The sequence below is a fragment of the Photobacterium leiognathi genome, from assembly GCF_030685535.1.
Classification (GTDB): domain Bacteria; phylum Pseudomonadota; class Gammaproteobacteria; order Enterobacterales; family Vibrionaceae; genus Photobacterium; species Photobacterium leiognathi.
In genome coordinates, this window is record NZ_CP131601.1 from 2,018,501 (window position 1) to 2,076,171 (window position 57,671).

The window sequence follows — 57,671 nt, forward strand, 5'->3', positions numbered from 1 at the left end:
TATATAATCCGCGAAAATTACCTTTAATGGCATAGTTATGTACTACAAGCACATAGCTATGGTTATCATTCCTGCAGGAGTTAATCGCATTATGCGCTTACTGGCACTCATGTTATTGCTTGTGTCTTCACTTAGCTTTGCACAGACACCAAAGCAAGAAGACTCACAACAAGTAGCAGCTAACCCTAAAGTTGAACAGCTTCAACAACTGAATACTGAAATATCATCACTTCTAAAAGAACAAAATGCCGCTTTTAAAGAAGGCTCTTCTTCTGCTGATGTGATTGGCTTACAGATTCTAAATAAGAATGATGAACGTCGTGACATCTTAGCATCACTAATCAGTGAAAAAGACTCTGATAAAAAACAACTACTTAAAGAAGTTAATCATCAAGTAGTTTTGATCAATCAGTTCAGTACTCTTCTTGATGATAATCTTAAACGAGATCAAGAAAAGCTTGATGACGCAAAAGATGCAGACAAGCTAATTGCATTGAAAAAGCTGGCAGAAACACGTCAGTACTCGACATTGATCCTTAATGAAGAGTGGCAAAACTATCAGTGGCTAGAAAAGCTTGATAAGCCTGCACCAAAAGCTGTTAAAGAGCTGACAAGTAAAGTAGAGCACCGCTTAGAGTTTATTTCTGCTTCACTTAACTTCGATAGCCAAGCACTTGATCTTGCAAGTAAACAGTTAAAATCTGCGACTGAAAGTGAGAAAAGTGCACTGCAAATGTCACAGATCCTTGCTCAACGACAAGTAGATAACGACACTGAAAACCTAAAACAACTGATTGAAATTGCAGATAAAGTTGGCATTGATACAGCCAAGTACAAAAAGCAATTGTTTGAACAAACAGGTAATGTGACTGATGATTTGCTTAACAGTAAAGTCATTTGGTCTATCGCATCGGGTTGGACAACAGATCTGAAAGATTGGTTATTTGATAACCTGCCACAAATGCTATTTAAAGTGTTTGTTTTTGTTTTGATCATCTTTGCATTCAAAGCATTGAAGAACATTGTTAGAAAAATGGTTAAGCGTGCCGTTTCTTCAAAGAACTTGAAAATGTCGATGCTGATGCAAGAGTTTTTCATCTCGATGTCAGGAAAAGCGGTATTTGCGATTGGTATTCTGATTGCGTTATCACAAGTTGGTCTAAACCTAGCCCCTATCCTTACCGGTTTCGGTGTTGCAGGTATTATTGTTGGTTTCGCATTACAAGACACCTTATCTAACTTTGCTGCTGGTATGATGCTACTAATCTACCGTCCATTTGATGTGGGTGATCTTGTAGAAGCTGGTGGTATCACAGGTAAAGTAAGTCATATGAGCCTAGTAAATACCACGATCAAAACGTTCAGTAATGAAATGCTGATGATCCCAAATAGTAAAATTTGGGGTGATATCATCAAGAACGTGACCCACGAAAAAGTACGTCGTGTAGACATGGTTTTCGGTATTGGTTATGGCGATGACATTGAAAAAACTGAACGTGTGTTAAATGAAATTGTATCAGAGCACCCTGCTGTACTACGTAGCCCTGAGCCTACAATTAAACTACACACACTGAACTCTTCATCTGTAGATTTCATTGTTCGCCCTTGGGTGAAAACAGATGATTACTGGGATGTTTACTGGGATATTACGCGTGAAGTGAAGATGCGCTTCGACCAAGAAAATATTTCGATTCCATTCCCACAGCAAGATGTGCATTTACACATGGTTGAAAAAGCGCTCGAAGCTAAAGACGCTTAATTCATTTCGCTGTAAACCATTTAAGGCAAGAACTGACGTTGTAAAACGGCATTCTTGCCTTTTTATTAACAAGCAATATTCGTATTCATTATTCAGTAAGTCTTTCACTGTTAATGTATAATTCATGAGCTCTAACACGTTATAATTCGTTGGCTTAACCTATCTGGTTACATTTACTTACGTAAAAGACTGTAAAGTAATACACAGGCAAAATAATTTCAGTTATAGTGCCTTCACACAATGAAACAGCGTACAATATCGCTGATATAATATTAAAATGTGTTTGTCGCGCTTTAATCTCTTTAAAACAGACTTATTCAGGAATGATTATTATGAAAAAGCGTCTTCTGTCAGTTTTGGTACTTCCTATGATGCTAACAGCATGTGCAAGCAATGGCGTAGTAAACTCTGCTCCGCATAAAGTTACAGCTAACGAAATCAGCAATGGCAGCTGGGAACTGGTTCAAATCGATAACCAAGACGTGAAACTGCCTGAGCCTTTCCAAGCACCAAATCTTGAGCTTGCATCAGATCTTGCTGCTAACGGTAACGCGGGTTGTAACCGTTACTTTGGTCAAGCAGAACTTAAAGATGGTCAGCTACGCATTGAGAAAATGGGTATGACTATGATGCTTTGCCCAGATGAAGCAATGAAAGTTGAACAAACATTTGCTGACTCTCTAGCTGATTGGAACAAAGTTTCTGTTTCTGATAACACACTAACGTTAACCAATGCTAAGCACACATTAACGTTCACTAAAAAAGTGGCTGATGCACAATAATTCTTTGTTCATCAAACAATAGATTCGAAAGGCAGCCCATTGGACTGTCTCTTATACACAAATCCCTAAGCCAATGCTTGGGGATTTTTTTGAACTAATTTTATGTTTCATGATCTGATCATCTAAGCAATGATAAGGATGATTATGATGACCTATATAGAACCAACTCTTTGGGCTAAAAAACAATTCGGTCAAGCCGATCTTAATGACCCAAGACGAACTCAAAGACTCGTTGCTCTAGCTACCTCTCTGGCTAAACAACCTGGTATACCCGTCTCAAAACTCATCATCTCCCCAGCCGATATGGAAGGGGCTTATCGCTTTATTCGTAATGAGCAAATCAAAGCAGAAGATATTGCAGAAGCCGGATTTTATGTCACAGCACAAGAAGCTTCAGAGCAACAAACACTGCTTGCATTGGAAGATACCACTTCTCTAAGTTACTCACATCGCAGCATACAAGATACACTCGGGCACTCCAATCAAGGTAATCGGCACCGAGCAATGTTCGTTCATTCAACGTTGCTTTTTGCTCCCGAAACTCACACTGTGGTTGGTTTAATCGAACAACAACGCTGGACCCGAGATATTGACAAACGTGGTCAAGGACACCAGCACGCACTCGACCATACAAAGAAAAAGAAAGTTATAAATGGGAACAAGCATCTCGCCATGTTGCAGAGCGACTAGGCGAGAAAATGTCAGAGGTTATTTCTGTATGTGATAGAGAAGCCGATTTATTCGAGTACCTCACTTATAAGCACGAGCAACAACAACGATTTATCGTTCGCTCAATGCAAAGTCGCTGTATCGAGGAGCATGATAATCGTCTTTATGACTACGCTTCCAAGTTGTTATCAGCAGGAAGCAAAGAGCTAAAAATACCGCAAAAAGGCGGTCGTAAGTCTCGCACGGCTCATCTAGACATCAAATATGCTCCCGTGACACTTAAGTCTCCCGCCAATAAAAAAGAGTTCGATAATATCTCTCTCTACTATGTTGGATGTATAGAGCAAGGTGAGAGTGACGACAAACTCGCATGGCATTTACTGACATCAGAGCCTGTAACGAACAAAGAGGAAGCACTTAACATCGTCAGTTATTATGAGCGTCGTTGGCTGATAGAAGATTTTCACAAGGTTTGGAAAAGTGAAGGCACGCAAGTTGAACAACTGAGAATGCAAAGTAAAGATAACTTAGAAAGGCTCAGTGTTATTTTGGCATTTATTGCTACTCGTTTACTCCAGTTAAGATTTATGAACGAATCTAAAGAGTTATCTAGTAGCTGTTGTGAACGGGTGTTAAAAGGTAAAGCGTGGAAGCTTATGTGGTTAAAATTAGAGAAGAAAAAACTGCCCAAAGAAGCACCAAATATATCGTGGGCTTACAAAAGTATTGCACGGTTAGGTGGTTGGAAAGATACCAAGCGGACGGGTCGCGCTTCTGTAAAGACATTATGGCAAGGATGGTTTAGGTTACAAACCATCCTTGAAGGATATGAACTAGCTAAGTCTCTTGAACACAATGACTTGTGATCAAGAGACAGGCCCATTGGCTGCCTTTTTCATTTTCTATCCCTACACACTTCAACATGCAGAGCTCAAACTTGGCTCCCCCTCTGCTACTAACCTCTTTATAAGATTCACCTTAGCAATAACTATTTCTCGGATAGTCCCCTCTAATAGTATAAATCAATTAACGCCAATACAGCCGTTTAGCCATCTAGATGTTTACATTAAACATCAAAGCCGTTAGATTGGTGAAGAAATGCCCATATTGACAAGGATTGTGAACACTTATGATTGAGATAAAACACCTCAGAACATTAACCGTATTGCGTGATACAGGCTCGCTTACTGCAACAGCCAATACGCTATGTTTAACCCAATCAGCCCTGTCACATCAGTTAAAAGATCTCGAACAGCGCCTTGGTGGTCAGCTTTTTTTACGTAAAACTCGCCCCGTGAAATTTACCGCAGAAGGCGAGATATTATTAAACCTTGCCGACTCCATTATTCCGCAACTCACGCAAGCGGAGCATGAACTTGCTAACATTAAGCAAGATGCAAATGGCCGCTTACATATGGCGATTGAGTGTCACTCCTGTTTTCAATGGTTAATGCCTGCACTTAAGGAATATCAAATTCATTGGCCGAGTGTAACTCTCGATTTTTCTTCCGGTTTTGGCTTTGATCTTATCCCTGCTCTCGCCTGTGGTGAACTAGATTTAGTGATCACCTCTGATATTCAACCTCGCAGTGAAATCCACTATGAACCCTTGTTTGATTTTGAAATGCGGTTGATTGTGAGTGTTAACTCACCACTTGCCAATAAAGCCTATATCACACCGCAAGATATCGCTGAACAAACCATGTTGAGCTACCCAGTGCAAAAAAGTCGTTTAGATGTAGTGAAGCACTTTCTACAACCAGCAGGTTTTGAGCCAAAGGCATGGAAACAAGCAGACAATACATTAATGCTGGTACAAATGGTTTCGGCTGGCTTAGGCGTTGCGGCATTACCTAACTGGGCAATACATGATTTTGCACGCCAAGGATTGGTAGTGAGTAAACCGTTAGGAAAAGGATTATGGCGACGTTTATTTGCGGCCATTCGTGCTTCAGAACAACAGCGCCATTATTTACAAGCATTCTTTGCTACTGCTCGACAGCAATGCCAACAACACTTAGAAGGCATACAATCAGCCTAAATTATTAAATATTATATAGTGACAAAGCCTCTCTCTAGGTAATTTTAGCGAGAGGCCTTATTAGCTGAAACTAACGGAATTGATTGGTCAATGGATCATATTGATAGCCTAATTGCGCCATCTTATCGATGAGTTCATTTTCATCCAGTTCGTAACGGCTTATAAGTTCAGACATGCTATTGCACTCTAAACGTAAGCGCTCATTAACAATACCAATCACAATGTTGCCGTCCATACCTAATAAGTTATTAATTTCCATACCGTCCTCCAACTACCATACACAGCTAGATCAAGATGCATTCAATGTCACTTATAAAGCATAGCCGCCAGATCAGAGAACATAAAAAAAGCCGCTGCAAGAACAGCGGCCTTATCAAGCTTTTCTTTGATTTTAAAACAAGACTAATTGCAAACCAGCAGAGAAAACCAACACCACAAGTGCCGTTGCAAGTTGCCAATTATTCGCCTTTTTATTTAATAAAATGTGATTAGCCCAAATCACTAAGCCAATCACCATCAACGCTAATGCTGTGATAATTTCAACCATATGGTGACTGCTTTTCACCTGACCTAAAGTCATGATCTGCCAAATCATAAATAGAATCGTCAAAATAGCACTAATAAAACCCACAAAAGGCAAAATACGATGGAATGCTTGTAATCGGGTACGGGCAAATGTCAGTAACACATGCGCTAACGCACTACCATACAGTGCAATCGCAACTAGGCTAATCGCAATTTCTGGCATATTTAGCGTAGGCAATAAGACTAACCAACAAACAAACGCTAACACATCACTGCCATACAGCACTTTGATTGGTCCTGCATCACGGGTTTTCCCCGTTTTAACTTTCATGGTAAAGAATGCCAATGCCATTAACGGCAATACTGCAAGCGGCTGAGCAATTGCTGCCACTAACCAACCCACCAGCAAAACTGGTAACATTTTGTGTATACGACCACGTTGTCCAGGACAAATTTCGCCCTTCGTTAACACAATAGTCAGAATGAGTTGCGCACCAAATAGTGCTGGAACAAGAAAAGTAAGGTAGCCAGCCATCATAAACGTCATTAAATAAGTAAAAAACTGACGCAATTATACCTAGTTCATCGGTGATGTGAATCCAATGCAAGATTTGCCTGATACTAGCGTGATCTCACAGGCTTATTTAACATTGTGATAATTTCTTATTTCTAAGAAAAGTTTTGCATATTTCAATAGATAATTCTTAACTATAAGAAATTCTCATATTCAAAATATATTTATGAGGCAACAGTATAAAATTAAAAAGATGTTTCGCTATTTGACTATTTATCATTAATTACATCACTAACAAATAGCAGGAGAACACTATGTTAAATGTAAAACTACTCCCATTACTGCTGTTAGTTACCAGCACACCATCCACGTCTGCTATTTATTCTTGTGCTGACATCCCAGCAGGAAAAAATGCTTTAGAAACAAACGATTCAAATATAGATGCGTATTATGTTATTAATTGTAATGAGCAAACATTAACCTACAGTTACCAGTATAATCCTGCTTTTTTTAATACAGAACAATTAAATGGACTCGCAAAAGAAATGCTTAACAATATGCATTCAGACAAGGCTATATTAAATCAACAATACCCTTTTGTTAATTTCCTCAGTTTTAAAATCTATCACGGTTCAACCCTATTAGATTCTGTTGTTGAGAAAATTAAATAATGTATTTTATAGAGATGATAGTAAATTTTCAGTGGCAGCATCGTCATCAATTAATATATCTAAATCATGCTCGCTTGCCACTTCTCTTACTCGACGATCAGGATCGTTAATGAGGAGCTCAATGTATTTTCCTTGCTCAGCCAGCGCTAAGCGCTCTTTTACTGTTAAATGACCGAGTATGCTTTTATCTTCCATGAACACACCAATAGCACATAAACAACTTGCATATATTTTAGCTTAAAAGAGTCGTTTTGTTATTCAATTTTTTTGTCACCAAAAACAAAGTCATTTATCGTCGCTATTACGCATTCGCCTCTAGCATTGATATACTTGCCGTTAATTAATACTCGTTTCTCTGATTTAACTTAATTGGATATAACTATGAAATTATTCTCTCGTGTCAATGCTGTTATTCTTACGCTACTCCTAAGCTTGTTTTCTTTCTCCGCATTAGCTGCGAACAAAGTCCAGGATGTTCACTTTAAAAAAGGGGCAACCAGTGCGGAGTACACAGGCAAAGTCCAAGGCTACGACTTCAATGAATACGTTTTTTATGCTCAGAAAGGTCAAGCATTAAAAGCAACATTAGATACTAAAAGCACTAAATTATGGTTTATTCTTCTCAACCAACATATTGAAAACCGAGTAGATCTGTCTGAATATTCGGAATCACTAACCCCTCAAGGGACTTACATTCTTCCATACAGCGGTAAGTATACGATTCGTATTGGTCAATACCGCGCTTTTGCTCGACGCGGTGAGCACAGTGACTACAAACTAAAGATTGAGATTAAATAATGCATCCTGTGCGTTATAGCTCACTTGCCGAGCTATAACGCATATATTTTATTGGCTAGAGTGCCGGTTGCACTAATAAGGATTTATTTCGCTCAGACACTTTTGCTAATAACCAACAAAGTATAAACATTGCCCCATACAGCACAGTACCGCCAGTAACAACACCACCCCATGCACCATGCTGCCAGCAGTAAATCAGTAAGAAACCACCAACACTACCGCCTACATAATAATGAACTAAGTACATAGCTGTGGCTGTCGCTTTTGCTACCTGGGCATTTTTGCTAACCCATGCATAAGCCAACGAGTGGGTAAAGAATGCACCAGAGCTGATCAATAATAAGCTCACGAATATCATTGAGCGAACTTCAATAAGCCCAAGCCACATCCCTACTAGACTAACAATACCACCCAATAACATACCGCTGATCGGACTATATCTATTCGCCCACTTACCACTCATTTTCGCTGTTATTGTGCCACTTAAATAACAAAGGAAAATCAATGCGGCCCAACTTAGTGGCAAATTAAATGGTGCTGCCACTAAACGAAAACCAGATACCGAGTAAAGATTAACAAACAACGCAAAGTTAATGCCGCCAATCAGCATAGCTAGCCATAAAACAGGCTGTTTAAGGTGGTGAACGAGATGTTTAGAGTGTGCCTGTAAGCCTTGGCGATTAGGTTCAAAGTGTTGTTGTTCTGGTAATAGCTTAAAAACAATCACAGCACCAATTAAGCTAAAAATAGCCAAACCTAGCACAGCTAAGTGCCAGCCGTAATGCTCACTGATAATGCCACCGTATAATCGACCTACAATACCACCTAAGGAATTAGCACTAATATAGCTCCCGACAGCAACCATTAACGCTTTTGGGGTAAATTCTTCAGCCATATAAGCAACCGCAACGGCAATAAAGCCTGCTACTGAAATTCCCATTAATGCTCTTAATATGGTTAGTGTGAGTAATGAATTACTGAAAACCATCACTCCACCAACAATGGGCAGTAACGACAAACTTACTAACATGATCACTCGTCGACCAACCACTTCTGAAGCAATCGCCCACGGGATCAAACACAAGGCCAGCATTAAGGTTGTGGCTGCCAACACCCAATTAATAGCTGTTGCACTCACACCGAACTCTTGCGCCATAAGCGGCAACATTGGCTGAAATAAGTACAAATTACAAAAAACAATAAATGAGCCTAAGGCAAGGGCAAAACACGCTTTTTTATAGTGGGAAGAGTGGAGTTCAATCATACGTTCACCAAAAGGAAATACTCGACACGATACCCCTAGCTCTGTGTATAAGTACAAGATGGTAAAGCGTGATCTAACTAAAGAGAAAGAAACGTTATCAATTGCCACCCGATAATGAAAATATATAATAACTATTATTATGATAACTTTGGTTTATAGCGATGGACTCACGTCAACTTAGCTACTTTTTAGTATTAGCCGAAACGAAAAATTTCACTCGTGCAGCAGAGAAATTGCATATCGCTCAACCCGCATTAAGCATGACAATCAAGAAGTTAGAACAACAACTTGGTTTATGCTTGTTTGCGAGAAACGATCGTAAGGTTGAATTAACCGATGAAGGAAAAGTGCTATTACCTCACGCCAAAAACATCATTCAGCAAATCAAAGATGCACAAACTGCCATGTCTGAATTACGTGGGCTAGAAAAAGGTGAAGTGCGTGTCGGTATACCTAGCATGTTAGGTTCTTACTTCTTCCCTGAAATCATAATGGGATTTAAAAACCAATACCCGAATTTAAAGCTCAGTATTGTTGAAGCGGGCACCCAATCCATTCGAAAAATGATCATTGATGGCGAGTTAGATTTTGGCGTGATCATCAACCATGAGTTACCTGAAACACTTCATCCAGAACCCATTTTAAAATCACAAATGGTGGCCGTTGTTTCCGAACAACATGAGTTTGCAACGCGTAAAAGCCTTTCGTTTCAAGATTTCTTTAGCCAAGAATTGGTGATGTTTAAACATGGTTATTTTCATCGAGAAACCATTGATAGTATCTGTGAAAAGCATCAATTTACGCCAAAAATTTCGTTTGAAACTAACCTACTTGCAATGATTTTTAAAATCGTAAGGCAAGACTTTGCAATTACTACCCTACTTGAAATGGTAACTGAGTATGAGCCACAGTTGATCCCTATTCCTTTTGAAGAACCGATTGAATTAGATATTGTGATGGCATGGCGTAAGAGCGGATATTTATCATTAGCCGACAAAGCATTTATTGACTACGTAAAACAACATTGCCCTCGCTAATAATATTTACTCCAACAATAAACAAGCTCTATTAATATTTATATTATTTGTATAATTAATAAGCATTCCAATTTGTTAAATAATAATAAATACTATTTACAAGCTGTTATTAACTTTATGACATCACAACCAAAAACAAATAAATTCATTTTATTATCATTGTATTAACATAAGTATGAAAATGCTGTTTTAGATCATAAGTTCCACCATTAAACCTCGTTAATAATTTTATTTTTAGTTAAATTAGCCGCCGCAAACACTTTTAAATAGTAACAAGTTTTAATAATTAGATATTTGTGTAGTAAAGGAGTTTCCATGACGGAGCTATTAATAGGCTTGGTGATCACCATCGCTGTGGGCTATTACATTGTAAAAGGATATAAAGCTGCGGGTGTGCTATTAACCGCAGGTATTTCTCTATTAATTATTGCAGGTTTATTAGGGCATTCAGTTCTACCCGCTAAAGTCGCGTCAACGGGTAACTTATTCACCGATTCTCTTGAGTATGTGAAATACATGCTGCAGTACCGTGGTGGCGGCTTAGGTCTACAGATCATGTTGCTTTGTGGTTTTGCTTCTTACATGACACACATTGGTGCTAACAATGTTGTTGTTAAACAATTTTCTAAACCACTGTCATGCATTAAATCACCATATGTATTACTTGTAGCAGCTTACATCGTGGCATGTTTAATGTCGCTTGCCGTAAGTTCAGCAACAGGTCTTGGTGTGCTATTAATGGCAACCCTATTCCCAATGATGACAGCAATGGGTATTTCGCGCCCAGCAGCGGCTGCAGTGTGTGCTTCTCCTGCGGCAATTATCTTATCGCCAACATCAGGCGACGTTGTTGTTGCAGCTGAGAAATCAGGCTTACCACTACACGTGTTTGCAGTAGAAACTGTTCTTCCTGTTTCTATCTGTGCCATCATCGTAATGGCTGTCGCGGCTTTCTTCTGGAACAAATATCTTGATAAGAAAGACAACACCCCAATGGAACGTGTTGATATTTCTGAAATGGAAGTAAAAGCACCAGGTTACTACTCTATCCTACCGTTCCTACCAATTATTGGTGTATTCATATTCAACGGTGAAACAATCCCTGGCTTGAAGCTAGATATTTACACTATCGTTGTTCTGTCTATTGCTATTGGTGCATTGGTTGATTTCTTAACTAACCGCCTAAACGGTAAGATCACCCTTGATAACCTAGAATCTTGCTACGCAGGTATGGGTGATGCATTCAAAGGCGTAGTGATGCTATTAGTAGCTGCGGGTGTATTTGCCCAAGGTCTAATGACGGTAGGTACTATCGATAACCTACTAGCACTTGCTGATAAAGCGGGTGCGGGCGGCATCGCACTAATGCTATTGCTAACAGCACTAACGGTAGCAGCTGCGATTGCAACGGGGTCAGGTAATGCGCCATTCTACGCTTTCGTTGAACTTGCACCACAGCTTGCGGGTAAACTAGGTCTAAGCCCTGCTTTCCTTATTATCCCAATGCTTCAAGCATCAAACCTTGGTCGTACCATTTCACCTGTTTCTGGCGTTATCGTTGCGACATCTGGTATGGCAAAGATCAGCCCATTCGATGTGGTTAAACGTACGGTTGTTCCTGTTGTTTGTGGTCTAATCACAGTGATCTTAGGCACCCTAGTATTGGTTCCTATGTACTCATAAACATTGCCGTAAACTCAATACGAAAGCCTGTTGCCGATGTAACAGGCTTTTTTTATGAGCGTTAACACGGCAAAATAGCGCACCACTCTTTTTATAAGTGCTTTGAACGTGGATAAACAACAAGCTATTTTCCAAATCCTCAGTTTTGGTCCTCAGCGTGATGAGGCTTTTTCTGTTTACCTAAATGCAGAATCTCAACCTGATGACGCCCCTTTTCTTGTCACAAAAACATTACTCATTAGCGTGTTACATCAATATTTAGCGCAAACCATTGATGACGACGATTTAGAACAATGGGCAAACTTGATCAATTTCCGTGATGATATTAACGGTGAAGCAATTGAAGACTGGCTATATGCGCTAGCCAATCAAGAGATGATGGGAAATGGCAATAAAAAAGCGAACATTGAACGCATGCTCGCTTTACTGAGTGATAGCGAATAAGGCGTGATTAACCTGCTCTTAGGGCTAAAATCGTCTCAATATCTAATGGCTGATCGTATTGGCTAAATGGCATTTCTTGCTTATCAACAGCTAAAATCGACATGCGATCTGCCAATTCATTACCTTCAATACCAACGTGACCATTCACATGATGAATTTGGATCTTACTTTTAACTGCCTGATAGCGCTCAAACATAGGCTGAATTAAATCAAGGTTCTTGATCTCGCCCCCAGCTTTCTTCCAACCATTTTTCTGCCATGTGACTGCCCATTGCGTGATACATTGAATCGAGTAACGAGAATCACAAAAGATGGCGACAGTTTGATTTTTTTCAATCATGCTTTGCGCCATGATTAAAGCCTGATTTAAGGCATTTAACTCTGCGGTGTTATTCGTGCCATTAGGGTTATATAAGCCAAACCACAACTCACTTAGCTGATTATTGTTATATACCGCAAGCCCAGATCCCGCTTTACCCGGATTAGGATCACAACCACCGTCTGTAAAAATTTTAATTTGAGTTTCTACTGCCAATACTTGTTCAGCAGTTAGTGAGCCTTTACTGGTTGTTGGCTTTTTAACTGGGGCTTTTGTCGCTGATGTACGAGAATATGTCGGTGCTTTGTTACCAAAAGCGGCTTGTGCTTCTGCTTGCGTTGGAAAAGACTTATATTTTGCACCTGCAAATTTATCGACCTGTTGTTTGCAACTCGCCCAATCGGTATAAATTCCCGGCGTTCGTCCTTGCCATACTACATAAAACTTTTTAGCCACATCGGTCTCCGGCATATATCATTGTGTATTCAGTTATATACTAACCTTGTTAGGCGGCTTTTTCAGATCTCTTTTCCTCGAAAGAGCATCAGATATCATCACTTTTTATTTTCGCCAACATCGTTATCAAATGGAGTAAATCTGTGAGCAAAGCAATTAGAGCCGATATCGCCCACATTCTGTCTGAAATAGGCGTGAATATTGAGCCCCACGACAATATTTCAACCGCCTTTTTTATCGTACTTTGTTGTGCGGTCGCCTTTATTACTTACGTCATGGTCCGTTGGGGGCTGTTAAAAGCCGTCAATGCAATGCTCAAACGTTCCCATGCGATATGGGGATCCGTGATTGTTAAACACGCTGTATTTGAAAAATTATCGCTGATCATTCCTGCCGTAGTACTGAACCTGCTAATCCCGCTAGTGCTTGATAAACATGCGATTTTAAGTGGCTTAATCGATCGTGTTCTCAGCTTATGGCTGATCGTTGCGTTAATTCGCAGTAGCTATGCGTTCTTAGATGCTAGTAATAATATTGCGGATATTAAACTGATGAGCCGCGATTTGCCGATCAAAAGCTTTGTTCAGTTATTTAAACTAGTGATCTTTTTTATCGGCTTAATCATTGCCATATCAGTGATTTTCGACCGCTCACCAGTATATTTCCTCAGTGGTTTAGGTGTCGCTACGGGTTTAGTGTTATTAGTTTTCCGTGACACCATTTTAGGCTTTGTGGCTGGTATTCAGTTATCAGCTAACCAAATGGTCAAAGTTGGCGATTGGATCCAAATGGATAAATACGGTGCCAATGGCAGTATTGAAGAAGTGTCATTAACTACCGTCAAGGTAAAAAACTGGGACAACACTGTTACCAATATTCCAGCTTACGCATTAGTACAAGATTCTTTTATTAACTGGCGACAAATGCAGGAATCCGGTGGCCGTCGGATTAAACGTTCAATCTTAATTGATATTGATACAATTAAATTTATTGATAACAAAGAGGAAGACACGCTTTCAAGCATAGATTTTGTGCCTGCTGTCATTACGCAAATTAAGCAAACCTTAAATCCACACAGTGGGCTAACGAATATTGCAGTATTTAGAGGCTACCTTGAAGCTTACCTCAAACAACATCCTAAAATTCGTCAAGATATGACATTTCTTGTTCGTGAATTAGAACCAACACCACAAGGTTTACCTATTCAAATTTATGTCTTCGTCAACGATACGCGGTGGGCGTTTTATGAAGCGGTACAATCAGATATTTTTGATCATATCTTTGCTATGGTTCCAAAATTTGGTTTAGCTGCTTATCAAAGCCCAGCAGCATCTGATCTACGAAGCCTACAGCCCTTACCAATAGATCACGAACAAAGCGTATAACGCTGAAAACACCTTTCGTTTCATACAGAAAAGCCATTGTTTAATAACATTTCCCGTTACCAACAATGGCTTTTCTATTATGGCTAAGTACAACATGGTTACGCTATTTAGGCAATGAGACACAACGTAAGAACAAGGTTTGCATTGGTGCATAATTACAGTAATAACCTTGAATATTCGCTTCTAGCCATTGTTCCGCAGTCACACCGCTGAAGTTAATGTTATAGCCACAATTAATCACGATATGCTCAAACAAAATACGTTGGGTACGTCCGTTCCCCTCTCTAAAAGGATGTAATACGTTAATGTCGCAATAATATTGCGCTAATCGCTCCACCAGCGTTTCAAAAGGTAGACCAACTAAATAATGCTCTGATTCTAACTGCGCAAATAAACGCTCCGCTTCAAGCTGTAGCCGATTTACATGACAAAAACGTGTCTCATCTTTTGATATGTCAATGGTGCGACATTTACCCGCCCATTCAAACAAATCATCAAATAGCCATTTATGTAATTGGCAAAAATACGCAAAATCATAAGGCGGTGCTGAGAATTCAATCCCCATAGCGGCAAGGGTATTAAATTGTGTTTCCGCTTCATCTAATAACACTTCATCGTGAATATTTAATTTGTTAATCAAGACGCCAGTATCATTATATGTATATGGGTCTTGCTCGGTACCGTACTTATTTGCCACATCTACACCTTTTCAGTGTCTGCCTGCTTATAATGACGAATGAGTTGCTGGCGTAATTCATCACGTTTACGCGCATTTTCTACTAACGAAGGGACTTCAATTTCGTAGCCTTCTAGCCGCATACTTTGCGCAAAGTTTTCCATTTTCACTTGCTCACAATACGCATGCTTGTCTGCGAAGCTCGTTAATGATGACTGTCCCTGTTGTCCTTGCTTCTCATCTTTCATCCATCCCCTCGCTTAATCGTGTATATCTATTGTTATGAGCTGCTCGATAAAACATTTTTAGCATAGTTGGCTATTATAAAAATGATGCTTCAGTATTGATTTATCCTTAAAAATTCTCAGGTTTTATAAGGGCTAGTCAGTGATACAGCTAACCGTTATAATTCCCGCCTCAAAATATAGAGGTCAAAACATGCACACTAAAGTAACACCGATTAATAGCTACCCGAAATATTGGGCTGAGTGCTATGGCACTGCACCATTTTTACCAACATCGCGTAAGGAAATGGACGCGTTAGGCTGGGATAGCTGTGACATTATTATTGTTACTGGTGATGCCTATGTTGACCACCCTAGTTTTGGTATGGCGGTCATTGGTCGTCTACTTGAAGCTCAAGGCTTTCGTGTTGGTATTATTGCTCAGCCTAAATGGGACAATAAAGATGAATTCATGAAACTGGGTAAACCAAACCTATTCTTTGGTATTACCGCTGGTAACATGGACTCTATGATCAACCGCTACACAGCCGATCGTAAACTTCGTCACGATGATGCTTACACACCGAACAATGAAGGTGGTAAACGTCCTGATCGTGCAGTACTGGTTTACTCACAACGTTGTCGTGAAGCTTATAAAGAAACGCCGATTGTACTTGGTGGTATTGAAGCGAGCCTGCGCCGTTTAGCGCACTATGATTACTGGTCGGACAAAGTGCGTCGTTCAGTATTAATGGATGCGAAAGCTGACATTCTTCTCTTTGGTAACGCAGAGCGTGCACTGGTAGAAGTTGCTCACCGTCTTAGTAATGGCGAAGACATCAAATCGATGACCCGCATTGCAGGTACTGCTGTGATGCTAAAAGACGTACCTGAAGATTACAAAGAAATTGATTCTTCACGTATCGAAAAACCAGGCCGTGCGATGGTGATGCCAAACCCATACGCAACGGAAGAGAACTGCGATAACAACAAGCAAGAACAAAAAGAGCAGGCACAAGTAGTGCGTGTTCAGCCTTCTCGTCACGATGCAGCATCAACAGTTGTTCGTCTACCATCGTACGAAAAATTGGCTAATGACCGTATTCTTTATGCTCATGCAAGCCGTGTTATGCACTTAGAAACTAACCCGTATTCTGGTCGTGCACTTGTACAAAAACATGCTGATCGTGAGCTTTGGGTTAACCGTGCGCCTATTCCTCTAACTACAGAAGAAATGGACTTTGTTTTTGGTTTACCATTCGCACGTATTCCTCACCCAAGCTATGGTAAAGCGAAGATCCCTGCTTACGACATGATCAAAACATCGGTTAACATCATGCGTGGCTGTTTTGGTGGTTGTTCATTCTGTTCAATTACCGAGCACGAAGGTCGTATTATTCAAAACCGCTCAAAAGAGTCGATTTTGAATGAAATTGAAGAGATCCGTGAAAAAGTACCGGGTTTTACTGGCACCATTTCTGACTTGGGTGGCCCAACAGCGAACATGTACCGTTTAGGTTGTTCAGATGAACGCGCTGAAGCGAACTGTCGTCGCCCTTCATGTATCTTCCCTAAGATCTGTGAAAAGCTAAATACCGATCATAAACACACGATCGATCTTTACCGTGAAGCACGTAATTTAAAAGGCGTGAAGAAGATCATGATCGCATCTGGTGTTCGTTATGACTTGGCGGTTGAATCACCAGAATACGTTCGTGAGCTTGTAACTCACCACGTGGGTGGTTACTTGAAGATTGCCCCAGAGCATACCGAGAAAGGCACGCTTGATCTGATGATGAAGCCGGGTATGGGCACCTTTGATCGCTTCAAAGAAATGTTTGATAAATACAGTAAAGAAGCAGGTAAAAAACAGTACCTGATCCCTTACTTTATTTCAGCGCACCCAGGCTCAACAGATGAAGACATGCTTAACCTTGCATTATGGTTAAAGCAAAACGATTACCAGTGTGATCAGGTTCAGAACTTCTATCCATCGCCAATGTGTAATGCCACTGCGATGTATCACTCTGAAACAAACCCACTGAAAAAAGTGAAATACAAAGGTCGTGATGATCTGTTCGTGGCGAAAGGTGAACGTCAGCGTCGCTTACATAAAGCCCTACTGCGTTACCATGATCCAGCCAACTGGGCACTGATTCGTGACGCATTGATTTCAATGGGTAAGAAACACCTAATCGGTAATCGTCCAAGCTGTTTAGTACCGCCAGCAGGTACAGAAGCAGAAATGACACCTGCGGAGCGTCGCGGCTCTGGTCGTCATGGCGCAAAACGCTTTGCGACTAAGCACCCTAACCAGCCAGATATTCGCAAAGATGGCAAACGTAGCCCATCGACTCGCAATGGCAAGCCTACAGGCAATGGTAAACCATCGGCTAACGGTGGTAACGGCAACCGCAGTAATAACAATGGTGCTAAGCGTCCAACAACAGGTAATAATGCCGGTGCTCGTAATGGAAAACCAACCAATAACCGTAATGGAAAGGCTGGTGGTCGTCCAAATAAGCCAACACGTAGCCGCGCGGGCGCATAATTTCTAACAAGAATAATTAATGTCATATAAAAAACGCTGCTTCTAATGCAGCGTTTTTATTTAACCAAATATTGACAATTGATATGTATAATAGGAACGTATTGATAGTAATCGCATAAAATAACTTATATTTTATTTACGTAAGCATTCATAACGACTTATTCAGGGAAGTTTATTCACTGTGAAATCTCTTACTCATTTTTTCTTATTCACGCTATTCACTGCGCCCACAATGGCTTTAGCCTCACCCGATGACGACTATGACGCGTGTCTATTAAACGCAGTAAAAAATCAAAACGGTGAATTAACTCTTAATCAAATTCGTAGCCGTTGCCAAAAAATCGTCACTAATACGGATAATACGCCTAAAACACCGATGGTCACGCAACGTCTACAAAATGAGCGTGAAACAACATTTAACCCATTTGTGATCACGCCACATCGTATGAACTACTTCCTGCCAGTAACGCTTACCGACAGCATTAACCGTGCTGCGTATGCAGGCTCTGAGTGGGATAACCATTTGAAGAATGCAGAAGCAGAATTTCAAATCAGTTTTAAAACACCACTGAATTATGATGATCTTTTAATTGATGGTGACGGGCTATTTCTTGCCTTTACGCTTAACTCATACTGGCAAGTTTATGCTGGCGATATTTCTCGCCCATTTAGAGAGACCAACTACCGCCCAGAAATGTTCTATTTTGCGCCAACGCCTTGGACACCTTTTGGTGGCAATACATGGGCAACCATAGGTATTGAGCACCAGTCAAATGGAAGAACTCAAGGCCTGTCGCGTAGTTGGAACCGTATCTATAGTGATTTTATCTTCGAGAAAGAAAACTTTGTGTTTACCCTACGTCCTTGGTGGCGAATTCCAGAAGATAAAAAGAAAGAGCCTAACTCTCCGTCAGGTGATGACAACCCAGATATTGAAAAGTACATGGGACATTTCCAAATCGGTGCGGTTTATAAATGGGATAATTATGAGTTTAGCTTTATCGGTCGTGAAAACTTTGCCACCCATAAAGGCTATGGTGAATTAGGCTTAACTTTCCCATTGTGGGGCAAACTGCGTGGATATACTAAGTACTCTACGGGTTATGGTGAAAACCTGATTGATTACAACCACAAGCAGCAACGTATTGGTGTCGGTATCGCCCTAACAGATCTACTTTAATCACAACTAAAGTAAGATACTAAAAGACAACAAAAAGGCATGAAGGAATCGCTCCTTTCATGCCTTTTTATTAACGAAACAATTCAAACGCCATAAAAATAATCGCTGCGCTTCCCAATACTAAAAAAAGGCCAAGCACCACTTTTCGTTGATTGGTTGGCGACATAAAACGCATCACCCAGTATGCAAAAAGTAAAAGACCAATAATCACTGCAATCTTTAACATAAGCGCCTCCTATCAGCCTTAATTACTTTTAATCCCCCAGTGTACTATCACACGCAGGCGTTAATTCTTCCTTTAAATACACCAGCTTATTACTGCTACTATCCTTATTAGCTTAACACACAGTTCAAATTTAGAACAAAAAGTAAGCACAAACAAAAATAGCGCATAACTGCGCTATTTCATCACTAGCCAATACTATTAAATTTCAAACATAGGCACATCTTTTAGTTGAGGGATCGCTTGTTGAAGCTGCTTCTCTTGCTCTGCTAATCCTTCAATCGAGCCACAAAGCGCATTTGCTTTCACTTTCATTTCATCACTTCGCTGCGCCATTTGTTCACTTAAACGATTTTTTAAATCAGCAAACTTACTCTGTAGTTGGGTAAAGTCTAAATTACCGTTTTTCATTTCCTCAGAAAGTGCAGCAAACAAACCTGCGACGGATTCAACGCTCACTTGCTTCATCGCTGATTCAAACTCCGTTTTCCAATCACCATCAACAGAAGAAAAGACCTCAGCAGGCATAACAAACTCACCTTTCGAGTTATAAAACTTCTCGTGTGCTTGTTCACCTAATTGATTAATCAAACTTTGCACTTGATTAAAGGCATCTTTAGACGCAAAGCTATTTGCAACCGTCCCTAATACGTCTGTCGCCATTCCTACCCCCTCTTGGGCTAACTGTGCCATTTGTGGCAAATAGGTTTGAACATCTTTACTGTAAGCATCTATTGCTTGTTGCTGCATTGCAGTGAGATCCACTTTTGAGCCATTGATATACAGATCATTATTTTTATCGATCACTAACTTAGGCTGGCCTTGTTCGTATACAGAAATACCGCCATTTTCAATATGGATAGGATTAGGCACTTCAACTGGACAACTCTGAGCAAAAACAGAGCTTGAACTTAATAACAAACCACCAATCAATAACTTATTCATATATATTGCTTCTCTCAAATCGCCTACAGGCAACATTTCGTCTTTCTATTAAGACCACATTTTTCTGTTTTTATTCCATCTGGTATCGCAATAACATGCTATTAGCTCAAAACACTTGGCTTGTTGTTTAAAAACAAAGCAATAACGGTACATTGTTCAATAACAGTTGAATTATCTGACCCAATTCTTCACCATAGCTCTTATATTCAACCGATTTGGAATTCTCGTGGAAAAAGTTGCTATCTTTGTCGATGTACAAAACATCTACTACACAGTAAGAGAAAAATATCACGCTAACTTCGACTACAACGCTTTCTGGTCTGAAGTATCACAAGACCGCGAAATCATCGCAGCTTATGCTTATGCCATCCACAAAGGTGATGAAAAGCAAAGACAGTTTCAAAATATTCTGCGAGCAATTGGATTTGATGTAAAACTGAAGCCCTTTATCCAACGCAGTGATGGCTCTGCTAAAGGGGATTGGGATGTGGGGATCACGTTAGATGTGATTGAACATGCGCCAGAAGTGGATCGTATTATTCTACTTTCAGGTGATGGCGACTTTGATTTACTAGTTGAGAAGGTACAAACTAAATATAACGCCATCGTTGAAGTCTACGGCGTCCCAGGATTAACGGCTGCTTCTCTTATCAATAGCGCAACACATTACCGTGAAATTGAAGATACCCTTTTATTAGGTCGCTAAGTTTACTGAATTAAAAATAAGGCCAGTTCTATAGATAGAACTGGCCTTATTTTATTTATTTCATTTCATCGCATGCGCCAACTGGTGACCATGATGATGACGAATATCTAATAACTCGTGAACTGAATGCCATACCATTTTTACTGGTACAATGATGAAGTACACAGAAGCTAACACTACCATCACTGGATCGGCATAGGTTGCATAGTCAGCGTATTTCGTCATCATTAATAATTTTGCGATAAAGAAACCTGCTAATACAGCCACACTGATCACGGTATCCATCACCCACTGCTTAGCTTCCGCTTGTGCTAATGCCGAATCAATGTTCTGACTTTTCAATTTAATGTAACGGTATGTAGCATAACAACCCACTACACTTACCATACCAAAGGCTAGTGCTACGCCTGCGTTAATATCACGACCACCAGCTAAAATTGCTTCTACTGCTGAGTAAAAAGACCATAAACACATCACCGCAATTACACTACCTTTGATAGCAATTACAGATGGTTCAATCATTGCAAATTGAGGGGTGTTTTTATCCACTTCAGGCTTATTAATATAGTGCGCTGCACCAAGTGATAGCATTGTTAATGCTAAGCTGACCAGTGAATAGGCACCATCAAACACAATTACCAACGAGCCAACAATTGACCCTAAAACAATCCCTATTACCGCAAATGAAAATGATGATACTGTTGACAACAACAGCAAACCACGCTCTTGTTGTATCTTGCTAGACATATAAACCTCAATCGACAAATTATTCGTCGTTTTTAACTTGAAAAATGATTCTGAATACAGAATAACGTGAGTTATAGTTATAGCATAATCACTGAGCGACAATTTTTTCGTCGCTATATTGAGCATCAACGTTCTTATTCTTAACTGGTGATACCCTGTATGAGAACCAACCAAATTGAAATGTTTTTGTATGCAATAAAAACAGGTTCTATCGCAGAAGCCGCGAGAAAACTCGGAAAAAGCCGTACAACAGTTAGTGCCGCATTGAGTGCATTAGAAGATGAATTGGGAATAGCCTTATTAAATCGCACGGGAAACCAAATTATTCCCACCGACGTTGGTGATGCCATTGCTAACGATTTCGAGCGTATGCTGTTAATTGCCCGTGATATAGAAACACGCTGTGCACAGCATCTTGCTGGTGTTGAATCTACTATCCGTATTGCCCGTGATGATTCGTTACCTGAATCGGTATGGCGCAAACTATTGCGGGAAATTCGTCATCAATTTCCACAAACCAGCGTCTCTATCTATAGTGCGCCACCGCAAGAACTAGAAGAGATGGTGACGCAAAATCTTGTTGATGTCGCATATGGCTTAATACCTGACACTCATCAACTCTCACGTTTACATCAAATCGATTTAGGCCAAATTCGTGTTATGTCAGTGGCGCACAAAGATCACCCTTTGAGCCAACTGCGTAAAGTAACCAGTGCCGATCTTGAACGCTTTACCGAGATTGCCGTGGCTTATATTGATGAAGAAAACTTAAAAATCGTCACGCCAAAAGCAGGTAAATACATTGCTTTGTCATTTTACGAGCACTTGCGTGATGCGGTATTAGATCAAACCGGTTGGTCATACTTACCTGCAATTTTAATTAAACAACACCTGCGTGAAGGTACATTAAAAGTCATCAAATATAACCGCGCCATGAACTGGCAAGCTTATGGTGAAGTGGTAGAAAGTGAGTCTCGTCGAACACCTGTGATCAAATGGCTCTCCGATCAAATTGAGACTTACCTGTTTGACGAAAGTGATTAACTCTTGAGAGCTGAAGTAAAAAATCGCGACACCGGAAGTTCATCAAATAGCCACCTAAGGGTCATATAACAGCGATAGCGTAAAAATTCATCCTAAACAGAGTACTGTTGATCATGAATATCAATACCTATCGCACCCTATGGTTATCCGATATACACCTTGGCTGTCGCGATTGTAAAATAGATTATCTGCTCGATTTCTTTGAGCATAACCAAGCAGAGACCATTATTTTAGTTGGCGATATTATTGATCTCTGGTCGCAAAAGCATCGTGCCTACTGGCCTCAAAGCCATCATGCTTTCCTCAATTTACTCATAGATAAAGCACATCATGGCTGTAAAGTCATTTATATCCCCGGTAATCACGATGAGAAAATTCGTGATTTCTTACACTACGATTTTGGTCATATTCAACTCGAACGCCAGTACATTCATACCACAGCAATAGGCAAAAAAATCTTAGCACTACATGGTGATGAGTTTGATGATTACGTTACCGTTAACCGTTTTCATAGCTATTTAGGCGACAAAGGTTATGACTTTTTACTGTTCCTTAATCGTTGGTTACACGTCACTCGTCGCAAAATGAACAAGCCCTATTGGTCACTGGCAAGCTATTTAAAACAGCGCGTCGATAAAGCTCATCAGGCCATTGCTCGTTTTCGCCAAGCTGCTATTGGACATGCTGAAAGCCAACAGGTCGATGGCATTATTTGTGACCATATCCACCAACCTGACTTACGTCTATGTAAGGAAATTATGTATGCCAACTGCGGTGATTGGGTGGAAAATTGTACATTATTGACAGAAACCCATGATGGCATGATCCAACTTCGCCACTGGACAGACACCCATTGCCATATAATTGCTGATACAAATGACCTCTTTAAAAATGAAAAAACAACTTTACGACCACCTTCACATGATCACGCAGCATAAGAATACATTTACGTAGTGATTTACGTAACATATTGATTAATTAGAATAAAAAATAACAACTTGAAAATCTTTACTACAATTAGATGGTGTCAATGTAGTTCTAATGACGATGAATTTAGTTGAATTAAGATAAATTAAGATAATTTAACTTTATAAAATATGGACGCATCTAGATTGAACAGTGTTTTTAATCCATTATGTGCACCGTTTTTAGTTAAGTAAGGAAATGAAATATGATGAAAAAATTGGTTGCCGAGTTCATCGGTACATTCTGGTTAGTGCTAGGTGGTTGTGGTAGTGCTGTTCTGGCTGCTGCTTACCCAGATCTTGGTATTGGTTTCCTAGGTGTTGCACTAGCATTCGGTTTGACTGTTGTAACTATGGCATACGCGATTGGTCATATTTCAGGCTGTCACCTAAACCCTGCTGTTACTGTAGGTCTATGGGCGGGTAACCGTTTCCCAACAGGTGAAGTCGTTCCATACGTTATTTCTCAAGTGCTTGGTGGTATCGCTGGTGCTGCTGTACTTTACGTTATTGCAAGTGGTAATGCAGGTTTCGATCTCGCTGGCGGTTTCGCATCTAACGGCTACGGTAAGCACTCTCCAGGTCACTACTCACTACTGTCTTCTTTCGTCACTGAAGTAGTAATGACATTCATGTTCCTGTTTGTGATCCTAGGTGCAACACACAAACTAGCATCGCCACAAATGGCTGGTCTAGCAATTGGTCTTGCACTAACGCTAATCCACTTGATCAGCATCCCTGTAACAAACACATCAGTGAACCCTGCTCGTAGTACTGGTCCTGCTCTGTTTGTTGGTGACTGGGCAACATCTCAACTATGGATGTTCTGGGTTGCACCTCTTATCGGTGCAGTTCTAGCTGGTTGGGTATACCGCTGGTTAGCACCAAATAACGACTAATATCGTTACTGCATCAAACACAAAAAAAGCGAGCATCAGCTCGCTTTTTTAGTATCTACGCTTGATCAAATCATTAAGCTTCTTGTACCGCTTTTAATAGCACTTGTACTGGATGCTTAAACTTAATGTGTTCAAAACGTTTAACTTGGCTTCGACACGAATATCCCGTCGCCATACAACGTGAATTATCAAGTTGCTCGATATTCGGTTTCCAGCTTAAGTTATACACCCCTTTTGAAGTTTCTAACTTATCCTTCTCATGACCGAACGTTCCCGCCATCCCACAACAACCCACTGCGATAGATTGCATTGTGATACCAAAGTGATTGAAGATTTCTCCCCACTGCTTTTCCGCATTTGGCAACTTGGTTTTTTCTGTACAGTGCGCAAAAAGATACCAAGGCTTATCATCTATTGAGCTGTATTGCTTTAGCTCTGGTAACAAAGGTAATAACCACTCATGCGCAGTTAATACTTCGAACTTACCACGGGTTTCTTTCAATACTTCTGCGTACTCATCGCGATAACACAGCACCAATGCAGGATCGATACCGACCATCGGAATATTGAGCACAGCTAATTGATTTAAGAAATCAGCAGTATTACGTGCAGTTTTAGCAAATTGACGTAAGAACCCTTTCACATGCTGCGCTTTACCATTGGGCTTAAACGGCACCAAAATCGGCTTTTTACCAAGCTTTTCAATTAAACTAATGAAGTCTTTCACCACTTCTGCATCATAGAAGCTAGTAAATGGATCTTGAACAATCAAAACGTAATTCTTACGCTCTTGCTCTGACAAAGCCTGAAGCCATTGCAGATCAAAACGCAATGCATGATGTCCATCTAACTGCTCGTTCAACGTTGGTAACGACAATAGTGGCATATCGACATAACCGATGGCTTTTTCTGTCAGCTTTTTCGACCACTGCGGTCGTGTAATCGCATTCATCACACCCGGCGCTTTTGCCATTAATGGCAAGTAACTTTCAACGTAAGCCACCAGATAATCTTTGGCTGGACGTTGATATCGGCTGTAGTAAATGTTCATAAAACGAGAACGGAAACTAGGTACATCGACTTTGATTGGACACTGACTCGCACACGCTTTACAGGCTAAACAGCCATTCATTGCATCCATGACTTCATGAGAGAAATCGTACTGCTTACGACGCTCACCATAACTGTTTTTTAGACGATCAATGATTTGTTTAATCGTCGGTGTGGTGGTTAGTAGCTTTTGCTCTAACTCATCAGCATTAACGCCTTGTTCCGCTAATTGACGCAACCATTCACGAACAAGCCCTGCTCGCCCTTTTGGTGAATGACGACGATCAGCGGTGATCTTCATTGATGGACACATAGGTGAGCTTGTATCGTAGTTAAAACACAAACCATTACCGTTACATTCCATCGCTTGTTTAAAGCTATCACGGGTGTTAACTGGGATTTGGCGATCGTAGAAACCACGCTTACGATCATCAACTTTCACTAATTGATCATCGCTACCGAGTGGCGTACAAATTTTACCCGGATTTAAACGGTTATCTGGATCAAATGCCGCTTTAATACGACGAAGTTCAGTAAATAACTCATCACCAAAAAATGCAGGACCATATTCAGAGCGGAAACCTTTGCCGTGTTCGCCCCACATTAAACCGCCATACTTTGCCACCAATGCAACAACTTGATCAGAGATTTCCTTCATCAAGCGTTCTTGCTCAGGATCGCACATATCAAGAGCTGGACGCACATGAAGCACCCCTGCATCGACATGACCAAACATGCCGTAATTAAGCTGTTTTTCATCCAGTAACTGACGGAACTCAGCGATAAAATCTGCCAAGTTTTCAGGTGGAACACAGGTATCTTCCGCAAATGCAATCGGCTTTTTACTGCCTTTAGCTGCACCTAATAAACCCACCGCTTTTTTACGCATAGTGTAGATCTTTTGAATGCTGGCTAATTCATCACACACTTGATAACCAATGATCCCTGCTTGGTTAGCAGCAATCATTTCATCGAGTTTTTCACACAACGCGCTAACTTGCTGCTGGTTTTCAGCCACATCATTACTGGCATATTCCACCATGTTAATACCAAGCATTTCTTTACCCGGTACATCGGTCAGCAAATCACTTACGGTGTTCCAAACAATATCTTGCTTGGCTAGGTTTAATACTTTTGAATCAATCGTTTCAACAGATAACGCCTGCGCTTCAACCATCATAAGCGCATTACGTAGCGCAGAATCAAAGCTGTCGTATTTAATGTTCACTAATGTGCGAGATTTCGGGATGGGTGTAATGTTCAGTTTGGCTTCTGCGATAAATGCCAGTGAGCCTTCCGCACCACACAATAATCGACCAATATCAAACTGGGTTAGCGCCTCATCGTACACATTTTTTAAATCATAACCTATAAGAAAACGGTTTAATGGTGGGAACTTATCAACAATTTGCTGGCGTTTATCACGACAAATCTGTGCAGTGGTTTTAACCACTTTCGATGCGAGATCATCACCATCAATCGCATTAATTTGAGTATCGTCTAATGCTTCTGTTGTTAATACAGAGCCATCAACTAAAACCGCAGTAAGCGATATTACGTGATCTGACGTCTTTCCATATTTGAGAGAACCTTGACCTGACGCATCGGTGTTAATCATGCCGCCAACAGTGGCACGGTTACTGGTCGAAAGATCGGGTGAGAAAAAATAACCATGTGGGCGCAACGCATCATTAAGCTGATCTTTCACAACACCTGTTTGAACACGTACCCAACCCTCTTCAGGATTGACTTCCAATACCTTGTTCATATGGCGAGAGATATCAACCACCACACCCGGTGTTAATGATTGACCATTAGTACCAGTACCACCACCACGAGGCGAGAAGGTGATTTTCTGATATTTATCTTGCTGACCAACTTGCCCAAGCAGTTTCAGATCATCAATATCTTTTGGTAAAACCACAGCTTGAGGAATGACTTGATAAACACTGTTATCAGTTGCTACAGCAAGACGGCTGGCATAGCTTTTTTCAATGTCGCCACGAAAGCCAGCTGCTGATAGTTCGTCAAGATAAGACAGCACCAATTTCTCGATACTGTTTTGATGGGTTAATGCAGGTAACATTGTGCTCCTTTTCCAGTGTGCGCTATCGCTTATAGCGGAGTCGTTTCCTACGACTACTGGCCTTCTCTAATTGAATATTTACAGAGCCGTGAACACCACGAATATGCTCACGGCAAATCAAATTTTAGATATAGTTATCCCTTCACTTTACCTTACAACGCCATGGAACAAAACAAGCAATCTAACTTAGGCAGTAATCACTCAATAAGTTTTGTGCCAAGTGTTCGATAGATGTAGTGCGTTAAGGCAAAACAAGCGCTAACAAGTGCAATAACCATCATGACTTTGATCAATAGAAGAACTGTCGTGCTAATCACAATATGAGTAAGCCCAAATCCAGTAGCACTAATTACAACGACAGTTATGATTAAACTACATGCTAAAAAGAAACGAGTTACCCAAGTAATTTTGTAGTCTTGTCGCTTATTTAGAACAAAAACAACACCGCTAATTGCCAATGTACATGCCAGTAAATAGACTTGTTGAGGCACTTGGAAATAACACACGGCAACGAAAATCACGGCACTAAATAAAGCCCAACATCGCCAGTACCAAATATTATTCAGCATCAAACCGTTGCGCTGCCATTGAATCAACACTAAAGCGAGTAACGTTCCAACCGTCACACCCAATAAAGTATCAGAAATAAAATGTACCCCTAACCATACCCTTGCGACTGCTTGCAGCACGATAGCCAGAATAAACAACGGCAGTACCTTCATACGAAATATTTTGATATTCGTAATCGCATTTGTTTTAAAACGGTTAATGAATAAAGGTAAGTTGTACCAAAGCATTAACCACAACACCGTCGCCATAAATGTATGACCGCTTGGTAATCCAAAACCACTCGCAGATGCATGTTGTAACTCAGGCCAAATATAAAAAGGTCGAGGAGAGGCTAACCACAACTTCATTACTGATGCGGTAAAAGTCACAGACAATAAAATACTAGCTAAAGCAAGCAAGCCTGTTGTCCCAAATCCAATCGCAGCAATGAGCAGCAACACACCAATAAATGGTTTCTCACCCGGAAAATTAAATACCTGCATTACAGTGTTAAAAATACGATGAACGAGATCTGAGCTATGCTTAATTGTTTGCTGAAACGCTTGGATCTGATGTAATTCCCACTGATGTAATGAGCTAATTGATTGATAATCAGCCCCGTTATCAGTCACAGCACTTTCTGGTACTTGTTTAAGCCAAAGGCTAAGCAATGGCACATCATTCGGGTAGCGATAATCGGCTTTAGTAATATTATCGACCGACAACAAATACACTCGCTTCACTTCTTTGGCAAAATGCTTGGCTTGCCATGCGCTGATCAGTAAATCATCTTGTTCTGTATTATCTAACGGTGTGAGATACGGCGTTACTTTTGAGGTAGGAATAGGTTGTTTAGCCACACAAGCAAATACCGTGGTATTACCACGAAGTTTGAGCAGTTTTACAGCTTCAACTTTAATCCCTGTTTCTTCATAAACTTCACGCACCGCCGCTTGCTCTGGCGTATCGTCAGGGCCAATTTGTCCGCCGGGTAACGCTAGTTTTCCTGATATTTCTTCTTTGATCACAAGCACCTTATCACCATGGCGGATCACGCATGCTGAACCTACCAGCGGAATAGCTTGTGCTGGCAACGCAGAGAAAAAGAAAAGAATAAATGACAATATGCCTAGAAATGATTTAAATACAGTTAGATTAAATTGAGGCATATCGATTCTCGTCATGAAAAAATGCCATCATAACAGGAATGAAGAAAGGAAAAATAGCTAAGAAATATCTTGTAACTTAGCTACTTAATCATTTAACGCTTACACAGTATTCGTAGGAAAAGGCTTATAAGCCACCCATCAAGGTATATTTCATTTCGGTGTATTCTTCTAATCCTTGATGAGCACCTTCTCGACCAATACCTGATTCTTTTACCCCACCAAATGGCGCAACTTCAGTTGAGATCAAACCTTCGTTTACCCCAACCATACCGTATTCCAATGCTTCACTGACTCTAAAAGCGCGTGATAAAGATTGGGTGTAAACATAAGCCGCTAAACCTGAATCTGTATTGTTGGCGCGATCAATCACATCTTGATCATCAGTGAACTTAAACACGGCTGCTAACGGGCCAAAGGTTTCTTCACTCGCAACCAACATATTATCAGTCACATTACCAAGTACCGTTGGTTTTACAAAACATGTTGCCGACGGTTCACGCGTCCCGACAACAAGGTTAGCCCCTTTCATCATTGCGTCATTGATATGCTTTTCGACTTTTTCAACCGCAGCACGATTGATCAAAGGACCAATGGTGACGCCATTGTCTAAACCATTACCGACAGTCAGTGCAGATACTTTTTCTGCCAGCTTTTCCATAAATGCGTCATAAATATTGTTATGTACATAAATACGGTTAGTACATACACAGGTTTGCCCCGCATTTCGAAATTTAGCAATCATCACGCCATCAATCGCACGATCTAAATCAGCATCATCAAAGACGATAAAAGGCGCGTTACCACCAAGCTCTAATGAGACTTTTTTGACCGTTGCTGCTGATTGCGCCATCAACAATTTGCCAACAGCAGTAGAGCCTGTAAATGAAATTTTACGAACACGCTTATTATTGGTTAGCTCTGCACCAATTTTTACTGCATCACCAGTGATCACGTTAAATAAGCCAGCAGGAATGCCAGCACGATGAGCAAGCTCAGCTAACGCAAACGCGGTATAAGGAGTATCCGGTGCTGGCTTTAATACCACCGAGCAACCTGCGGCAAAGGCTGGGCCACATTTACGGGTGATCATTGCAGCAGGGAAATTCCAAGGGGTAATTGCTGCAACCACACCAACAGGTTGGCGAGACACTAAAATACGCGCATCTTCTTTATGGCTAGGAATAATCTCGCCATTCATGCGCTTCGCTTCTTCCGCGTACCATTCAACGAAGCTCGCGGCATAGGTGATTTCACCTTTTGCTTCAGCTAAAGGTTTACCTTGCTCTACAGTAAGAATATGAGCTAATTCATCACAGTGTGAAAGAATTAACTCATACCACTGACGCAAGATCGTAGCGCGATGTTTTGCCGTGGTTTTTGACCACAAACGGTATGCCTTATCCGCAGCATCAATGGCAATATTGGTTTCTTCAACGCCCATATGCGGAACATGACCAATCACTTCATTAGTCGCAGGATTGGTAATATCCATGGTTTTGCCAGAAAAAGCATCACTCCACTGACCATTAATGAATGCCTGTTGTTTAAACAAACTACCAAAAGAAAGGGACATTTATGTTTCCTATAATCTCATCAATATAATGAGTAATAACTCATGCCCAATTATTGTATTACAAAGAAAACATAGGTGCAGTAATAGTCATAAAACATGTGTTATTTCTTATTCTGCAATAACGATAATATTACTTTATTGCCTTATTTTTATTCAGAGAAAAACACTAAGATAGGAATGTTGAAGAAGAGAAAATGACAACGAATACGTTCTAAATTATTGATGTAGTATTATTTTTAGATATTAAAGATGAAGCGGAATAACCCGCTTCACTAAAAATCTGATATTAACAGCGACCTTTCTTCGCAAGACCTGGAGGACAGTGACCACCGTGGCTGCCTTCAATAACAACACCTGGAACCTTAATAGTTGCTGGCTTGATTGATGGACCAGAAACTGTACATCCACCTAATGCGATAAGACCAAGAACTAAAACAAACTTTTTCATAACCACTCTCTATATCTAAAAGGGTTTTCATTCAAAATGTTCGATGAATTCTAAATGTCCCCCTAATTCTTTATGTTAACTAAAAGTAAGAATTGATATTTATTTAACCATTACAATTTATTTAACCTTCACTTTGTCGTTACTTTATTAACAACAAATCCTGCAAATAAGCCTATTAGCAACTAGGCTTTAAAAGAGTTCAATATTTCTTTTGAAGGTAATAGATGAACGTGTTTTCTAGTCTTACGAAAACAGGTAACAGCAGCAATGAGTAGAAAGATTGCAGCCATCCGGCATGGCGTAAAACATGGTGATATCGTCACCTATATCGATAACCATCACCTTCCCGATACCAATCCTTTTATCCTTTGGGATCATTATCTCTCCACCAACCGCGCACACAGTGAATTAGATTTTCATGGTCATTCAGGCATTGATGCTATTAGTTACCCTGTCGTGGGATCCATTAATAACTTCGACAGTATTACAGGAAAAAGTCAGATAAAAAGTGGCGATCTTCAACTCACCACATGTGGACATGGAATGGCACATAAATCGCAGATGAAACATCACCATGGTACAGCGGAAGCATTCCAAATGTGGACAGCCTCTCCGCCCAATCAACAAGGTGAGATGATCACACCTTCTAGCACACAGATAAATAGTGAACACCTGCCGTTAATTGAAGATATTCATGCGACTACGAAAGTGCTGATTGGTAGCTATGAAGGCACTGACAGCCCAGTACAACACAGCTGCAATATTATTTATCTCGATATTATCGTCTCTTCCTATGGCTGTTGGACATTCTCGCCACCAGAGACTCACCTTGCTGGGTTTATTTATGTGCGTTCAGGACAAGCATATGTAACGAATAACCAATTAAACCCAAACCAAATGGGGATATTTGAACACTCAACACAACCAATAAAAGTACTAACCACCAATTACAGTGCGCGATTTTTTATTGCTTTAGGACAACCACTTAGCCAACCTTTTATTACTCAAGGTGGGTCAGTACATACGTCCGATGAAAATCTCACTCAAGCGCTAAATAATATTAAGCTGTGTATTAACACGCTGAAACAAGAACAATAGTCCAGATACAACAACGCCCCGTAATTTCACAGCGATGTTTGCATTACAGGGCGTTATATTAAGGTCGTGACGCTAATTGATAAGTACCGTTTGATTGGAACCACAATGCTTGTTTTTGTTTACGACCAAGTAAAATTGGGCCGTCATCAAAAAACAAAAAGTTCTTCCAATTGCGCTTAAATACGCCCCATTTCGTCTCTATGATATTGTACTTTTCATAGCAGAAGTAAACGGTCGTATTATCTTCCCACTTAATTACTGTAAGAATCGCTTCAGGCAATGCAAGTTCATCGTCATCCCAAGCGTCTTGCCAATCTTCAGGTGTTGACCAAATTTTAGCATCAAACGCCCAGTCACCTTGTTCAAAGTGATCTGCATCAGGGCTTTGTTTACTAATGTGCTCTTGCCACAATTGCGCTGAACGCGCCTGTGTTAATGGCTTAATTTGTTCAAGATCTGCCGCTGGAACAGGCATTGAAGCGTGGGTGAAAATCCATTTACGCGTGTAATTATCGAGTTCAGTGTAATTCATCAATTAGCCTAAAAATGTAAAGACACCGCAATGTACAACAGACACACTTTTTGTTCCAGTTACCAAAGAATAAAAACCTTACTTCAACGTATTTCTCACGATCAAAAAAGGTACGATCTTAACCGTACCTCATCCATCACATCCAGCGAGTGTTGCTATCCTATTTTGGTTCGTCCCATAAATTGCTCACCCAACCACCAGCATGATCGTCATAATGACTATTATCAAAGGTCGTTTTCGGTTTTACAGGCGTATCTTTTTTATGGTTTTCTAATAGCTGTGAAATATGCATCGCCATAGGATCATCAGTCGATTTCATACGTTGTCTAGTCGCAACTTCTTTTATGATCTGTAATCGATATGACGAGTTCATTTTTTTCATCACTCACTCCTCTTTCTTTAGACATAAACGTATAAAAAATAGACACCTGACAACAAAACGTCAAATTACTGCCTTTATAATGTCATAATCACAATGTAAACACTTCGAGACAATTTCTGTTAAATAACAATGTGTTATATTTTAGTTAAAATCATATATATTCATCGTGACTTCAGCTTCTATTTAACCTTCTGATTTATAATAAATTTAGTAATTATTAATTTTTTATTTCATTTGATTATTATTATTAAAGATAAGGTATAAGAATAAATATAAGACGCTAAATACTCGGCACTTATAATTGATACAGCTGTTAGTATTTAATCAGCGCAAAATGATCATCTTGTTATCAAATCTGTTAAACTGTAGAACGCTATTATTCTTTATATTTGAATGTTGTAGGAGTGCTTGTGCGTTTATTGTCTTTTTTTGCTGCGTCAATTTTACCCTTGTTAAGTGTCTCTGCTATAGCAGCACCAGCAAGTAGCACTGACGCAACACAACTAACGAAAAGTCATACCGCTTACACATTTCCAAATAAATTCCACCAGTGTAAAAAGACGCTGAATTACAACGTCTATTTTAAAGGCTCAAAGATCGGTCATTATCAACGCCGTATTATCTGGAATGGTAAACAAGCTGATGTTTACACTACCGCAGAAGCAGATGTACTGATCACTAAATCGAAGATGAATATGCATTCTAAGTTGCGTTGGTCAGATGAAAATCAACGTTTCCAAACCGATTCTTTTCAGCGCACGATTCGTGGCTTGATGGCTGGTAATGTCAGCGCAACATTTAGTAAAGATGGCCGCAGTAGTACGGTTATTGAAGACGGTAAGACACAAAAATACGCTGAAGATCTTATGCCAATTATTGATGGTGATACCATTGGCAGCCAAATGCGTCTTGACCTGATTGAAGGTAAAAAGAACTTTGATTTCATAATGCAAAACAGTGATGAAACGAGTCATTATTACTTCACTGTTGCGGGCACTGAAAAGATCGAGACTAACTTCGGTACACTCAATGCGATTCGTGTAAATCAAACCCGTAAAAGTGATCGTCAACTATCGTTATGGTTTGCACCATCATTAGATTATCAATTAGTTAAAGCAACTTATCACCGTAAGATCATCGATTTAAAAGCGGTACTAATGAGTCAAAAGATGGATTGCCCACCAAAGCAACTGTTCAAATAATAAAAAAGCCGAGTGATTTAACCCACTCGGCTTTTTTATCACTATTTCATTATGGCTTTGCCACCAATGATTTTAAACGCTGGCGTTCCTCGAATAAGGGTATCACGGGCAAATATACCGCCACATTCAGGACAGGTTGCTGGTTCTATAGTGAAGTCTTTTACAATTCGTTCTTTAAAGCACTTCACCAGTGCGCCTTTACCACCTTTACGGTATTTAAATAAAACCGTTTTACATTTTGAGCAACAAATATCGACAGTTTTCGTTGGCCCTTTTTTATTCGGCTTCGCCACCGCTTTACACCTTGTTATTTATAATTTGTCACAGCAAGAGAGTTTGCCATTACCTCTTCAATAAGCAAATCAATTAACTCTCTCGCATTATCATCAACCCCTGCCAAATTACCATACTTGGGCTTATGGCGATCATTACAATATGGATGGTGCCAGCCTGACGTCGTCGCAACAAACATTTCAGCGAATTGATAAGAAACAGATAAACAGCCAGCAATCACAGTATCAACATAGGTTTGAGTGATTGGATACTGCTCACATGGGGATAATGCTCTTGTATTGATATACACCCAAACAGGCTCAGTGATTGTTAAATCGGTATTCTCTAATAATTCAATTTGCTCTGCAGAAATTTGGATACGTTGATAACCATGTTCACGTTGGTCAAAATCACGTAAACCTTGCTCATCTACTTCAATCAATACCCCATTGCATACCCCTTTTCCAGGCTTAACCACCAAAGGCGCTATAGGATAACTACCATCAACATTTCCCCATGCTCGCTGCAAACCATTCACTAACACAGGATAAGATTTACCTGTATTACCAGTACGATTACGAGAATACTTGTTGATCAGGCTTCCATAGCCAAATATATACATCCAATCACCTTTATTTCTTCTACTGTTAGGTCTGAAAAACATTAAAGAATCGACAGAAAGTAAACCATTTCTGCTGCTCTAGTTCAAATTGCTGTGGCGTTAAACAAGCGAACCGAATGGTGTCACCGGGTTTTAACTGGCTAACCAAAGACAAATCATACTGAGTAATACAACCAATGATTGGATACCCACCGAGTGTTTGCCGATCATTTAACAATACAATCGACTCTCCATCTGGCGGTACCTGAATCGCTCCCTTTGCTATCGGTTGTGATATTAATCCCGCATGCCGAGGTATAATTTTTGCGCCAGTTAAACGACATCCCATACGATCACTGTGTTGGGTTAGTTGATATCCAGACGAATAAAAGCGCGCTTTCTGCTCTGCTGTAAAACTATCCGCTTGATACGATTCAATCACAGATACTGTTATCTCATGTTGATAACAAGGAATAAAACGCGCTGGCACCGCTTGATAGCGATATGGACTTGATGATGCCTTTGCATACAAACGTTGACCAACAGCTAAAGCACCACCTTTACCATCAATACCACCTAAATGATTTCGCTGCACAGTAGAGGCACTACCAAAACACGTTTGATTATCAAAGCCGCCTTTAATCGCAAGATAAGCACGCAGCCCATCTCGAGCGTAACCAAATTGCAAGATCTGACCTTGGGTTAATTGATATGTTTGCCAAGGAACTAACACCTTGCCATCCAGCGTGGCATTCATATCAGCGCCTGTTAAGGCAATACAGCAATCTTCGAGCACTTTAAAACAAGCTTGCCCCAGAGTAATTTCGATTTGCGCGGCATTTGGATCATTATTTAATAGCAAATTAGCCCAACAATAAGCATGGAGATCCATTGCACCGCCTTGGCTTAGTCCATGTTCCGCAACACCATAACGTCCTAAATCTTGCAGTTGGATCAACACCCCAGATTCAACGATCTCTAACGCTGCCATAACCGCCCTCCAAGATCGAAAAACGCTTCTCTGGTGATCGAAACAAACTGCACACGATCTCCAATCGAAAAAATAGACAACGGGTAGCGATCCTCAATAAACAATGATTGAGGACAGTTACCAATAATATGCCACCCGCCAGGGCTTTGATCGGGATAGATAGCTGTTTGCTGATCAGCGATACCAACGCTTCCTGCTGGAATTTGTAATCTTGGTGAGGCATGTCGCTGTATCGTTATTTCATCATCCACTGACGATAAAAAGGCAAACCCTGCCGTAAAGCCAATCGCCCCTACGTCATAAGTTTTATTAGAGTGATAGGCAATCACTTGCTGCTGTGTTAAGCCTTTTTCCTTTGCAACTACCGACAAATCAGGCGCTACATCGTGATGATAGTAAACAGGTAATTTATGTAATTTACGCTTTGCGCCACTGTGCTTAGTTAAGTTACTCTGCTGATCAACGTGCCATAATTCAATGGTAGCTATCATCTTTGGATATAGATTCGGACGAGGGCGATATTGCACCATGACTTTGGTATAAGATGGCGTGATATCAATACAATCGTGTTGAAAACTTGATTTAAAAAAAGCGACAAATTCTGAAATGATCAAGGTTGTTTCTGAACAAATTTCTTGCCCAAACTCGACCATAAATGCATTTTCAGTTAAAGGAGAAATCTTCATACTATCTCCAATTAAATCTGTGCTGTATCTAGCAACTGTGAGAGCGCTTTAATCGTTGCAATGGATTCTGGGTTATCCCCATGAACACAAATTGTGTCAACGGTGAGTGAAAGTAACTTACCACAATGTGTTTTAACTTTACCTTGTGCCAGTTGTAGCACCTGCGCTTTGATCAAATCGGGATGATGATGAACCGCATTAGGCTCTGTTCGTGGAACCAAGAATCCTTCAGAGGTGTAGGCTCTATCTGCAAAAGCTTCAAATAATAAATTCACATCATATTGCTGCGCTATTTGAATATAAGCGTCATTACTAGCTTTTGATAAGACCATTAATGAAAGAGGATGAGGGCGAGAGAAGTTCAACTTAGAAACAGTAAGAACAATAGCTTCAAACAAAGCTGGATCTTTCATCATGTCATTGTATAACGCCCCGTGAGGCTTAACGTATGAGACCTGTGCTTCGTGCAAGGCACACAGCGCATCTAATGCCCCCACTTGATAAGCAATACTGTGACGAATTTCATCTACCGTATGCGGAATATGACGGCGACCAAAGCCTTCTTTATCTTGATAACCTGGGTGTGCTCCAATCATCACGTTATGTTGTAGCGCAAGAGCCACTGTCGTTGCCATCACATTAGGATCTGAAGCATGAAAACCACAAGCAATATTAGCCATATTAATCCATGGCATGACTGAAGCATCGTCGCCTATTGTCCAAGCACCGAAACTTTCTCCCATATCGCAATTTAATTTCATCCCGCCCTCCTTGCGATGAATTCAATATTATAACGCTATAAATTTTCAGATTAGGTATCAAGAAAAATGATGAGTACTTCTTTTAGAGTACAGCATCAATACGATGCTTTGTCATTGAAATATGACACAATTTTGACAATAAACCAGCTGAAAAATTTGCTTATCCATAGCCTTTAAGCCATTCTTGCAGCCTATAAACTAATTGCAAAATTTTAACGCTATAGCACTTAGCAAATGATGTATAAAGGAATCAAAATGAAAAAGTTATTGGTTTTATTAGGTGCAGTGACACTACTAACAGCGTGTTCACCAGAAGTAGGAAGCGAAGACTGGTGTAACCAATTAAAAGAAAAGCCTAAGGGTGATTGGACAGCAAACGAAGCAACTGAATTTGCAAAGAGCTGTATTATTCGCTTCGGTACTGATAGCGAAAAATAATAAAGAAGAGCCTGATGGCTCTTTTTTATTGCATCATAGTCTCAATAAAATATTCAAAACAACAGATGAAAAAAAAGCCCATCAAATGATGAGCTTTCTTATAGATGGTGCCCCGGGCCGGACTTGAACCAGCACAGCGCGAACGCCGAGGGATTTTAAATCCCTTGTGTCTACCAATTCCACCACCAGGGCACGCAATTTCTTGCGATGGGTTAGACACCATCTGTAGATACCGCTTTAAGCCATATCTTTTGATCTTATTTTAATACTTACATAAGTTTGTAAGTTAAGATGGTGCCCCGGGCCGGACTTGAACCGGCACAGCGCGAACGCCGAGGGATTTTAAATCCCTTGTGTCTACCAATTCCACCACCAGGGCACGCAATTTCTTGCGATGGGTTAGACACCATCTATAGATACCGCTTTAACGCCATATCTTTTAATTTGGAGCGACACACGAGGTTCGAACTCGTGACCTCAACCTTGGCAAGGTTGCGCTCTACCAGCTGAGCTAGTGTCGCAAATGGAGGCGCGTCCCGGAGTCGAACCGAGGTCCACGGATTTGCAATCCGCTGCATAGCCACTCTGCCAACGCGCCTTTGTTTCTTACCGATAAGTTTGTTGCTCTTCGGTATGGGGTGCATTCTACGGAATGTAGCATTTGAGTCAACACTAATTTTGAGAAATAAATGCTAAGCGATTATTTTACAACCAGAATATAGAATTCAGCTCGTAAGTTATGCGCCAAGTCACATCATGTCGCGCATTGCCGCAGCTGGAATAACGGCAGTAGGATGATTCAGTACTCTCGCCGTTAGGCTTTTTCCAAGTTTTAATGAATGCTCAAGACTTTTTCCACTGATCCTACCGGCAAGATAACCTGCAATGAATGCATTATCTATGAGATGTATAGAGGTTTGATTACGCTCCACTGCTTGAATAAGGGATATACTCATGGCAGAAGAACGAGAAGAGATGTTTAGTTTGTCACATTGACTGGAGAAATCATTCGATGACGAATATTGCTTAATGACTAATTCACAACAATTAAAACGACTATAGCGCTCAATAATATGCTCATCAGTTCCCCATACTTGTTGTTCATCTTTCGAATCAATAAAAGCGATATCAATATAAGGTAATAACTGACATATCCAATACTTTGCTTGTTGCGGTGTCCATAAATGCGCTCGATAACGATTATCGAAATAAACCTTCCCTCCTTTGCGCTTAAACTTTTCTAGTAAGACTAATAACGTAGCTTTTGCATCTTCCGTTAATAGTCCAAAGCTCACAGCACTAATATAAATCGCATGATAATGATACTTATGAAGGGCAATTTCTAACGGTGAAGTGTTCGGTGATAATGAACTAGAGGCAAAGTAATAACGGGCTGCATTATCTTTATTCCAAAAATGGCGATAACACATTCCTTCTCTATCCGTTTCAATGTAGCAAAGATCAGGAAATTTGGTTGAGAAGTAGCGAACTAAACTAGTATCAATCTTTTCCTGCTGCCAGCGTGCAAGTAAGGAAAGAGAAAGTTTATCTGTTCCTACTGCCGTCGCATAGCTCACTGATATAGAACGTGATTGTCCTAAACGAGCTAGATACAAGGCAATATTGGGTATATCCCCTCCATACGTTGAAAACTTAGTAGAGTGGTTAATTTCAACAAGCGCTTCGCCAAAGAAAACAATTCTCACACTGATACCCCATCGTCAGATATCTACGTTATGCTTCCCTTCATGCCACTTAAGATGTCACTTCCTTAAAGCCTAATACAGTTTCCGTTTTTATTGATACTACAATCAACTAGATTAACCAAATTTTTAGATTAATATTTTGAAATACATCTATTCTCTTTTTTGCATTCTATTAAAATCAATTTATAAACTGACTTTTTTGAAAATATATTATTCTTAATAATATATTTCTGTCTCATTAGTACGAATAAGCCTATTAAATAAATGGAATTAAACACGTAACTTTTTGTCGAGAAGATCTCATCTTTATATTTTTATTTTGCAGTCACATATTCTCAAGCTATTATATTTAGTCGTTACTATTATTGTTTGACTAAAGGATTAGTTTGCATGGAAGTGTTAGATTTTATTCAAGCCGTGTTATTTAGCTTAGGTGTACTACTGTTTGCCATGTCAGCTGGCTTCGCCGTTTCATTACTAACAGTAAAATATGATGACGTTGATGATTTAGCAGAAAGCCGTATCGAATCAGGCTTTTTCTCTGGTGCTTGTCTTATCGGTAGTGGCTTTATCGCTTACCTACTGATGTAACTCAGTAATCCCTCATAATTTGACCTATCTTTAACGCTTACTCTCCTTGCAAGCGTTTAAATCTTCTCGTTTATGCTTTACCCTTATTTGTAAGTTATAAAATAATCAATTAATACTTAATAATCATCTTTAGTGTCTTTAATACAGAATATTAAACATGATGAAGCGTAATTAAATATTTACTTCAAAAATAACGGAAAATGAAATGGAAGCGGAACAAATAGAAATTCTTAATTTTATCTCTCAATATCCGCCTTTTGATAATTTGCCCGAGGCGCAGCAGCATGAGCTTGCGATGGAAATTGAAGTCGCTTATTACCGAGCAAATACGATGATCCTTAATACAGGGGACAGTATTCATGACTTATTTCTTATCCGTAGTGGTTCCGTTGAAATTTACCGCCGTAAAGGTGAGCTTTACAATCGCCTAGATGAAGGTGATATTTTTGGGCAGATGGGTCTATTAATGAATAATAGAGTCAGAATGCCTGCTAAAGCACTTGAAGATACCCTTCTTTATTGCATTCCTAATGATCTGTTTATCAAGCTCTGTGACCAATATGATAGCTTTGCTGACTTTGTTGAAGTTGAAGACGGGGCACGCTTACGTCATGCCGTTTCTAGTCAACATGATGAAAATGATCTCACGACATCCAAACTTCGCACTTTAATCACCCGTGACGCGGTGATCATCGATAAAAACGAGTCTATCCAAACAGCAGCGCAAACCATGGCGACTGAAGGTGTTTCAGCCCTACTGTTAAGTGATAACACCGCAACTGATGATGATGACGATAACGATTATGTCGCTGGTATCATCACCGACCGTGATTTGTGTACCCGTGTCCTCGCTGAAGGCATATCAACCTCTGAGGCTGTTTCTTCAGTTATGACCGCAGAGCCAATCACACTTGATCATAACGCCTATGTTTTTGAAGCCATGCTAACCATGCTTCGTTATAACATTCATCACTTGCCAGTATTACGTAACAAGCAACCTATCGGTGTTATTAGTGTCTCTGATATTGTCCGTTATGAATCGCAAAACAGCTTGCTTTTAGTAAGTAGCATTTATCAGCAGCAATCGGTAGAAGAGCTGATCCAACTCTCCGCTCAAGTCAAAGATTGTTTCGTGCGTATGGTAAATGAAGATGCTAACTCGCACATGATTGGTAGTGCGATGGCTGAAATTGGGCGTAGCTTCAAACAACGTCTATTAGAGCTTGCTGAGGAAGAATTAGGGCCACCACCAATCCAATATTGTTTCTTAGCACTCGGCTCTATGGCGCGTGATGAACAACTGATTGTTACCGATCAAGACAATGCGATTATTCTTGATAACAACTATGAACACGATAAACACAATGCTTATTTTGAAGCTCTCGCAAAATTTGTCTGTGATGGTCTTGCCGCTTGTGGCTATAGCTATTGTACTGGCGATATTATGGCAACCAATCCTGAATGGCGTAAAACTCGTCAGGAATGGGAGCAATGCTTTGCAGATTGGATAGATAACCCTAAACCTCAAGCGTTATTAAACAGCTCAATCTTTTTTGACTTAGGTGGCGTATGGGGAAGATTACGTTGGGCAAAACAACTGAACGGTTTTATTGTGCGTCGTGCACGTAACAGCCCACGATTTTTAGCTTGTTTAGCTCGCAATGCGATCAACCGCACTCCACCATTAGGCTTCTTTAAAGACTTTGTGATGGAAAAAGATGGTCGACACAACAACTCGATTAACTTGAAACGTCGCGGTACGGCTCCCCTTGCCGATCTTATCCGTGTCCATGCTTTAGCCGTGGGTTCACGTTCACAAAATTCATTAGAACGTTTAGATGACATTATCGAAAGCGGCATTCTACCACCGGGGCGAGCACAAGATTTACGCGATGCGATGGAATACATTTCATTAGTACGTATTCGTCACCAAGCACTCGATGTCGAAGCTGGGCAAGAAGCTGATAACAGTATTGAACCTGAAAATATGTCTGACTTTGAACGTCGTAACCTCAAGGATGCATTCCAGATCCTCAGTAAGGCACAGAACTTTGTAAAATACCGTTATCAAGGTAATCGTTAATAGAACACGTTATGTTTAGAGAAGCATTCAAACAAACATCATCAGGTCACTTTATGCGTAATACTCGGCTCCTTGATTGGCAACAAATATTCCAGTCTTGTGCTGAAAATGCAAAAGATCCTCGTATTGCGCAATATTACCAACACGGCATGATCAGTGGTGATACCCCACTCAGTGACGTTGAGTTTGTTGCCCTTGATTTTGAAACAACCGGATTAAATGCCAACAAAGACGATATCATCAGTGTTGGTTTGGTTCCTTTTACTATCCATCGTATTTACTGCAAACAGTCACAGCATTGGGTGGTCAAACCGAAATCAAAACTAGATGAAGAGTCAGTGATCATCCATGGTATTACCCATTCGGATGTTCAAACAGCGCCAGATCTACGCCGTATTTTAGAATCGGTACTAGATGCATTAGCAGGGAAAGTGGTCGTTGTTCATTACAAGGCGATAGAACGTCAGTTTATGGATAAAGCCTTACATGTGCGTTTAAACGAAGGTATTCAATTTCCTGTTGTAGATACACTAGCCATTGAAGCGCAGATCCAAGCCCAACAAAATAGCGGATTTTGGGCAAGATTAAAGGGGAAGAAACCAGGTTCTGTGCGATTAGGTAAATGCCGTAGCCGCTATGGGCTTCCAACTTATCAACCCCACCATGCTTTGACAGATGCACTCGCGACGGCAGAGTTACTCCAAGCACAAATTGCTTATCATTTCTCGCCCGACACCCCTATCAATCATATTTGGGAATAAAAAAAACCGCAGCCAGAAAGCTGCGGTTTTTATTTATCTTTTACTACGAATTAAATTGTCTACTCGCTAGGTTATTTATACTTTTCAGTTCTAAAACCAAGTAGCAAACTTAGACACATCAGTAGCAAAATAATGGTAAACGGTAATGCTGTCGATATTGTGCCAGCTTGCAGTGCTTCAATTGCTTGAGTACCACCAACCCACAGTAGTGCAATCGCAATTAAACCTTCAATCACCGCCCAGAAAACACGCTGAGCAACCGGGTTATCCACCTTACCACCAGCGGTAATACTATCGATAACTAAAGAGCCTGAATCTGATGAAGTAATGAAGAATACTAATACCAGACCTACCGCAATTACAGAGAGAATCGTACCCATTGGTAGTGCATCGAACATTTGGAACATTGCTAATGGCACTTCAGTGATACCGTTTTGACCTAATGAACCAATCTTATCCATCACTTGGTGAATAGCCTGACCACCAAACACTGACATCCAAACAGTTGTTACCAGTGTCGGTACAATCAGTACAGCAACCAAGAACTCACGAATAGTTCGACCTTTTGAAATACGTGCGATAAATGAGCCAACAAATGGTGACCATGAAATCCACCATGCCCAGTAAACAACAGTCCAACCATGTAACCATGCCTGATCAGTACGACCATAAGGGTTGCTCAATGGAATGAAGTTTTCGACATAACCCATAATCGTTGTAGGAATAGTATGCATTGAAACAGAAAAGCCCACTGCACCCACAAACACAAGTAAGATCAAGGCTACAATCATATTGATATTACTTAATAGCTTCACGCCAGAGTCGATACCTTGTGCTACTGAGTAAATAGCAATTAATGTAACGACAATGATAATACCAATTTGTAAGCCTAAGCCACCTTGTGTACCAAACACATGATTAATACCACTGGCAGCCTGCTGAGCACCTAAACCAAGTGACGTTGCTAAACCAAATAAAGTAGCAAGTACAGCAAGGATATCTACAATGTGACCAGCCCAACCCCATGTACGATCACCAAGTATTGGGTAGAAAACAGAACGAATAGATAAAGGTAATCCTTTGTTATATGCAAAGAATGCCATTGATAATGCGACTACACCGTAAATTGCCCAAGGATGTAATCCCCAGTGGTACATGGTTGCACCCATCGCAACCTTGAACGCTTCTGGTGTTTCTGGTGTCACATTTAAAGGAGTACCACCCCAGCAGGTGTAATAAGCGGCAGGCTCTGCCACACTCCAGAACATCAAACCGATACCCATACCCGCAGCAAATAACATTGCCAGCCAAGATAGCGTTGAGTGTTCAGATTCTGCATCCTTACCACCTAAACGAATGCGGCCATAAGGAGAAATGATGAGTCCTAAACAAAAGATAACAAAAAAGTTACCCGCCCATAGAAACATGGAATCAAATTTATTCACGATAGCGGTTTTAACACTATCTAATGTTGCTTTTGCTGTTGCAGGATCGCTGATAAGAATGGCAGCTAAGAAAAGAACGATCAGCCCAGCACTCACACCAAATACCGCATTGTGGACATCAAAGCCCCATTTTTGAACATTATCTTGTCCAATCGTGTAGTCGGTATTTTCAATACTATATTTATCGTGCTTACTCATTAATAAAGTCCCATTATGATTATCGCCCAAATGAATAATATTTAGTCCTGTAAATAAAATTCGAGCCGCAATATATAAACATTTGACTGTCACAACTGTCAATAGAGAGCATAACTGACTAAAAAACGGATAATTAGTATTCGAGACGTCACTTCACTCATCAAAAAACAGAATATCCATAACAAAATAAGCCTAATATTTACATCGTATTCTAACTATTCTTTCATCAACATTAGACTATTTGATTATAGATAACGCAAAATTTTGCACCACCTTATAAAAAAGACGCTTTTTTCTTTTTATTCATATGGATAACTAATTGGCACAGACAGGATACGTAGAAAACAAGCATGATTTGGGTGAAAATAACTATCTTGTTGTCGTAGATACAAGAATAGTCTCCCCAGCAACCGCCTAAGAGTGGCGGTAAAGTAAAGAAAAAGGAGAAATAATACTAAGAAATGTTGAATAACATGCTGAGAATAAGAATAGCACAAACGATGCAAGTGCTGTTTTTTTAAACACGAGTGATTAATTAAACAGCACTCTTTATTAAGAAAAATCCAAATGGATATGAGTACAACCTTTTTTACAAGCGATACCTGGTACATCACTTTGTTCTGGTGTCACTAAAAATAAAGGCTGCCCACATTCAGTACAATTAACTGCTTTGCCTTGCATGACTTTCTTAATCATCGCTTGCTGATCGCCAAAAGAGCGTTTGGACTGCTTATTCAATTGCGAAAAATCGAGTTTCATCTCTACTTCCTTTATATATGGAAGATCGTTAAAAACAAAAAGGGCTAGTTAGCCCTTCCTGCTTATAATTCAAAGTCATCAAATTCTGATGTTTCTACTTGGCGTTCAAGAAATGCGACTAAGTCGTCATGACCACCAATATATTTGCCATCAAGAATTATTTGAGGAACAGTGCGAACTGTTGTTCCTGTTTTCTGTTCAATAAAATCGACCATTACAATTTTCGATAAATTTTGGCCTAATACTAACGTTGTGTACTCAGTACCACGTTCATCCAGTAACGCTTTAGCTTTAACACAGTAAGGACAATTTGGTTGTGTGATCATAAGATTGTCGTATTGTGCAAGCTGTTCGATAGTAAGGTTTTGTGCTTCTGTCATCGCCATGCCATTTCAATCATTAATGTAAGTCCGCCAAGATAATTGAAAGTGTGCCGATAGTAAAATATCTCTCTTCACAGTGTTTAGAATATAAACAGTGTGTCTATTTGTTTGCATTGTTCACTTTTCATTCTTAACTTCAGTTAAAAATAACAATGGTAAATATAAAAAACAAACACCAAAAAGTTAACCATATGTTTTAATTGGACTAAATTTAGTATAGAGCAGTGAAATTATTTATTACTAACTTAACAAATTTTAACCTTTCACATATTGAAAATTAGTCAAAAATAGCTGATATTGATTCTCGTACTATTGTTATTCGTTCCTTAATATCTATACCCAAGTAACTTCAAGATTCAACCTGTTGTCACAGCGCCACATTAAATCAAAGCACGCTGTGTAATAGTCAGCTATTACTACGTTGATAAAGCATAATCGAAATTGTCATGTACTTTCTCGTAAGCAAACTGAGTCATTATCGCTGAACCTAAGACCTTGAGGCTATTTGGGTATACATGTAAAAACGCTAATAGTTTCTAAAAAGCATCAGAACCAAGATAAACAACAATAAATTGCTTTTATTACACGGAAATTTGCTGCTCTGTTATACAGAGTAAAGGAGAACGTTGTGGCTATAATAACTGCTTCACCACTAACCTATAATAAAGGTGAACTAACACAGTTACTTGATATTGCACGTAATGCAATTCAAGATCATTTTTCAGATCACTCTATTGATGCACCAAGGCTTGAGCATTACACACGAAAAATGCAGCAACCCGGTGCATGCTTTGTCACACTAGAAGTAAACAACGAATTACAAGGATCAATGGGAACCCCTTTCCCATCACGCCCATTGGTCATTGAAGTACACAACAAAGCGATTGCTAGTGCTTATGAAGATCGTCGTTTCATGCCGCTTTCAGAAGAGCAACTTGATGACTTAACCATTGAAGTTGAAGTACTTTCGCCACTAGAGCCCCTTGAGATTGACTCACACCAAGCGTTAGTTGAATACCTAAGACACCATCGCGTTGGCGTGATGCTAACAGATCGTCAAACGCAAGCTATCATTCTGCCTAGCCGCTGGAAAAAAGGGGTTACGCCGGAGCAGTTTGTTCAGCAATTAAAGCAAAAAGCAGGCTGGGCACCACATTATTGGTCGCCAACAATGGTTGTTAAAACATTTACAACTAGCTCACTCAAAGAAAAGTACGCAAAAATCCGCAGTAAATATTTCTGATCCTCGAAGCAAACAGCAGTAACTACTGTTGTTTGCTTATTCAGAACTTTTCAGTATTCTCTTTATAAAATTTAGCTCATAATGTTCACTAAATACTCATTTCTTTATATAGGTGAATAACTTATGGTCGCATTTTTACGCACATTTTTACTAAGTACATTAGTCATACTGACGCTAAATGGATGTAACAGTACACCTAAAGTAGAGAAAGATGGCTGGGTAAAAATCGCAACTAAAACTGCTAATTTTAAAAGTGAAGAAGACGTTGTAGATATCAATAACTATTTTTCTAAGCAGAAATACGACGCGCTTAAACTTACTTGTACCCAAGGTACGGTGAATATTAAAGATATCAACGTCAGTTATGCAGACGGCAAAACCCAAAATTTACAAACACTGGGAGTATTAACTGCTGACAGCTCAACACGTCCGCTCGTGTTAAATACTAAAGAGCAGACGATTAATAAGATCACGCTAAGCTATAAGAGCCTAGGTAATCTTGCATTGAACGCTGCTGGTGTGACAAAGAAAGCGAAAATTGAAATTTGGGCGCGTAAGCCTAAAGAAACAAACTAATTATTCACGCCCAAAAAAGGTGAAGTCGATATCTCGTACTTCACCTTTTTTGTTTTCTAGCGTTAACGGCTTATTTAGCAATCAACCCATACGGAATGCGTTTAAACATATCAGGCTGACGATTAACCGTTGGACCTATATTCGTCCCTTTCCAATCAAGTAGCATGATGGCAAGTACATTTCGATGTTCACCAGATGCTAAATCAAAATCCCCAGTTACAGATGGGATCATCCCATGTTTGTCATTGATTGCATGTTGGATCGCATAACGCGTTTTTCCGACAACGGGATCATTATCAAGGCCTGCTAATAAGAAATTAACACCGACTTCGGCAATGATATCTTCTTTAGTATTTTTGATGATGTTATCGATATTTTTTCGGTAGTAATCAAAGATCCATTGAAAATCTTTCTCTTGAATTGGTAGCTGATAATACTGCGATGCCGCAAAAATTATATGGGTTAATATATAAATTTTATTGCCGTATTGCTGCTCCGATAACTTACTGTCTTTACTGTCAGGGTAAGTTTCACGAAAGGCAACAACGAACTCATTCACCACATCTTGTTCACCCAGTTGACGTAACCAGTAAACTTGATTGGCTAATTGTGCTCCCCATGCACGGATCATTTCAGGATCTGTTGCGTATTTTTTGAAATCATAGCAACGGATCACTTCTCTTAACTTGGCATCATCACGGTGTTTTAAACCATATTCATTCGCACGCGCCATTGAACCTAGCAACCCTACTCCTAAATACATATATTCAGGCATCGCTTTTGTTGCGGCTAATCGACGCTGACTGCGTTCTTTAGGTGAATTTTCATAGCTTTTTAATCGGTTTAAACCATATTGAGTGATCTGCTCTGGTGTGGTGAGTTCCGCTGAAAACTTATTAAGATTACTAGCGACACGTGCCATATCCTGCCAAATAGCCGCTGTGTATTTCGGATCTAACGATTGACGGTACATTCTTAAACCATAATGTCCCGCTGTAAACGCTGGTAACGTATATAACTGAGGTTCAAAAGTTTGGCGAATTTGCTCAGCGCTTTGTTGATATGGGATCGAAAGCTGCAAGCTATGAGCAGCAAACGACCAACAAAATAAAAGAGTTAATACCCAATAACGAAAAGATAGCAAACGCATAATCACTCAATAGTTAAAGCAATAACGAGCGTTCAGATTAGCATCTTATGACTTGTAGGTTATTAACTTTTCATCAATTACCATTCATATGAATCATAATTGTTAACATGGTCACAGACACAAGTTACTGAGCAATAATGATATCAACCCACACCATTCGGTGATCTGAGCCCGCAGTTGGCTTTTCTTTCCCTTTACAATCTAGAATTAAGTGACATAGAGGATCGTGTTTATCAGGCCAGAAAACACCACTATTACTTACGGCTAAATGTGTCGACGGTAATACATAATCAAGACGTAGCCCAGCCAGATGTGTCCACTCGTTTTTACGACCTTTGCGCTTTTGCCAAGGATAGTAATGCTGTCCACCTTCACTTTTCGGTGTATTTACTCCACAACTAACAGCACGATTGATCTTATGGTGTTTGAGTAAACGCTGAATTGCAGATTTGATGCCATCGCCATCAACCATATCAGCATTAAGATCCCCCATCACAATAAAAGCATCCTCAGGCTCTAAACCACCAGCTTGCTTTTCATCATCAATAAGATACGGCGCATTCTCAATGATATCGATTAACAGTTGGATTTCATCATGATTACGTTTGACGTTACGGCGTTCATTTCCATCAAATACTGGTGGTGTTGGGTGACAACACAGTAAATTAATTTCTTTACCATCAACTAAAACAGGCACGACAACATGATTTTTTGATGATAAACGAAGGACTTCTTGTGCCGCTTCTGAATAATAATCTTTAGGTAACAATGCATTAGGCATCGCTTTCCAAAGTAACGTCTGCCAAGTGCGAATTTTATCTTCATTTAATGGGTATTTAGATAAAATCACAAAGCTGAAATGACCATGAAATTCACCGAAACCCAAACCATCTTCAGGTAATGTGCACATACCATCACCATTTAGATCAACTGGACTCAGTAATCCGGTATTTGAAGGCGGGCAATAACGATACGGATAACTAATTGCGTTCTGCTGATATTGCGATTGTGCTAAATAATGTTGGCAAAAGTTATTAAGGCTTCCATCATCACCACCTTGCCCTAAATGATCAAATTCGCACAAGAGTAAAACATCAGCATTCACGTGTTGAATGATCGCAGCTAACCGCTGAAACCTTTTATTATCAGCCTTTGCCGTCTGATGCAGGATACGTCCCGATTCAGGCTCTGACATCGAAACATTGAACATAGCAACACGTATGGATTTATCCGTATCTAGAAAAGGCGCTTTACACTCAGCCACTCGATTTCTCATCATCAATAATTAAAGTGGCATTGTAATCATCCCGTTCCAGTTAGCAAACGCAAACCTCGAAACTTAATTTTTCTAAATATAAAGAATGAATTAGGATGATTTAACGAGAGTATCAATCACTAAACGTATTTGCTTGGCATCATAACCCGCCTGATGTTTCATCTCGCATAAGCTATCCAATGCCAACTTAAAATGCCCACGCTCTAAACCATTTTTATTTTTAAGCCAATGGCTCACTTCGGTTAACACAAATGAAGGCCGCATGTGTGCTGCATGGTAAAGTCGACCTAACCAAAATAAATCCCACTCACTATCACAAAGAACTAATTCATATTGTCCCAACACTGTATTTAAGTGCTGACAGACATCCACCACTTGCATCCCCTCTTGTTCAAGAGTTTGACGAGTTAGTTTATGAATATCTAATTGCGCTTGTTGATCCCAGTGAGTCCAATTATCAGAAGTTGATAATGGATTAATCAACATACTATTACTTGTACCATCAGGCAGTGAATACCCCACTTCAATAGGATAAGAATGCTCTGATAAACCTGATGCTTCAAAATCAACAATAGCCCACATTACACACTCCCTGTCTATATTATCTTGCTGTTAATCATTAACCTCCGTGAAATGACAACAGCGATGGAATAAACTAACTAGTGACGAACTAATCACTTTTTAACTTTAGACCGTGGTTCTTAATGCAACAAAATTTCCCTGCAAATGATTACATTTAAGACAAGCAACACATAAATAATAAGAGGCAATACAAGGCTTACTTACCTTTTATCACATCGTAATCACTTGAATTCTGCCTTTCCCTTTTTATTAACGGTATAATTGCTAACATTATTTTCCAACGGCGATTCGCTATGATTACTTCTCCTACTCCTTTGATTGGTTTTGCTGGCTTTAGTGGTTCAGGTAAAACTACCCTGCTTGAAAAAGTGATCCCATTATTAAGACAAAACGGCGTTCGCCTTGGTTTGATTAAACACAGTCACCATGATATTGAACCTGATGTTCCAGGAAAAGACAGCTACCGTTTACGTCATGCAGGTTGTGGGCAAACATTATTAGCGACCAAATCACGCCACATGTTGTATTTCGAGTACCCAGAAGAAGAGCGAAAAGATCCTGAGCTCAATGAATGTTTAGCACAGCTCGATCACAGCAAATTGGATTTAGTATTAATTGAAGGTTTTCGTGAACAACCTTTTCCAAAAATCGAAATTCACCGTCCGTCTTACAATAAACCTCTGCTATACCCAAATGATCCTTACATCATGGCATTTGCAACCGATGAGGAAACACAATCATGCCCGTTGCCTCTGCTTGATATCAATGATCCGCAAGCTATTGTACAATTTGTTCTACATTGGTTAAGGGAACAACGTGAGTCATAGTCAGCCTTGTTTTTGTCCTCAATGCGGGCAAAAAACACTTTCGCAATACAGTGCAAAACAATTTGTCTGTATGCATTGTCAATTTACTTATTTTCATAATCCGGCAGCAGCTGTGATGGTTGCCATTACTGTGAAAGATGAGTTACTGATTGCGATTAGAGGAAGAGAACCAGGGCTAGGTGGCTGGGATTTACCCGGTGGTTTTGTTGATCCTGATGAGTCATTAGAACAAGCAGCAATAAGAGAAATACAAGAAGAGCTGGGGTTAACAATTGATACGCTTCACTATCAAGGTTCTTTTAGTAACACGTATTGCTATAAAAATGTGGAATACAAAACCTGTGATACTTTCTTTATTTGCCAATTACCAACCAAGCCAACGCTTATCGCACAAGATGATGTTGCAGAGGTTATGTGGGTAAATAAACGAAACATTGAGCTTGAGCGTTTTGCTTTTCCATCAACACGGCAAGCGGTTTTCCAATGGCTGCAGCAATAGAATAGACATAAAAAATCTCAGCTCATGTTTATATACTTTCAACTAAAACGAGTTGAATCATGGCTGAGATTTTATATCAATTGTTTTTGCGATTATTTAGCTTTAATTAATGGCACTTGAGAGTAGATCATCACACCAAATTGGCCATTTACTCGGTATGATAATGCAAGTTTGCCAGCAAAATAGGTAAATTGACTGACGCCACCTAACTGCTCTAAATACCGTTGCTGTTGTTCTGCCGCTAATGGATTAGCACATTGCTTTTCAGTCACTGATATATGGTTTTCGAGAACATCAATAAAGCCCGGTTGTACTTTTGATTTCACCGTCACAGTGTATTGATTACACGCAATATTCCCCATAAAGCGGCCATTTACATAGCGAAGGCTTATATCACTATCAGCACTCACAGGATCGCCATAACGCCAACTTTCTAATTGCCATTGAGTATTTGATAAAATATCAGGCGTTAAACGAACCACTTTATTTAATCGTGGCTCTTCTATTAGTTCATTCTGCTTATTCAAATGCCAAATATGGCGTACAACGTCACCAGGACAACAAGCAGGATCGTTCTTGCCCGGTTGAATGACATCAAGAATAATCTTCTTATTAACGATTTTAAGATCTTTGACTCGGAAACGATCACCAACAAACGCAGTAGCAATATTATTCAAATGACCACTTTGCTTATCGACCACCGCTAAATACAGAAATTGCCCTGTACCACCCGGTGAATAATTAAGTAGCACTACAGCCATCTTATGATTATTAGGTTTTAAAGGACCTACTGCTTTTATATCATCCAATAAAATAACCTGAGGCATTACCGTACCGCCGGGTTGATACGGCTCACCAGCCCACAAACCATGCTGTAGTTTTATTGCAGTACCAATATCTTCAATACCTTTAAAACGCGCTTCTTTTAAATCACTAAAACTGTATGTTGCTAATGGTGGCAAGACGGTTGCATTAATTTCTTTGAAACTTTGCAAACGAGAACGGTAACTATCCACTAAACAACGCTGAGGATCTGAGTGCTTCAAACACAGATGACGTGTTGCTAACCAATTCTTCTGTGTTTCTTTCATGACATCAGCTTCACTCACCATAGATTGAGTAAGTGCTTGTTGATAAACCCCTGACAGTTGCTTATTAAGCACAACCAATTCAGCATCATGACAAATAAGCTTATCAAGTTCCGATGAGGGTGAATGACAATCTGATGCATCTAAGCTTGCTGCCATTAGCGCAGGGCTAAACATAGCGACAACTCCAGCTAATAAGGGCACCAAACGTTTCATACTACTTCCTCTATATTATTTCTTTACCACGATAAAAATATGGCTTATTGATATTTTTCGACACAGTGCTTAACAATAAGTTCCTTTAAAACAAATCTCTTAGGCATAGTACTGACTTGTCACATTTTGTAGCAAAAGAAAAAACACGGCGTAAATATGCATGCTGTTGTGGGGCTTATCTAGCAATCCTCTTCTACGCTATGTCCAAATAATTTCAAAAAGCTTAGCAATATATTGACCGAGTTTACGATTTACTTACGCACCATCAATTGTATAACAAATAAATTTCGCTAGAATGTCGCCTCGTTTGCTCGTACAGCAGATCCAACAGGTTTTTTATGCGCTCTTTAAATCAACTTTTTGTAACATGTCTTTTGGCGATAAGTACGTCATGTTTTGCTCACGCAGATACAACAACGCCAATAACGACATTTAAGCAATTAGCTCACCAACAACAAACCAACCCTGACATTCAAGTCATTGATTGCCGAGACAGTAATTACTTCAATGGCTGGCCCCAAGGTAATGCTACACGTGGTGGACATATCCCTAACGCCATTAATATTGATAGCAAATGGTTAACACTACTAACATCAGAGCAATTAACCACCTTTATTAAAAATCGAGGCTTATCGCCAACCAAGCCAACCGTTTTATACTGTGGTGGAAATGGCGTATCGGCTATGCAAAAGGCATTAAAACAGCAAGGTTTTACATCAACATCAGGTATCACTGAACCTGTTACCGACTACAAAGGTAAGTTGCAGAAGCTTGCAAACTTCGAACACCTTGTCTCTGCAAAATGGGTTGATCAACTTATCAATCACAAGCAACCGCTTTATGCACCGCAACATGGTTACAAAATTGTAGAAGTCGAGTGGGGTCCCCCATCAACCTATTTACTTTCGCATATACCAGGTTCGCTATATGTAAATACCAATGATATTGAAAGCAAACCTTGGTGGAACAAAGTTAGTAATGCTGATCTTAAAAAAGTTATTAATGATCTGGGTATTCGTTATAACACTACGGTAATTGTTTATGCCCGTAACAATATGTCTGCGGCTCGCTTTGCCAACTTCTTAATGTATGCGGGCGTGCAAGATGTACGGTTACTCAATGGTGGTTGGAATGCATGGGTAAATGCTGGTTACCCAACTCAAGCATTTATTAATGAAAACCATGATGATGTCAGTTTTGGCAAAAGCATTCCTGCTAATCCACAATACCTGACTGGCTTACAACAGGCTAAAGCACTATTACAGCAACCTCGTGATAGCCATTCACTCGTCAGTATCCGAACTTGGCAAGAGTATATCGGCAACACTAGTGGTTATGATTACATCAAACCTAAAGGCCGAATTAAAGGGGCGAAATGGGGTCATGCAGGTTCTGATTCTTACCACATGCAAGACTTCAATAACCCAGATGGCACGATGAAAAGCGGCGCATTAATCGCGAAACAATGGGCGAAGTGGGATATTAAGCCAACACAAAAAGTGGCTTTCTTCTGCGGTACTGGCTGGCGCGCCTCTGAAGCCTTTTTCTACGCCTACGTAATGGGCTGGAAAAATATTAGCGTTTTCGATGGTGGTTGGTATCAATGGAGTGCAGATAAAAACAATCCGATCTCTCAAGGAGTACCAGATCATACCCCTTATTCTGCTCATTAAGATAAAAACGGTAGCCCAAAGCTACCGTTTTTTTATTTGTGAAACAAAGAGCTGACATTTCCATGACCAACATATGACCATATCCTTACAGTTCACTTGTTGAACAAACCCTCGCCACACCATAGCATTTGCGCTCTTTTGTTTACTAAGAGGCAAGCTAACCATGTTTAACATCGCCCCAGTGTATTTAGTAAATAACAACACCCCGAAAACCCGTTACGCACAAGCGATAACCTCTTCTCCATCACCAGTAGAAAAAGCGACTGTAGAGAAAAAAGCACCAACAGTTGCTGGTTTTCATGGCTACGATAACCGCGGCGAAATACAGCCTAAAACAACAGTTAAAGGCCGTACTATTAATATTAGCGTTTAACACAAATCTCTGAGCGCAAAGGGACTTGCTCGATCTGCGCCATCACCTTAGCTGGATTAGCTTGGTAAGCTTTATTTAGCGAAGAAACACCTAACTTATGTTTTAAATAATTCGTGTAGTCATTAAATTTGTACTGGCTGTATGCCTTCGGGTACATACGACTGCAGCTGTTATACCACTCAACATAATGTTTAAAGAAAAGTGTTGCCTGCTGTGCTGACATCTGCGACATCATCACTGCCATATCTTTTGATAGTTGAAAATGTTGATAATCAATTGGCGAATCCCAAAAACCGCCCCAATATAAGAAGCCATTGCGCGCAAAAATACCGACCACGGTTTCCGCCATCCCTTTTCTATCTGGCTTACCATAACGATAGATTTCACGGTTCGCATATTTTGTTCCTTCTACCGGGCTATATTTCGCCTGTCCAGCACGAGCAAAAGTCACAAAAGGATTCTGAACGGGATTTAAGTCAATCGCTGCACCATAAGCATGCAAAGATAGGCTGCTCGTCCCTTCTACCGGACGGTAATTAAATGCCGAAGTATTATTATCCGTCATCGATTTGGTATCATCACCACGATACTTTTCAATCGGCACCGCTTTATGAATAGGAAAACCGACTTGATATAACTCGTCAAAAATCTTACCTACATAAGGGGCAACAGCATCCATCACAATGACCTGACCATTACTGTGGCTACGCCCAGAAAAATCACGGTATTTAAACGTCACCTTTTTTAAGCGCTGACATTGAACAGGTGCAGAAGTGCTCATTACGCCTACACTCGACATAGCCTGACATTCAGCTGAAGTTATAGATGTTACCGTTGCTGCTGTTGCGCTACCAACAACGCCCATCATACCTACAGCAAGCCCTAGTTTAATTAGTTGCTTATTCATCATCTATTCTCACTTAATATACCCAAGTGACTTCAATATGCCTGATTCAGAGCGAGGTCACTGAGTTGAATTCAAGGAAGACAACGAAGCGGAATAGCGAGCTCTGTCCAAGTTGTCTGACGCAAGAAGTCGGCTCAGTGACACGCTCCCAAAGGGCGAGCGTCCTTAGCTCTCAGACTTTGTTAACGATTCTCAATGTAGAACCACTATATCTACAAATCGTTGCCGCGCCTGAGAACTAAGGTCGTCTCGCTGAACACTGCATCTTGAAGTTACTTGGGTATAGACAATAAAAAGACGCCACTCTGTGCGCCTTTCTTTTATATATCTTTTAGCTACTACCATTAAAAGCTAATTGGTTTACGACCTGTTGCCGTATCCGCTTTCGCTTCAGTCGCTTTATTTGCCGCTTTCTTCGTCACAGAACGATTACCTGCAGCTTTTGGCTTATTACTCGGCGCTTTTTTCTTATCCGCTTTTTTCGGCGCAGGCTTAGGTGCTGGTTTAGGTTTTACTTGCTCAACCTGCTCTTGTACTGGTTGGTCACAAAGCACAACGTAAAATTCACCGTTAAACTCAATCACGTCGCCGTCGTACATTTTACAACGCTTACGCAATTCAACTTCACCATTCACTGCAACATAGCCTTCAGAAATGGCATATTTTGCTTCACCACCACCGCTTACAAGGTTGGCAATTTTTAGCACTTTATAAAGTTCGATAGGTTGAGCTAAAACTTCAATACCAATCGCTTCAACTTCAATTTCTTCAGACATGTTGATAACTCAATACGAGATTAAAAAGGAATTTGGTACCAATTCTAACCCACATTGCAACATGAAGGAAAAAAATGACGAAATAGAACAGCATTTTGTAAAGTAATACTCAAAATCATTGATAGTAAACAGCAAAATGTTCAGTAATCTTTACAATACATGTTAATTCTTGTGGATTCTCATCCTAAAAAACATGACAAAAATATAACTTTT

Annotated in this window: 58 protein-coding genes, 4 tRNA genes and 1 pseudogene; 28 read left to right on the forward strand and 35 right to left on the reverse strand. The window is 40.0% G+C overall.

Annotated elements, in window-relative coordinates:
- The first annotated feature begins 91 nt into the window (after positions 1-91).
- From Q7674_RS16335 to metR, 4 genes and pseudogenes are all read left to right on the forward strand, one after another.
- Positions 92-1,759, forward strand: a complete 1,668-nt coding sequence (locus tag Q7674_RS16335; protein ID WP_023931816.1) for a mechanosensitive ion channel family protein — start codon at positions 92-94, stop codon at positions 1,757-1,759.
- Positions 1,760-2,091: 332 nt separating this feature from the next.
- Complete coding sequence (locus Q7674_RS16340) at positions 2,092-2,541, forward strand: META domain-containing protein (RefSeq protein WP_045065902.1); 450 nt, start codon at positions 2,092-2,094, stop codon at positions 2,539-2,541.
- 147 nt (positions 2,542-2,688) lie between these two features.
- Positions 2,689-4,076: pseudogene (locus tag Q7674_RS16345) on the forward strand (IS4 family transposase).
- A gap of 263 nt (positions 4,077-4,339) precedes the next feature.
- Complete coding sequence (gene metR, locus Q7674_RS16350) at positions 4,340-5,251, forward strand: HTH-type transcriptional regulator MetR (protein ID WP_045065814.1); 912 nt, start codon at positions 4,340-4,342, stop codon at positions 5,249-5,251.
- 70 nt (positions 5,252-5,321) lie between these two features.
- On the opposite strand, the gene Q7674_RS16355 is transcribed toward metR, so the two are convergent.
- Together Q7674_RS16355 and Q7674_RS16360 are read right to left on the reverse strand one after the other, a co-directional pair.
- Positions 5,322-5,510 (reverse strand): DUF4250 domain-containing protein, encoded by a 189-nt coding sequence (locus tag Q7674_RS16355; protein WP_008987377.1) that lies wholly within the window; start codon positions 5,508-5,510, stop codon positions 5,322-5,324.
- A 132-nt stretch (positions 5,511-5,642) separates the two neighbouring features.
- A complete protein-coding gene (locus Q7674_RS16360; RefSeq protein ID WP_305422848.1) occupies positions 5,643-6,347 on the reverse strand; it encodes an HI_1241 family integral membrane domain in 705 nt (234 codons plus the stop codon).
- Positions 6,348-6,604: 257 nt separating this feature from the next.
- Here Q7674_RS16360 and Q7674_RS16365 point away from each other — a divergent pair, with 257 nt between their 5' ends.
- Positions 6,605-6,961, forward strand: a complete 357-nt coding sequence (locus tag Q7674_RS16365) for a hypothetical protein (RefSeq protein WP_045065816.1) — start codon at positions 6,605-6,607, stop codon at positions 6,959-6,961.
- A gap of 6 nt (positions 6,962-6,967) precedes the next feature.
- Here Q7674_RS16365 and Q7674_RS16370 read toward each other — a convergent pair whose 3' ends face one another.
- Positions 6,968-7,156 (reverse strand): hypothetical protein, encoded by a 189-nt coding sequence (locus tag Q7674_RS16370; RefSeq protein ID WP_045065817.1) that lies wholly within the window; start codon positions 7,154-7,156, stop codon positions 6,968-6,970.
- Between the two features lie 186 nt (positions 7,157-7,342).
- On the opposite strand from Q7674_RS16370, the gene Q7674_RS16375 reads away from it, so the two are divergent.
- Positions 7,343-7,759 carry a hypothetical protein gene (locus Q7674_RS16375; RefSeq protein WP_045065819.1) on the forward strand — a complete coding sequence of 139 codons (417 nt, stop codon included), beginning with the start codon at positions 7,343-7,345 and terminating at the stop codon, positions 7,757-7,759.
- A gap of 55 nt (positions 7,760-7,814) precedes the next feature.
- Here Q7674_RS16375 and Q7674_RS16380 read toward each other — a convergent pair whose 3' ends face one another.
- Positions 7,815-9,023, reverse strand: coding sequence for an MFS transporter (locus Q7674_RS16380; RefSeq protein ID WP_045065821.1), 1,209 nt, complete (start codon positions 9,021-9,023; stop codon positions 7,815-7,817).
- Positions 9,024-9,184: 161 nt separating this feature from the next.
- Here Q7674_RS16380 and Q7674_RS16385 point away from each other — a divergent pair, with 161 nt between their 5' ends.
- From Q7674_RS16385 to Q7674_RS16395, 3 genes are all read left to right on the forward strand, one after another.
- A complete protein-coding gene (locus Q7674_RS16385) occupies positions 9,185-10,060 on the forward strand; it encodes a LysR family transcriptional regulator (RefSeq protein WP_045065823.1) in 876 nt (291 codons plus the stop codon).
- Positions 10,061-10,375: 315 nt separating this feature from the next.
- Positions 10,376-11,743, forward strand: a complete 1,368-nt coding sequence (gene dcuC / locus Q7674_RS16390) for an anaerobic C4-dicarboxylate transporter DcuC (RefSeq protein ID WP_045065824.1) — start codon at positions 10,376-10,378, stop codon at positions 11,741-11,743.
- 108 nt (positions 11,744-11,851) lie between these two features.
- Positions 11,852-12,187: a hypothetical protein gene (locus Q7674_RS16395; RefSeq protein WP_045065826.1), complete on the forward strand. Its 336-nt coding sequence runs from the start codon at positions 11,852-11,854 to the stop codon at positions 12,185-12,187.
- A gap of 7 nt (positions 12,188-12,194) precedes the next feature.
- Here the strand turns inward: Q7674_RS16395 and Q7674_RS16400 are convergent, their stop codons facing one another.
- Positions 12,195-12,962 carry a ribonuclease H family protein gene (locus Q7674_RS16400; RefSeq protein ID WP_045065851.1) on the reverse strand — a complete coding sequence of 256 codons (768 nt, stop codon included), beginning with the start codon at positions 12,960-12,962 and terminating at the stop codon, positions 12,195-12,197.
- 143 nt (positions 12,963-13,105) lie between these two features.
- Here Q7674_RS16400 and Q7674_RS16405 point away from each other — a divergent pair, with 143 nt between their 5' ends.
- Positions 13,106-14,347 (forward strand): mechanosensitive ion channel family protein, encoded by a 1,242-nt coding sequence (locus tag Q7674_RS16405; protein WP_045065827.1) that lies wholly within the window; start codon positions 13,106-13,108, stop codon positions 14,345-14,347.
- A gap of 103 nt (positions 14,348-14,450) precedes the next feature.
- Here Q7674_RS16405 and Q7674_RS16410 read toward each other — a convergent pair whose 3' ends face one another.
- Together Q7674_RS16410 and Q7674_RS16415 are read right to left on the reverse strand one after the other, a co-directional pair.
- Complete coding sequence (locus tag Q7674_RS16410) at positions 14,451-15,044, reverse strand: putative adenosine monophosphate-protein transferase Fic (protein ID WP_045065829.1); 594 nt, start codon at positions 15,042-15,044, stop codon at positions 14,451-14,453.
- A 2-nt stretch (positions 15,045-15,046) separates the two neighbouring features.
- On the reverse strand, positions 15,047-15,271 hold the full coding sequence (locus Q7674_RS16415; protein WP_045065831.1) for a YhfG family protein: 225 nt from the start codon (positions 15,269-15,271) through the stop codon (positions 15,047-15,049).
- Between the two features lie 190 nt (positions 15,272-15,461).
- Here Q7674_RS16415 and Q7674_RS16420 point away from each other — a divergent pair, with 190 nt between their 5' ends.
- Together Q7674_RS16420 and Q7674_RS16425 are read left to right on the forward strand one after the other, a co-directional pair.
- The gene (locus Q7674_RS16420; RefSeq protein WP_107229658.1) at positions 15,462-17,798 is read left to right on the forward strand and encodes a YgiQ family radical SAM protein; all 2,337 of its coding nucleotides are present in this window, start codon (positions 15,462-15,464) and stop codon (positions 17,796-17,798) included.
- Between the two features lie 232 nt (positions 17,799-18,030).
- A complete protein-coding gene (locus tag Q7674_RS16425) occupies positions 18,031-18,978 on the forward strand; it encodes a phospholipase A (RefSeq protein ID WP_023931791.1) in 948 nt (315 codons plus the stop codon).
- Positions 18,979-19,048: 70 nt separating this feature from the next.
- On the opposite strand, the gene Q7674_RS16430 is transcribed toward Q7674_RS16425, so the two are convergent.
- Positions 19,049-19,204 (reverse strand): hypothetical protein, encoded by a 156-nt coding sequence (locus Q7674_RS16430; protein ID WP_008987392.1) that lies wholly within the window; start codon positions 19,202-19,204, stop codon positions 19,049-19,051.
- Between the two features lie 198 nt (positions 19,205-19,402).
- A complete protein-coding gene (locus Q7674_RS16435) occupies positions 19,403-20,146 on the reverse strand; it encodes a YggN family protein (protein WP_023931790.1) in 744 nt (247 codons plus the stop codon).
- A gap of 226 nt (positions 20,147-20,372) precedes the next feature.
- Between Q7674_RS16435 and Q7674_RS16440 the strand changes: the two genes are divergently transcribed.
- On the forward strand, positions 20,373-20,852 hold the full coding sequence (locus Q7674_RS16440) for a LabA-like NYN domain-containing protein (protein WP_008987394.1): 480 nt from the start codon (positions 20,373-20,375) through the stop codon (positions 20,850-20,852).
- Between the two features lie 60 nt (positions 20,853-20,912).
- Here Q7674_RS16440 and Q7674_RS16445 read toward each other — a convergent pair whose 3' ends face one another.
- The gene (locus Q7674_RS16445; protein WP_008987395.1) at positions 20,913-21,599 is read right to left on the reverse strand and encodes a cation efflux transmembrane domain-containing protein; all 687 of its coding nucleotides are present in this window, start codon (positions 21,597-21,599) and stop codon (positions 20,913-20,915) included.
- A gap of 159 nt (positions 21,600-21,758) precedes the next feature.
- Here Q7674_RS16445 and Q7674_RS16450 point away from each other — a divergent pair, with 159 nt between their 5' ends.
- The 3 genes from Q7674_RS16450 (at position 21,759) to aqpZ (ending at position 24,507) form a co-directional block, all read left to right on the forward strand.
- Positions 21,759-22,643 carry a LysR family transcriptional regulator gene (locus Q7674_RS16450; protein WP_008987396.1) on the forward strand — a complete coding sequence of 295 codons (885 nt, stop codon included), beginning with the start codon at positions 21,759-21,761 and terminating at the stop codon, positions 22,641-22,643.
- Between the two features lie 113 nt (positions 22,644-22,756).
- On the forward strand, positions 22,757-23,581 hold the full coding sequence (locus tag Q7674_RS16455; RefSeq protein WP_305422851.1) for a UDP-2,3-diacylglucosamine diphosphatase: 825 nt from the start codon (positions 22,757-22,759) through the stop codon (positions 23,579-23,581).
- A 236-nt stretch (positions 23,582-23,817) separates the two neighbouring features.
- Complete coding sequence (gene aqpZ / locus Q7674_RS16460; RefSeq protein WP_305424148.1) at positions 23,818-24,507, forward strand: aquaporin Z; 690 nt, start codon at positions 23,818-23,820, stop codon at positions 24,505-24,507.
- Positions 24,508-24,580: 73 nt separating this feature from the next.
- Here the strand turns inward: aqpZ and ydiJ are convergent, their stop codons facing one another.
- From ydiJ to Q7674_RS16480, 4 genes are all read right to left on the reverse strand, one after another.
- Positions 24,581-27,643, reverse strand: coding sequence for a D-2-hydroxyglutarate dehydrogenase YdiJ (ydiJ, locus tag Q7674_RS16465; protein ID WP_305422853.1), 3,063 nt, complete (start codon positions 27,641-27,643; stop codon positions 24,581-24,583).
- 197 nt (positions 27,644-27,840) lie between these two features.
- On the reverse strand, positions 27,841-29,376 hold the full coding sequence (locus Q7674_RS16470) for a bifunctional NUDIX hydrolase/phosphatase PAP2 family protein (protein ID WP_045065834.1): 1,536 nt from the start codon (positions 29,374-29,376) through the stop codon (positions 27,841-27,843).
- A 109-nt stretch (positions 29,377-29,485) separates the two neighbouring features.
- Entirely contained in the window at positions 29,486-30,934 is a 1,449-nt protein-coding gene (locus Q7674_RS16475) for an NAD-dependent succinate-semialdehyde dehydrogenase (RefSeq protein WP_023931785.1), read from the reverse strand.
- Between the two features lie 286 nt (positions 30,935-31,220).
- The gene (locus Q7674_RS16480; protein ID WP_023931784.1) at positions 31,221-31,382 is read right to left on the reverse strand and encodes a hypothetical protein; all 162 of its coding nucleotides are present in this window, start codon (positions 31,380-31,382) and stop codon (positions 31,221-31,223) included.
- Positions 31,383-31,649: 267 nt separating this feature from the next.
- Here Q7674_RS16480 and Q7674_RS16485 point away from each other — a divergent pair, with 267 nt between their 5' ends.
- On the forward strand, positions 31,650-32,480 hold the full coding sequence (locus Q7674_RS16485; RefSeq protein ID WP_045065835.1) for a pirin family protein: 831 nt from the start codon (positions 31,650-31,652) through the stop codon (positions 32,478-32,480).
- Between the two features lie 58 nt (positions 32,481-32,538).
- Here Q7674_RS16485 and Q7674_RS16490 read toward each other — a convergent pair whose 3' ends face one another.
- Positions 32,539-33,012 carry a DUF2947 domain-containing protein gene (locus tag Q7674_RS16490; RefSeq protein WP_045065836.1) on the reverse strand — a complete coding sequence of 158 codons (474 nt, stop codon included), beginning with the start codon at positions 33,010-33,012 and terminating at the stop codon, positions 32,539-32,541.
- Positions 33,013-33,172: 160 nt separating this feature from the next.
- The gene (locus Q7674_RS16495) at positions 33,173-33,394 is read right to left on the reverse strand and encodes a hypothetical protein (RefSeq protein WP_008987404.1); all 222 of its coding nucleotides are present in this window, start codon (positions 33,392-33,394) and stop codon (positions 33,173-33,175) included.
- Between the two features lie 410 nt (positions 33,395-33,804).
- Here Q7674_RS16495 and Q7674_RS16500 point away from each other — a divergent pair, with 410 nt between their 5' ends.
- Positions 33,805-34,596: a DUF3108 domain-containing protein gene (locus Q7674_RS16500; protein ID WP_045065839.1), complete on the forward strand. Its 792-nt coding sequence runs from the start codon at positions 33,805-33,807 to the stop codon at positions 34,594-34,596.
- Positions 34,597-34,637: 41 nt separating this feature from the next.
- Here the strand turns inward: Q7674_RS16500 and Q7674_RS16505 are convergent, their stop codons facing one another.
- From Q7674_RS16505 to Q7674_RS16525, 5 genes are read right to left on the reverse strand one after another with little or no spacing between them, the layout of a single operon-like run.
- Positions 34,638-34,889: a hypothetical protein gene (locus tag Q7674_RS16505; protein ID WP_045065842.1), complete on the reverse strand. Its 252-nt coding sequence runs from the start codon at positions 34,887-34,889 to the stop codon at positions 34,638-34,640.
- A 14-nt stretch (positions 34,890-34,903) separates the two neighbouring features.
- Positions 34,904-35,491: a gamma-glutamylcyclotransferase family protein gene (locus Q7674_RS16510; protein WP_045065843.1), complete on the reverse strand. Its 588-nt coding sequence runs from the start codon at positions 35,489-35,491 to the stop codon at positions 34,904-34,906.
- 25 nt (positions 35,492-35,516) lie between these two features.
- On the reverse strand, positions 35,517-36,461 hold the full coding sequence (locus Q7674_RS16515; protein ID WP_045065845.1) for a 5-oxoprolinase subunit C family protein: 945 nt from the start codon (positions 36,459-36,461) through the stop codon (positions 35,517-35,519).
- A complete protein-coding gene (pxpB, locus tag Q7674_RS16520) occupies positions 36,449-37,147 on the reverse strand; it encodes a 5-oxoprolinase subunit PxpB (protein WP_107229659.1) in 699 nt (232 codons plus the stop codon). The genes Q7674_RS16515 and pxpB overlap by 13 nt, the downstream gene beginning before the upstream one ends.
- 11 nt (positions 37,148-37,158) lie before the next feature.
- Positions 37,159-37,908: a 5-oxoprolinase subunit PxpA gene (locus tag Q7674_RS16525; protein WP_045065847.1), complete on the reverse strand. Its 750-nt coding sequence runs from the start codon at positions 37,906-37,908 to the stop codon at positions 37,159-37,161.
- A gap of 255 nt (positions 37,909-38,163) precedes the next feature.
- Between Q7674_RS16525 and Q7674_RS16530 the strand changes: the two genes are divergently transcribed.
- Positions 38,164-38,346, forward strand: coding sequence for a DUF3012 domain-containing protein (locus Q7674_RS16530; protein ID WP_008987411.1), 183 nt, complete (start codon positions 38,164-38,166; stop codon positions 38,344-38,346).
- Between the two features lie 105 nt (positions 38,347-38,451).
- Here Q7674_RS16530 and Q7674_RS16535 read toward each other — a convergent pair.
- From Q7674_RS16535 to Q7674_RS16555, 5 genes are all read right to left on the reverse strand, one after another.
- Positions 38,452-38,538 (reverse strand) — tRNA-Leu (locus Q7674_RS16535).
- Between the two features lie 100 nt (positions 38,539-38,638).
- Positions 38,639-38,725 (reverse strand) — tRNA-Leu (locus Q7674_RS16540).
- Positions 38,726-38,791: 66 nt separating this feature from the next.
- Positions 38,792-38,867: transfer RNA gene (locus Q7674_RS16545), tRNA-Gly, on the reverse strand.
- A 3-nt stretch (positions 38,868-38,870) separates the two neighbouring features.
- Positions 38,871-38,944, reverse strand: a tRNA-Cys gene (locus Q7674_RS16550).
- Positions 38,945-39,095: 151 nt separating this feature from the next.
- Positions 39,096-40,052, reverse strand: coding sequence for a PfkB family carbohydrate kinase (locus tag Q7674_RS16555; protein ID WP_305422861.1), 957 nt, complete (start codon positions 40,050-40,052; stop codon positions 39,096-39,098).
- 390 nt (positions 40,053-40,442) lie between these two features.
- Here Q7674_RS16555 and Q7674_RS16560 point away from each other — a divergent pair, with 390 nt between their 5' ends.
- The 3 genes from Q7674_RS16560 (at position 40,443) to Q7674_RS16570 (ending at position 43,487) form a co-directional block, all read left to right on the forward strand.
- Positions 40,443-40,643, forward strand: a complete 201-nt coding sequence (locus Q7674_RS16560; RefSeq protein WP_023931779.1) for a hypothetical protein — start codon at positions 40,443-40,445, stop codon at positions 40,641-40,643.
- A gap of 205 nt (positions 40,644-40,848) precedes the next feature.
- Entirely contained in the window at positions 40,849-42,726 is a 1,878-nt protein-coding gene (locus tag Q7674_RS16565) for a DUF294 nucleotidyltransferase-like domain-containing protein (protein WP_023931778.1), read from the forward strand.
- Between the two features lie 11 nt (positions 42,727-42,737).
- Positions 42,738-43,487, forward strand: a complete 750-nt coding sequence (locus tag Q7674_RS16570) for a 3'-5' exonuclease (protein ID WP_023931777.1) — start codon at positions 42,738-42,740, stop codon at positions 43,485-43,487.
- A 71-nt stretch (positions 43,488-43,558) separates the two neighbouring features.
- Here Q7674_RS16570 and Q7674_RS16575 read toward each other — a convergent pair whose 3' ends face one another.
- From Q7674_RS16575 to Q7674_RS16585, 3 genes are all read right to left on the reverse strand, one after another.
- Positions 43,559-45,130 (reverse strand): BCCT family transporter, encoded by a 1,572-nt coding sequence (locus Q7674_RS16575; RefSeq protein ID WP_305422864.1) that lies wholly within the window; start codon positions 45,128-45,130, stop codon positions 43,559-43,561.
- 552 nt (positions 45,131-45,682) lie between these two features.
- Positions 45,683-45,889 (reverse strand): hypothetical protein, encoded by a 207-nt coding sequence (locus Q7674_RS16580; RefSeq protein WP_008987417.1) that lies wholly within the window; start codon positions 45,887-45,889, stop codon positions 45,683-45,685.
- Between the two features lie 62 nt (positions 45,890-45,951).
- Positions 45,952-46,269, reverse strand: coding sequence for a glutaredoxin domain-containing protein (locus Q7674_RS16585; RefSeq protein WP_045064709.1), 318 nt, complete (start codon positions 46,267-46,269; stop codon positions 45,952-45,954).
- 631 nt (positions 46,270-46,900) lie between these two features.
- Between Q7674_RS16585 and amrA the strand changes: the two genes are divergently transcribed.
- Positions 46,901-47,515 (forward strand): AmmeMemoRadiSam system protein A, encoded by a 615-nt coding sequence (gene amrA, locus Q7674_RS16590; protein ID WP_023931773.1) that lies wholly within the window; start codon positions 46,901-46,903, stop codon positions 47,513-47,515.
- Positions 47,516-47,638: 123 nt separating this feature from the next.
- Positions 47,639-48,091 carry a DUF2541 family protein gene (locus Q7674_RS16595; protein ID WP_045064663.1) on the forward strand — a complete coding sequence of 151 codons (453 nt, stop codon included), beginning with the start codon at positions 47,639-47,641 and terminating at the stop codon, positions 48,089-48,091.
- A gap of 70 nt (positions 48,092-48,161) precedes the next feature.
- Here the strand turns inward: Q7674_RS16595 and Q7674_RS16600 are convergent, their stop codons facing one another.
- The 3 genes from Q7674_RS16600 to Q7674_RS16610 all read right to left on the reverse strand — a co-directional run bounded on the left by Q7674_RS16600 (position 48,162) and on the right by Q7674_RS16610 (position 51,099).
- Complete coding sequence (locus tag Q7674_RS16600) at positions 48,162-49,241, reverse strand: DUF3541 domain-containing protein (protein WP_023931770.1); 1,080 nt, start codon at positions 49,239-49,241, stop codon at positions 48,162-48,164.
- 124 nt (positions 49,242-49,365) lie between these two features.
- A complete protein-coding gene (locus tag Q7674_RS16605) occupies positions 49,366-50,436 on the reverse strand; it encodes an endonuclease/exonuclease/phosphatase family protein (protein WP_425260720.1) in 1,071 nt (356 codons plus the stop codon).
- Positions 50,437-50,607: 171 nt separating this feature from the next.
- Positions 50,608-51,099 (reverse strand): hypothetical protein, encoded by a 492-nt coding sequence (locus Q7674_RS16610; protein ID WP_008987423.1) that lies wholly within the window; start codon positions 51,097-51,099, stop codon positions 50,608-50,610.
- Positions 51,100-51,392: 293 nt separating this feature from the next.
- On the opposite strand from Q7674_RS16610, the gene mobB reads away from it, so the two are divergent.
- Positions 51,393-51,926: a molybdopterin-guanine dinucleotide biosynthesis protein B gene (gene mobB / locus Q7674_RS16615; RefSeq protein ID WP_045064666.1), complete on the forward strand. Its 534-nt coding sequence runs from the start codon at positions 51,393-51,395 to the stop codon at positions 51,924-51,926.
- Complete coding sequence (locus tag Q7674_RS16620; RefSeq protein ID WP_045064668.1) at positions 51,916-52,425, forward strand: NUDIX hydrolase; 510 nt, start codon at positions 51,916-51,918, stop codon at positions 52,423-52,425. The genes mobB and Q7674_RS16620 overlap by 11 nt, the downstream gene beginning before the upstream one ends.
- Before the next feature lie 92 nt (positions 52,426-52,517).
- Here Q7674_RS16620 and Q7674_RS16625 read toward each other — a convergent pair whose 3' ends face one another.
- On the reverse strand, positions 52,518-53,729 hold the full coding sequence (locus Q7674_RS16625) for an META domain-containing protein (protein WP_045064669.1): 1,212 nt from the start codon (positions 53,727-53,729) through the stop codon (positions 52,518-52,520).
- Positions 53,730-54,067: 338 nt separating this feature from the next.
- Between Q7674_RS16625 and Q7674_RS16630 the strand changes: the two genes are divergently transcribed.
- Positions 54,068-55,402, forward strand: coding sequence for a rhodanese-like domain-containing protein (locus tag Q7674_RS16630; protein WP_045064671.1), 1,335 nt, complete (start codon positions 54,068-54,070; stop codon positions 55,400-55,402).
- Between the two features lie 163 nt (positions 55,403-55,565).
- A complete protein-coding gene (locus Q7674_RS16635; RefSeq protein WP_045064673.1) occupies positions 55,566-55,775 on the forward strand; it encodes a hypothetical protein in 210 nt (69 codons plus the stop codon).
- Here Q7674_RS16635 and Q7674_RS16640 read toward each other — a convergent pair.
- Positions 55,765-56,685 (reverse strand): M15 family metallopeptidase, encoded by a 921-nt coding sequence (locus tag Q7674_RS16640; RefSeq protein ID WP_080892227.1) that lies wholly within the window; start codon positions 56,683-56,685, stop codon positions 55,765-55,767. The genes Q7674_RS16635 and Q7674_RS16640 overlap by 11 nt on opposite strands.
- Positions 56,686-57,026: 341 nt before the next feature.
- Positions 57,027-57,458 (reverse strand): RNA-binding S4 domain-containing protein, encoded by a 432-nt coding sequence (locus tag Q7674_RS16645; protein ID WP_045064675.1) that lies wholly within the window; start codon positions 57,456-57,458, stop codon positions 57,027-57,029.
- Between the last annotated feature and the right edge of the window lie 213 nt (positions 57,459-57,671).

Bases quoted from the DNA above. Each gene is read 5' to 3' on its own strand.
- Q7674_RS16335 (WP_023931816.1), top strand. From the start codon at position 92: ATGCGCTTACTGGCACTCATGTTATTGCTTGTGTCTTCACTTAGCTTT.
- Q7674_RS16340 (WP_045065902.1), top strand. From the start codon at position 2,092: ATGAAAAAGCGTCTTCTGTCAGTTTTGGTACTTCCTATGATGCTAACA.
- metR (WP_045065814.1), top strand. From the start codon at position 4,340: ATGATTGAGATAAAACACCTCAGAACATTAACCGTATTGCGTGATACA.
- Q7674_RS16355 (WP_008987377.1), bottom strand. From the start codon at position 5,510: ATGGAAATTAATAACTTATTAGGTATGGACGGCAACATTGTGATTGGT.
- Q7674_RS16365 (WP_045065816.1), top strand. From the start codon at position 6,605: ATGTTAAATGTAAAACTACTCCCATTACTGCTGTTAGTTACCAGCACA.
- Q7674_RS16370 (WP_045065817.1), bottom strand. From the start codon at position 7,156: ATGGAAGATAAAAGCATACTCGGTCATTTAACAGTAAAAGAGCGCTTA.
- Q7674_RS16375 (WP_045065819.1), top strand. From the start codon at position 7,343: ATGAAATTATTCTCTCGTGTCAATGCTGTTATTCTTACGCTACTCCTA.
- Q7674_RS16380 (WP_045065821.1), bottom strand. From the start codon at position 9,023: ATGATTGAACTCCACTCTTCCCACTATAAAAAAGCGTGTTTTGCCCTT.
- Q7674_RS16385 (WP_045065823.1), top strand. From the start codon at position 9,185: ATGGACTCACGTCAACTTAGCTACTTTTTAGTATTAGCCGAAACGAAA.
- dcuC (WP_045065824.1), top strand. From the start codon at position 10,376: ATGACGGAGCTATTAATAGGCTTGGTGATCACCATCGCTGTGGGCTAT.
- Q7674_RS16415 (WP_045065831.1), bottom strand. From the start codon at position 15,271: ATGAAAGATGAGAAGCAAGGACAACAGGGACAGTCATCATTAACGAGC.
- Q7674_RS16420 (WP_107229658.1), top strand. From the start codon at position 15,462: ATGCACACTAAAGTAACACCGATTAATAGCTACCCGAAATATTGGGCT.
- Q7674_RS16425 (WP_023931791.1), top strand. From the start codon at position 18,031: ATGGCTTTAGCCTCACCCGATGACGACTATGACGCGTGTCTATTAAAC.
- Q7674_RS16430 (WP_008987392.1), bottom strand. From the start codon at position 19,204: ATGTTAAAGATTGCAGTGATTATTGGTCTTTTACTTTTTGCATACTGG.
- Q7674_RS16435 (WP_023931790.1), bottom strand. From the start codon at position 20,146: ATGAATAAGTTATTGATTGGTGGTTTGTTATTAAGTTCAAGCTCTGTT.
- Q7674_RS16445 (WP_008987395.1), bottom strand. From the start codon at position 21,599: ATGTCTAGCAAGATACAACAAGAGCGTGGTTTGCTGTTGTTGTCAACA.
- Q7674_RS16450 (WP_008987396.1), top strand. From the start codon at position 21,759: ATGAGAACCAACCAAATTGAAATGTTTTTGTATGCAATAAAAACAGGT.
- Q7674_RS16455 (WP_305422851.1), top strand. From the start codon at position 22,757: ATGAATATCAATACCTATCGCACCCTATGGTTATCCGATATACACCTT.
- aqpZ (WP_305424148.1), top strand. From the start codon at position 23,818: ATGAAAAAATTGGTTGCCGAGTTCATCGGTACATTCTGGTTAGTGCTA.
- ydiJ (WP_305422853.1), bottom strand. From the start codon at position 27,643: ATGTTACCTGCATTAACCCATCAAAACAGTATCGAGAAATTGGTGCTG.
- Q7674_RS16470 (WP_045065834.1), bottom strand. From the start codon at position 29,376: ATGACGAGAATCGATATGCCTCAATTTAATCTAACTGTATTTAAATCA.
- Q7674_RS16475 (WP_023931785.1), bottom strand. From the start codon at position 30,934: ATGTCCCTTTCTTTTGGTAGTTTGTTTAAACAACAGGCATTCATTAAT.
- Q7674_RS16480 (WP_023931784.1), bottom strand. From the start codon at position 31,382: ATGAAAAAGTTTGTTTTAGTTCTTGGTCTTATCGCATTAGGTGGATGT.
- Q7674_RS16485 (WP_045065835.1), top strand. From the start codon at position 31,650: ATGAGTAGAAAGATTGCAGCCATCCGGCATGGCGTAAAACATGGTGAT.
- Q7674_RS16490 (WP_045065836.1), bottom strand. From the start codon at position 33,012: ATGAATTACACTGAACTCGATAATTACACGCGTAAATGGATTTTCACC.
- Q7674_RS16495 (WP_008987404.1), bottom strand. From the start codon at position 33,394: ATGAAAAAAATGAACTCGTCATATCGATTACAGATCATAAAAGAAGTT.
- Q7674_RS16510 (WP_045065843.1), bottom strand. From the start codon at position 35,491: ATGTATATATTTGGCTATGGAAGCCTGATCAACAAGTATTCTCGTAAT.
- Q7674_RS16515 (WP_045065845.1), bottom strand. From the start codon at position 36,461: ATGGCAGCGTTAGAGATCGTTGAATCTGGGGTGTTGATCCAACTGCAA.
- pxpB (WP_107229659.1), bottom strand. From the start codon at position 37,147: ATGAAGATTTCTCCTTTAACTGAAAATGCATTTATGGTCGAGTTTGGG.
- Q7674_RS16525 (WP_045065847.1), bottom strand. From the start codon at position 37,908: ATGAAATTAAATTGCGATATGGGAGAAAGTTTCGGTGCTTGGACAATA.
- Q7674_RS16530 (WP_008987411.1), top strand. From the start codon at position 38,164: ATGAAAAAGTTATTGGTTTTATTAGGTGCAGTGACACTACTAACAGCG.
- Q7674_RS16560 (WP_023931779.1), top strand. From the start codon at position 40,443: ATGGAAGTGTTAGATTTTATTCAAGCCGTGTTATTTAGCTTAGGTGTA.
- Q7674_RS16565 (WP_023931778.1), top strand. From the start codon at position 40,849: ATGGAAGCGGAACAAATAGAAATTCTTAATTTTATCTCTCAATATCCG.
- Q7674_RS16570 (WP_023931777.1), top strand. From the start codon at position 42,738: ATGTTTAGAGAAGCATTCAAACAAACATCATCAGGTCACTTTATGCGT.
- Q7674_RS16575 (WP_305422864.1), bottom strand. From the start codon at position 45,130: ATGAGTAAGCACGATAAATATAGTATTGAAAATACCGACTACACGATT.
- Q7674_RS16580 (WP_008987417.1), bottom strand. From the start codon at position 45,889: ATGAAACTCGATTTTTCGCAATTGAATAAGCAGTCCAAACGCTCTTTT.
- Q7674_RS16585 (WP_045064709.1), bottom strand. From the start codon at position 46,269: ATGACAGAAGCACAAAACCTTACTATCGAACAGCTTGCACAATACGAC.
- Q7674_RS16595 (WP_045064663.1), top strand. From the start codon at position 47,639: ATGGTCGCATTTTTACGCACATTTTTACTAAGTACATTAGTCATACTG.
- Q7674_RS16600 (WP_023931770.1), bottom strand. From the start codon at position 49,241: ATGCGTTTGCTATCTTTTCGTTATTGGGTATTAACTCTTTTATTTTGT.
- Q7674_RS16605 (WP_425260720.1), bottom strand. From the start codon at position 50,436: ATGTCAGAGCCTGAATCGGGACGTATCCTGCATCAGACGGCAAAGGCT.
- Q7674_RS16610 (WP_008987423.1), bottom strand. From the start codon at position 51,099: ATGTGGGCTATTGTTGATTTTGAAGCATCAGGTTTATCAGAGCATTCT.
- mobB (WP_045064666.1), top strand. From the start codon at position 51,393: ATGATTACTTCTCCTACTCCTTTGATTGGTTTTGCTGGCTTTAGTGGT.
- Q7674_RS16625 (WP_045064669.1), bottom strand. From the start codon at position 53,729: ATGAAACGTTTGGTGCCCTTATTAGCTGGAGTTGTCGCTATGTTTAGC.
- Q7674_RS16630 (WP_045064671.1), top strand. From the start codon at position 54,068: ATGCGCTCTTTAAATCAACTTTTTGTAACATGTCTTTTGGCGATAAGT.
- Q7674_RS16635 (WP_045064673.1), top strand. From the start codon at position 55,566: ATGTTTAACATCGCCCCAGTGTATTTAGTAAATAACAACACCCCGAAA.
- Q7674_RS16640 (WP_080892227.1), bottom strand. From the start codon at position 56,685: ATGATGAATAAGCAACTAATTAAACTAGGGCTTGCTGTAGGTATGATG.
- Q7674_RS16645 (WP_045064675.1), bottom strand. From the start codon at position 57,458: ATGTCTGAAGAAATTGAAGTTGAAGCGATTGGTATTGAAGTTTTAGCT.